The organism is Paenimyroides baculatum, from assembly GCF_008629655.1.
Taxonomy (GTDB): domain Bacteria; phylum Bacteroidota; class Bacteroidia; order Flavobacteriales; family Flavobacteriaceae; genus Flavobacterium; species Flavobacterium baculatum.
The window spans coordinates 1-57,671 of record NZ_VWSG01000013.1; the positions used below are offsets into that span (position 1 = coordinate 1).

Annotated in this window: 51 protein-coding genes, 1 pseudogene and 1 riboswitch (1 of these 53 running past the window's edge); of the genes and pseudogenes, 29 read left to right on the plus strand and 23 right to left on the minus strand. The window is 34.8% G+C overall.

Annotated elements, in window-relative coordinates; genetic code table 11:
* Positions 1-162: 162 nt before the first annotated feature.
* Positions 163-1,548 (minus strand): phosphoglucosamine mutase, encoded by a 1,386-nt coding sequence (glmM, locus tag F0460_RS13860; protein ID WP_150014255.1) that lies wholly within the window; start codon positions 1,546-1,548, stop codon positions 163-165.
* A 75-nt stretch (positions 1,549-1,623) separates the two neighbouring features.
* Between glmM and F0460_RS13865 the strand changes: the two genes are divergently transcribed.
* From F0460_RS13865 to F0460_RS13915, 12 genes are all read left to right on the plus strand, one after another.
* Positions 1,624-2,226: an acyl carrier protein phosphodiesterase gene (locus F0460_RS13865; protein WP_150014257.1), complete on the plus strand. Its 603-nt coding sequence runs from the start codon at positions 1,624-1,626 to the stop codon at positions 2,224-2,226.
* A 35-nt stretch (positions 2,227-2,261) separates the two neighbouring features.
* The gene (locus F0460_RS13870; protein ID WP_150014259.1) at positions 2,262-4,070 is read left to right on the plus strand and encodes a chloride channel protein; all 1,809 of its coding nucleotides are present in this window, start codon (positions 2,262-2,264) and stop codon (positions 4,068-4,070) included.
* 2 nt (positions 4,071-4,072) lie between these two features.
* Positions 4,073-4,312, plus strand: a complete 240-nt coding sequence (locus F0460_RS13875; RefSeq protein WP_150014261.1) for a hypothetical protein — start codon at positions 4,073-4,075, stop codon at positions 4,310-4,312.
* A 73-nt stretch (positions 4,313-4,385) separates the two neighbouring features.
* Positions 4,386-7,217 carry an excinuclease ABC subunit UvrA gene (gene uvrA / locus F0460_RS13880; protein ID WP_150014263.1) on the plus strand — a complete coding sequence of 944 codons (2,832 nt, stop codon included), beginning with the start codon at positions 4,386-4,388 and terminating at the stop codon, positions 7,215-7,217.
* A gap of 67 nt (positions 7,218-7,284) precedes the next feature.
* The gene (locus F0460_RS13885; protein WP_150014265.1) at positions 7,285-8,007 is read left to right on the plus strand and encodes an LOG family protein; all 723 of its coding nucleotides are present in this window, start codon (positions 7,285-7,287) and stop codon (positions 8,005-8,007) included.
* Between the two features lie 87 nt (positions 8,008-8,094).
* Positions 8,095-9,327 carry an imidazolonepropionase gene (hutI, locus tag F0460_RS13890; protein ID WP_150014267.1) on the plus strand — a complete coding sequence of 411 codons (1,233 nt, stop codon included), beginning with the start codon at positions 8,095-8,097 and terminating at the stop codon, positions 9,325-9,327.
* Positions 9,328-9,539: 212 nt separating this feature from the next.
* Positions 9,540-10,580: an arginase family protein gene (locus tag F0460_RS13895; protein WP_150014269.1), complete on the plus strand. Its 1,041-nt coding sequence runs from the start codon at positions 9,540-9,542 to the stop codon at positions 10,578-10,580.
* A gap of 6 nt (positions 10,581-10,586) precedes the next feature.
* A complete protein-coding gene (locus F0460_RS13900) occupies positions 10,587-11,735 on the plus strand; it encodes a glycosyltransferase family 2 protein (protein ID WP_150014271.1) in 1,149 nt (382 codons plus the stop codon).
* Positions 11,736-11,825: 90 nt separating this feature from the next.
* Positions 11,826-13,130, plus strand: coding sequence for a dihydrolipoamide acetyltransferase family protein (locus F0460_RS13905; RefSeq protein WP_150014273.1), 1,305 nt, complete (start codon positions 11,826-11,828; stop codon positions 13,128-13,130).
* A 664-nt stretch (positions 13,131-13,794) separates the two neighbouring features.
* Positions 13,795-14,772: a helix-turn-helix domain-containing protein gene (locus F0460_RS13910; protein ID WP_150014275.1), complete on the plus strand. Its 978-nt coding sequence runs from the start codon at positions 13,795-13,797 to the stop codon at positions 14,770-14,772.
* 49 nt (positions 14,773-14,821) lie between these two features.
* Entirely contained in the window at positions 14,822-14,971 is a 150-nt protein-coding gene (locus F0460_RS16230) for a hypothetical protein (RefSeq protein WP_190304161.1), read from the plus strand.
* A gap of 66 nt (positions 14,972-15,037) precedes the next feature.
* Positions 15,038-15,691: a hypothetical protein gene (locus F0460_RS13915; RefSeq protein ID WP_150014277.1), complete on the plus strand. Its 654-nt coding sequence runs from the start codon at positions 15,038-15,040 to the stop codon at positions 15,689-15,691.
* A gap of 162 nt (positions 15,692-15,853) precedes the next feature.
* Here the strand turns inward: F0460_RS13915 and F0460_RS13920 are convergent, their stop codons facing one another.
* The 7 genes from F0460_RS13920 to F0460_RS13950 form a co-directional block, all read right to left on the minus strand.
* Entirely contained in the window at positions 15,854-16,594 is a 741-nt protein-coding gene (locus F0460_RS13920; RefSeq protein ID WP_150014279.1) for a T9SS type A sorting domain-containing protein, read from the minus strand.
* Positions 16,595-16,597: 3 nt separating this feature from the next.
* A complete protein-coding gene (locus F0460_RS13925; protein WP_150014281.1) occupies positions 16,598-17,125 on the minus strand; it encodes an ankyrin repeat domain-containing protein in 528 nt (175 codons plus the stop codon).
* Between the two features lie 4 nt (positions 17,126-17,129).
* Positions 17,130-17,675 (minus strand): YceI family protein, encoded by a 546-nt coding sequence (locus F0460_RS13930; RefSeq protein ID WP_150014282.1) that lies wholly within the window; start codon positions 17,673-17,675, stop codon positions 17,130-17,132.
* A 3-nt stretch (positions 17,676-17,678) separates the two neighbouring features.
* Positions 17,679-18,032, minus strand: coding sequence for a c-type cytochrome (locus tag F0460_RS13935; RefSeq protein WP_223810826.1), 354 nt, complete (start codon positions 18,030-18,032; stop codon positions 17,679-17,681).
* Between the two features lies 1 nt (position 18,033).
* The gene (locus tag F0460_RS13940) at positions 18,034-18,879 is read right to left on the minus strand and encodes a DUF5777 family beta-barrel protein (protein WP_150014284.1); all 846 of its coding nucleotides are present in this window, start codon (positions 18,877-18,879) and stop codon (positions 18,034-18,036) included.
* A 158-nt stretch (positions 18,880-19,037) separates the two neighbouring features.
* Complete coding sequence (locus F0460_RS13945) at positions 19,038-19,685, minus strand: Crp/Fnr family transcriptional regulator (protein WP_150014286.1); 648 nt, start codon at positions 19,683-19,685, stop codon at positions 19,038-19,040.
* Positions 19,686-19,989: 304 nt separating this feature from the next.
* Positions 19,990-21,132: a DEAD/DEAH box helicase gene (locus F0460_RS13950; RefSeq protein WP_150014288.1), complete on the minus strand. Its 1,143-nt coding sequence runs from the start codon at positions 21,130-21,132 to the stop codon at positions 19,990-19,992.
* Positions 21,133-21,302: 170 nt separating this feature from the next.
* Between F0460_RS13950 and F0460_RS13955 the strand changes: the two genes are divergently transcribed.
* From F0460_RS13955 to F0460_RS13970, 4 genes are all read left to right on the plus strand, one after another.
* A complete protein-coding gene (locus F0460_RS13955) occupies positions 21,303-21,746 on the plus strand; it encodes a hypothetical protein (RefSeq protein WP_150014290.1) in 444 nt (147 codons plus the stop codon).
* A gap of 109 nt (positions 21,747-21,855) precedes the next feature.
* Positions 21,856-22,941: an efflux RND transporter periplasmic adaptor subunit gene (locus F0460_RS13960; RefSeq protein ID WP_150014292.1), complete on the plus strand. Its 1,086-nt coding sequence runs from the start codon at positions 21,856-21,858 to the stop codon at positions 22,939-22,941.
* A 15-nt stretch (positions 22,942-22,956) separates the two neighbouring features.
* Positions 22,957-26,109, plus strand: a complete 3,153-nt coding sequence (locus F0460_RS13965; RefSeq protein WP_150014294.1) for an efflux RND transporter permease subunit — start codon at positions 22,957-22,959, stop codon at positions 26,107-26,109.
* A gap of 1 nt (position 26,110) precedes the next feature.
* Complete coding sequence (locus F0460_RS13970) at positions 26,111-27,547, plus strand: TolC family protein (RefSeq protein ID WP_150014296.1); 1,437 nt, start codon at positions 26,111-26,113, stop codon at positions 27,545-27,547.
* A gap of 903 nt (positions 27,548-28,450) precedes the next feature.
* On the opposite strand, the pseudogene F0460_RS13975 reads toward F0460_RS13970, so the two are convergent.
* The 8 genes and pseudogenes from F0460_RS13975 to F0460_RS14010 all read right to left on the minus strand — a co-directional run bounded on the left by F0460_RS13975 (position 28,451) and on the right by F0460_RS14010 (position 37,270).
* Positions 28,451-29,759 (minus strand): annotated as a pseudogene (locus F0460_RS13975) (cryptochrome/photolyase family protein).
* On the minus strand, positions 29,749-30,444 hold the full coding sequence (locus F0460_RS13980) for a lycopene cyclase domain-containing protein (protein ID WP_150014298.1): 696 nt from the start codon (positions 30,442-30,444) through the stop codon (positions 29,749-29,751). Before F0460_RS13980 ends, F0460_RS13975 begins: the two are co-directional and overlap by 11 nt.
* Positions 30,441-30,899, minus strand: coding sequence for a sterol desaturase family protein (locus tag F0460_RS13985; protein ID WP_150014300.1), 459 nt, complete (start codon positions 30,897-30,899; stop codon positions 30,441-30,443). Before F0460_RS13985 ends, F0460_RS13980 begins: the two co-directional genes overlap by 4 nt.
* A gap of 36 nt (positions 30,900-30,935) precedes the next feature.
* Positions 30,936-31,772, minus strand: coding sequence for a phytoene/squalene synthase family protein (locus F0460_RS13990; RefSeq protein WP_150014302.1), 837 nt, complete (start codon positions 31,770-31,772; stop codon positions 30,936-30,938).
* A 3-nt stretch (positions 31,773-31,775) separates the two neighbouring features.
* Positions 31,776-33,248, minus strand: a complete 1,473-nt coding sequence (locus tag F0460_RS13995; protein ID WP_150014304.1) for a phytoene desaturase family protein — start codon at positions 33,246-33,248, stop codon at positions 31,776-31,778.
* Complete coding sequence (locus F0460_RS14000; protein WP_150014306.1) at positions 33,248-33,913, minus strand: MarR family winged helix-turn-helix transcriptional regulator; 666 nt, start codon at positions 33,911-33,913, stop codon at positions 33,248-33,250. The genes F0460_RS13995 and F0460_RS14000 overlap by 1 nt, the downstream gene beginning before the upstream one ends.
* Positions 33,914-34,412: 499 nt before the next feature.
* Entirely contained in the window at positions 34,413-35,426 is a 1,014-nt protein-coding gene (locus F0460_RS14005; RefSeq protein WP_150014308.1) for a YncE family protein, read from the minus strand.
* 2 nt (positions 35,427-35,428) lie between these two features.
* Positions 35,429-37,270 (minus strand): TonB-dependent receptor plug domain-containing protein, encoded by a 1,842-nt coding sequence (locus tag F0460_RS14010; RefSeq protein ID WP_150014310.1) that lies wholly within the window; start codon positions 37,268-37,270, stop codon positions 35,429-35,431.
* Positions 37,271-37,298: 28 nt separating this feature from the next.
* A riboswitch (cobalamin riboswitch) is annotated at positions 37,299-37,494 on the minus strand.
* A gap of 83 nt (positions 37,495-37,577) precedes the next feature.
* Here F0460_RS14010 and F0460_RS14015 point away from each other — a divergent pair.
* The 4 genes from F0460_RS14015 (at position 37,578) to F0460_RS14030 (ending at position 41,316) form a co-directional block, all read left to right on the plus strand.
* On the plus strand, positions 37,578-38,360 hold the full coding sequence (locus F0460_RS14015; RefSeq protein ID WP_150014312.1) for a hypothetical protein: 783 nt from the start codon (positions 37,578-37,580) through the stop codon (positions 38,358-38,360).
* A gap of 92 nt (positions 38,361-38,452) precedes the next feature.
* Positions 38,453-38,986, plus strand: coding sequence for a hypothetical protein (locus F0460_RS14020; RefSeq protein WP_150014314.1), 534 nt, complete (start codon positions 38,453-38,455; stop codon positions 38,984-38,986).
* Positions 38,987-39,175: 189 nt separating this feature from the next.
* Positions 39,176-40,303 (plus strand): ABC transporter substrate-binding protein, encoded by a 1,128-nt coding sequence (locus F0460_RS14025; protein WP_150014316.1) that lies wholly within the window; start codon positions 39,176-39,178, stop codon positions 40,301-40,303.
* Positions 40,303-41,316: an iron ABC transporter permease gene (locus F0460_RS14030; protein WP_150014318.1), complete on the plus strand. Its 1,014-nt coding sequence runs from the start codon at positions 40,303-40,305 to the stop codon at positions 41,314-41,316. Before F0460_RS14025 ends, F0460_RS14030 begins: the two co-directional genes overlap by 1 nt.
* Positions 41,317-41,335: 19 nt before the next feature.
* Here F0460_RS14030 and F0460_RS14035 read toward each other — a convergent pair whose 3' ends face one another.
* Positions 41,336-42,184, minus strand: coding sequence for a universal stress protein (locus F0460_RS14035; protein WP_190304162.1), 849 nt, complete (start codon positions 42,182-42,184; stop codon positions 41,336-41,338).
* 147 nt (positions 42,185-42,331) lie between these two features.
* On the opposite strand from F0460_RS14035, the gene mnmE reads away from it, so the two are divergent.
* The 7 genes from mnmE to F0460_RS14070 all read left to right on the plus strand — a co-directional run bounded on the left by mnmE (position 42,332) and on the right by F0460_RS14070 (position 49,383).
* Entirely contained in the window at positions 42,332-43,732 is a 1,401-nt protein-coding gene (gene mnmE, locus F0460_RS14040) for a tRNA uridine-5-carboxymethylaminomethyl(34) synthesis GTPase MnmE (protein WP_150014322.1), read from the plus strand.
* A gap of 95 nt (positions 43,733-43,827) precedes the next feature.
* Positions 43,828-45,315, plus strand: a complete 1,488-nt coding sequence (locus tag F0460_RS14045) for a DUF805 domain-containing protein (protein ID WP_150014324.1) — start codon at positions 43,828-43,830, stop codon at positions 45,313-45,315.
* A 95-nt stretch (positions 45,316-45,410) separates the two neighbouring features.
* Complete coding sequence (locus F0460_RS14050; protein ID WP_150014326.1) at positions 45,411-46,109, plus strand: response regulator transcription factor; 699 nt, start codon at positions 45,411-45,413, stop codon at positions 46,107-46,109.
* Positions 46,106-47,482, plus strand: a complete 1,377-nt coding sequence (locus F0460_RS14055; protein ID WP_150014327.1) for a HAMP domain-containing sensor histidine kinase — start codon at positions 46,106-46,108, stop codon at positions 47,480-47,482. The genes F0460_RS14050 and F0460_RS14055 overlap by 4 nt, the downstream gene beginning before the upstream one ends.
* Positions 47,483-47,592: 110 nt before the next feature.
* Positions 47,593-48,099 carry an adenine nucleotide alpha hydrolase family protein gene (locus F0460_RS14060; RefSeq protein WP_150014328.1) on the plus strand — a complete coding sequence of 169 codons (507 nt, stop codon included), beginning with the start codon at positions 47,593-47,595 and terminating at the stop codon, positions 48,097-48,099.
* Entirely contained in the window at positions 48,096-48,584 is a 489-nt protein-coding gene (locus F0460_RS14065; RefSeq protein ID WP_150014329.1) for a hypothetical protein, read from the plus strand. Before F0460_RS14060 ends, F0460_RS14065 begins: the two co-directional genes overlap by 4 nt.
* Complete coding sequence (locus F0460_RS14070) at positions 48,568-49,383, plus strand: YoaK family protein (protein ID WP_150014331.1); 816 nt, start codon at positions 48,568-48,570, stop codon at positions 49,381-49,383. Before F0460_RS14065 ends, F0460_RS14070 begins: the two co-directional genes overlap by 17 nt.
* 206 nt (positions 49,384-49,589) lie before the next feature.
* Here the strand turns inward: F0460_RS14070 and F0460_RS14075 are convergent, their stop codons facing one another.
* The 3 genes from F0460_RS14075 to rlmD all read right to left on the minus strand — a co-directional run bounded on the left by F0460_RS14075 (position 49,590) and on the right by rlmD (position 52,267).
* Complete coding sequence (locus F0460_RS14075; protein ID WP_150014333.1) at positions 49,590-50,306, minus strand: DUF6048 family protein; 717 nt, start codon at positions 50,304-50,306, stop codon at positions 49,590-49,592.
* Positions 50,281-50,778, minus strand: coding sequence for a DUF6452 family protein (locus tag F0460_RS14080; protein WP_150014335.1), 498 nt, complete (start codon positions 50,776-50,778; stop codon positions 50,281-50,283). Before F0460_RS14080 ends, F0460_RS14075 begins: the two co-directional genes overlap by 26 nt.
* A 76-nt stretch (positions 50,779-50,854) precedes the next feature.
* Complete coding sequence (gene rlmD, locus F0460_RS14085; protein WP_150014337.1) at positions 50,855-52,267, minus strand: 23S rRNA (uracil(1939)-C(5))-methyltransferase RlmD; 1,413 nt, start codon at positions 52,265-52,267, stop codon at positions 50,855-50,857.
* Positions 52,268-52,443: 176 nt separating this feature from the next.
* On the opposite strand from rlmD, the gene rocD reads away from it, so the two are divergent.
* Positions 52,444-53,679: an ornithine--oxo-acid transaminase gene (gene rocD / locus F0460_RS14090; RefSeq protein WP_150014339.1), complete on the plus strand. Its 1,236-nt coding sequence runs from the start codon at positions 52,444-52,446 to the stop codon at positions 53,677-53,679.
* A 30-nt stretch (positions 53,680-53,709) separates the two neighbouring features.
* Here rocD and F0460_RS14095 read toward each other — a convergent pair whose 3' ends face one another.
* Both F0460_RS14095 and F0460_RS14100 read right to left on the minus strand, forming a co-directional pair.
* Positions 53,710-54,867: a hypothetical protein gene (locus tag F0460_RS14095; RefSeq protein WP_150014341.1), complete on the minus strand. Its 1,158-nt coding sequence runs from the start codon at positions 54,865-54,867 to the stop codon at positions 53,710-53,712.
* Positions 54,868-54,918: 51 nt separating this feature from the next.
* Positions 54,919-56,610 carry an RluA family pseudouridine synthase gene (locus F0460_RS14100; RefSeq protein WP_150014343.1) on the minus strand — a complete coding sequence of 564 codons (1,692 nt, stop codon included), beginning with the start codon at positions 56,608-56,610 and terminating at the stop codon, positions 54,919-54,921.
* Between the two features lie 100 nt (positions 56,611-56,710).
* Here F0460_RS14100 and F0460_RS14105 point away from each other — a divergent pair, with 100 nt between their 5' ends.
* Entirely contained in the window at positions 56,711-57,070 is a 360-nt protein-coding gene (locus tag F0460_RS14105; RefSeq protein WP_150014345.1) for a DUF983 domain-containing protein, read from the plus strand.
* 2 nt (positions 57,071-57,072) lie between these two features.
* Here the strand turns inward: F0460_RS14105 and F0460_RS14110 are convergent, their stop codons facing one another.
* On the minus strand, positions 57,073-57,671 hold the 3' portion of the coding sequence (locus F0460_RS14110) for an AraC family transcriptional regulator (RefSeq protein ID WP_150014347.1). Its footprint extends 286 nt past the window's final position; the window shows 599 of its 885 coding nt (coding positions 287-885); its start codon lies off the right edge, out of view — the gene reads right to left on this strand; the stop codon is at positions 57,073-57,075.

Below are 57,671 nucleotides of genomic sequence, written 5' to 3' on the forward strand. Positions count from 1 at the left end.
CGCAATAGGGATAGAGCGATTGTTGGAGCTCTTTGTTTTGAAAAAACAAAAGCGACTCGCGAAAGCCCGAACTGTAGCAACAGCGGAAGGGATTGCCCAAATTATGAATAAAAAAACTCCTACGAATGCAGGAGTTTGGATAATTATGATGATTAGAAAATATTACTTAACAATATTTTCAATCTCTTTCAATATTTTTTGCGCTAAATTATCGGCAGCAGTTTGTGTTGGTGCTTCGGTATAAATACGGATAATTGGTTCAGTATTAGATTTTCTTAAGTGAACCCAGGAATCTGCTAAATCAATCTTAACTCCGTCAACCGTACTGATTTTTTCGTTAGCATAGATTTTCTGCATTTCTTCTAAAATAGCATCCACATTGATTTCAGGTGTTAGTTCTATTTTATTTTTACTCATATAATAAGCCGGATACGATGCTCTTAAATCTGCTACATCTAAATCTTGCTTTGTCAAATGAGTTAAAAATAAAGCCACACCAACCAAAGCATCGCGACCGTAATGAATTTCAGGATAAATGATTCCACCGTTACCTTCGCCGCCAATTATGGCATTGTTTTTCTTCATTAATTCAACCACATTTACTTCGCCAACTGCCGATGCTTCGTATATTCCGTTGTGTTTTTCGGTAACATCTCTTAAAGCTCGAGAAGACGACATGTTTGAAACCGTATTACCAGGGGTTTTACTCAACACATAATCGGCAACTGCAACCAATGTGTATTCTTCGCCAAACATTTCACCGTTGTTGCTAATAAACGCCAAACGATCTACATCGGGATCAACGACAATACCAAAATCGGCTTTTTCTTTTACAACCAATTCGCAAATATCGGTTAAATGTTCTTTTAAAGGCTCGGGATTGTGAGGAAAATGTCCGTTTGGTTCACAGTACAATTCAACCACTTCAACGCCCATTTTCTTTAAAAGATCTGGAATAACGATTCCGCCAGAAGAATTTACACCATCGACAACTACCTTGAATTTTTTGCTTTTTACGGCTTCAACATCAACCAATTTCAGATTTAAAACTTCATTAATATGTCGATCCATGTAATCGGTAATTTCGGTAATAGTTCCCAACGAATCAACATCGGCAAAATCAAAACTGTCAGATTCTGCAATTTCCAAAATCAAAGCGCCTTCGGCTCCGCTTAAAAATTCGCCTTTATTGTTCAATAATTTCAGTGCATTCCATTGTTTTGGATTGTGCGATGCTGTTAGAATAATTCCACCATCGGCTTTTTCCAAAGGAACAGCAACTTCAACAGTTGGCGTGGTTGATAAGCCTAAATCTATAATGTTAATTCCCAAACCAACCAATGTTTGCATAACCAACTGGTGGATCATAGGACCCGAAATACGTGCATCGCGACCAATTACAACGGTTAATTTATCTTTTTGCAAACTGTTTTTTAAGAAGGTTCCGTAAGCCGATGCAAATTTTACGGCATCGATCGGAGTTAAATTTTCGCCCACGTTACCGCCAATGGTCCCGCGAATTCCGGAAATTGATTTTATTAAGGTCATTTATTTATTTTTTTTAACAAACAAATATAAAGAATGATTACTTTAGATAGATACTATTGCAGTTATTTTTATGATATGAATTTTCTAGCACACATCTATTTATCGGGTACAAACGAACGCATACAGATCGGCAATTTTATGGGCGATGGTATCCGTGGAAAAGACTACAAAAATTATCATACCGATATTCAATTGGGTGTTTTATTGCATCGTTCTATTGATAGTTTTACTGATTTTCACCCGATATTCCGTCAGTCTAAATACCGATTGGTTCCAAAGTTCAATCATTTTTCAGGAATTATTATCGATATGTTTTACGATCATTTTCTGGCGAAGGAATGGGCAATGTATCATCATGAAGATCTGGAAGTATTTACCCAGCGATTTTATCGAAGTTTAAAGAATTATAAAGAGGAACTAAATCTAAAAACTCAAAATTTGTTGCCGTATCTTACCAAAGAAAACTGGCTAGCTAGGTATGCCAATTTAACCGATTTACAGCAGATTTTGAAACAGATGGATTATCGTTTTGCTATGAAATCGAACATGTACGAAGCTGTTGACGATCTATATGCGAATTACGAAGATTTTCAGAGGGAATTTCATTTGTTCTTTAAAGATTTAATGGTGCATGCCGAAACAGAACGCATTAGAATTGAACAAGAACTTAAAAAATGATTGGGTTTTAATTTTTAGTACGTTACTTTTGCACAATGGACGCAGCCAAAAACAAAAAATACCGATTTAAAAAAGCTTTTCGATACCTTGAAGGAATATTGTATTTATTAAAGACAATTATTTCTGATCGTCAGTTTTTATATATTTCATGTGTTTTGGTTGGTATTTCGTCTGCGTTGGCGGTTATTTTGCTTAAATCGTTTGCGCATAGCGTTTTTAAATTGGCAACTTATTTAGATACTATTTACAAATTGCCTTTTTCAAACAGTATTTTTCCTGTAATCGGTATTCTACTGACCGTTTTTGTAATAAAAAAATTTTTAGAAGGATCTATAGAAAAAGGTACAAGCCAAATTATGATCGCCGTTGCCAAAAAGTCGGGTTATATGCCTAAAAAGCAGATGTACGCGCAGATAATTACCAGTTCGTTAACCGTTGGTTTGGGTGGATCTGCCGGATTGGAATCTCCTATTACCATTACAGGTGCCGCTTTTGGATCAAACTTTGCACAAAATTTCCGCTTTAATTATAAAGATCGTACGCTTTTGCTTGCATGTGGTGTAGCATCGGGAATTGCAGCTGCGTTTAATGCGCCTATTGCCGGCGTACTTTTCGCCATTGAAGTGATTATTGCCGATATGAGCGTTACGGCGTTTATTCCGTTAATGATTTCATCGGCAACCGGCGCCATTGTTTCGGCAGTTGTTTTAAAAGAAAGTATCATACTTAATTTTAAAAGTCAGTTTACTTTTGATTATTCCAACATAGGCTATTATGCGCTGGTAGGTGTTGCCGCAGGTTTTTTCTCGATATATCACGCCCGAATGTTCCGGAAGGTGGAGCATTTTGCAGCAAACTTACCTTTTGGTACTTATCGAAAAGCTTTAATTGGGGCAAGCATGCTGGCGATTCTTATTTTTCTATTTCCTACGCTTTTTGGTGAAGGCTACGAAAGTATAAAGTCTTTAGCAAATAACAATGCAGCCGACATTCTTGAAAATTCCTTGCTTGAAAAATTTAGGAAAAACCCATGGATTGTACTTGCTTTTGTTGGGTTAACGGCATTCATTAAAAGTATAGCAACCGGTTTAACATTGGGATCGGGCGGAAACGGTGGAAACTTTGCTCCATCGCTTTTTGTAGGTTCTTACCTAGGATATATGGTGGCAAAGTTTATTGAGTTGATCGGACTTAAAAAACTACCTATAGAAAATTTTACTGTAGTAGGTATGGCAGCCGTTTTAAGTGGTTTGTTCCATGCTCCATTAACTGCCATTTTCCTGATAGCCGAAATTACCGGCGGTTACGGTTTAATGGTTCCCTTGTTAATTGTTTCATCAATCAGTTTTGCGATTTCGAAACGATACGATAAATATTCTATGGACATTTTTACCATTGCAGATAAAGGCTTGGTGTTTACATCAGACAAAGACAAAAATATTCTGAATAAAATCGAATTGCACAACATATACAGTAACGATGCCGAAGTTTTAACAACAGAGAACTCTATGTACGATGTTAAAAACCTGTTTTTAACTACCAGTCAAACTTTTATTCCCATAATAAATGTAGAACGAAATGTGTTGGGAGTTATTTATTTGAATGATGTTCGATCTATATTGTTTAACACTTACAAATTAAGCTCCACATTTATAGAAACCGAAATGAAGCCTGCTTTTTTGGTATCGCTTTCAGAAAACACAGGCAATGCACTTCAATTGATTGACGAAAACAATCTCTCAGAAATACTGGTAACCCAGCAAGACAAACTGATTGGTTACGTTACCAAAGTGAAAATTTTAGAAGTTTACCGTGAAAATTTAAAGAATTTAAGGATTGAGTAATTATGCCAAAAGTAGTGTGTTTGTGTAAAGAAGTAATTAATTTAAGTGATATTCCAAGTCCTAATCAATTGTTAATGATAGAAGATGTAAAGTATGATAAGTATTTTGATTCTATTGATGCTGAAAAATTATATGAAGAGATGACATTGGTTGTAAGATGTCAAAATTGTAAGAGATTATATGTTTATGAAAACGGATTTGAAAACGATCCTTTAATATATAGTTTAGACAGACCTGAATAGAAAATTACTTTTTACCAAAGCTTTAATATCTTAAGAACAAAGCAATTTGTATATTTGCACTTTGAATTTTTCTATGCAAAACTCCGATGATAATATACAGGTTTTAGGCGCACGCGTTCACAACCTAAAAAATATAGATGTTACCATTCCACGAGAAAAACTGGTGGTTATTACAGGTTTATCGGGATCCGGAAAATCTTCTTTAGCCTTTGACACCATTTATGCCGAAGGGCAGCGACGCTATATTGAAACATTTGCTTCGTATGCGCGACAGTTTCTTGGCGGATTAGAACGTCCCGATGTTGATAAGATCGAAGGACTTTCGCCGGTGATTGCCATTGAGCAAAAAACCGTTAACAAAAATCCCCGTTCAACCGTTGGAACCATTACCGAAATTTACGATTTCATCCGTTTGCTGTATGCCCGCGGATCAGATGCTTTTTCGTACGAAACCGGCGAAAAAATGGTCAGTTATTCCGATGAGCAAATCCAGCAACTTATCATTGAAAATTATTCCGGACAGCGAATTAATATTCTGTCGCCCGTAATTCGTTCTCGTAAAGGACATTATCGTGAGTTGTTTGAACAAATTGCCAAGCAAGGTTTTGTAAAAGTTCGTGTCGATGGCGAAATTCGCGATATTGTTTCCGGTATGAAGTTGGATCGATACAAAATGCACGACATAGAAATTGTAATTGACCGTTTGGCGGTTGATGATTCCGAAGATACACAAAAGCGATTGGCTGAAAGTATTAAAACGGCAATGTATCACGGTGAAGACATTATGGTAGTTTTACCGCATGAAAGTGAAACACCGCGTTTTTTCAGTCGACATTTAATGTGCCCGACTTCGGGAATTTCCTATCCAATTCCGGAACCAAATAGTTTTTCGTTCAACTCGCCAAAAGGTGCGTGTCCGGTTTGCAACGGTTTAGGATCGATCAATGAAATCAACAGCAAAAAAATCATTCCAAATAACGAATTGTCTATAAAAGCAGGTGGAATCGAGCCCATTGGCGAACAAAAAAGCACTTGGATTTTTAAGCAGTTAGAAATTATTGCACAACGTTACGAATTTAAATTGACCGATTCTATTAAGGATATTCCTGCCGAAGCGTTGGATGTTATTTTGAATGGTGGCAAGGAAAGTTTTTCGGTTGCATCGAAAATTTTGGGTATTACCAAAGATTATAAAATAGATTTTGAAGGAATATCAAACTTCATTAAAAATCAGTTTAACGATGCACCAACTGCAGCAATAAAACGTTGGGCAGGCGATTTTATGGACGAAATTATTTGTCCCGAATGTAATGGTTCGCGCCTACGCAAAGAATCGCTTTATTTTAAAGTGAACGATAAAAATATTGCTGATTTGGCAACAATGGATCTTGATCAATTGTCGGAATGGTTTGGCTCACTGCATAAAAACTTAAGCTCAAAACAACAGCTTATTGCAGGTGAAGTTGTTAAAGAAATTTCTACCCGTTTGACCTTTTTGTTAGATGTGGGGTTAAATTACCTTACGCTAAACCGATCGTCTAAAACCCTTTCTGGTGGTGAAGCACAGCGTATTCGTCTGGCAACGCAGATTGGCTCGCAACTTGTGGGTGTTTTGTATATTTTAGATGAACCAAGTATTGGATTGCACCAGCGTGATAACGAAAAACTGATTACTTCGTTAAAACAGTTACGCGATGTAGGCAATTCGGTTTTAGTTGTTGAACACGACAAAGACATGATCGAAGAAGCCGATTATGTAATTGATATTGGTCCAAAGGCTGGTTTAAACGGCGGACAGATCATTAGTGCAGGTACACCGGCAGAATTGCTGAAAGAAAATACTATTACGGCACAATATTTAAACGGAAGTTTAAGTATTCCAATTCCTGCAGAACGTAGAAGCGGAAACGGTAAAACACTGAAAATTTTCGGTGCAAAAGGCAACAACCTTAAAAATGTTACGGTAGAATTTCCGTTGGGAACCTTAATTTGTGTGTCGGGCGTGTCTGGTTCGGGTAAATCAACCTTAATCAATGAAACACTTTATCCGATATTAAACGAGCATTTTTTCAATGCCGTTAAAGTTCCGCAGCCTTACGATAAATTGCAAGGTTTAGAGCATATCGATAAAGTGATAGGTATCGATCAAAGTCCGATTGGTAGAACACCACGTTCGAATCCGGCGACATATACCGAAGTTTTTTCAGAAATTAGAACCTTGTTTACCAAAACACCTGAAGCAAGTATTCGCGGTTACAAGCCGGGACGTTTTAGCTTTAATGTTAAAGGCGGACGTTGCGAAACCTGCGAAGGATCGGGTTTACGAACCATTGAAATGGGCTTTTTGCCTGATGTTTATGTTGAGTGTGAAACCTGTCAGGGCAAGCGTTTTAATCGCGAAACATTGGAAATTCGCTACAAAGGAAAATCAATTGCTGATATTCTAAACATGACGATCGATGAAAGCGTTCCGTTTTTTGAAAACATTCCAAAAATATACCGTAAGGTAAAAACCATACAAGATGTAGGTTTAGGATACATTACACTGGGTCAGCAAAGTACCACGTTATCTGGTGGCGAAGCACAGCGAATTAAACTGGCTACAGAATTATCTAAAAAAGATACGGGAAATACGTTTTATATTTTAGACGAACCTACCACGGGTTTGCATTTTGAAGACATTCGTGTGCTGATGGAAGTCTTGCAGCAATTGGTCAACAAGGGCAATACCGTTTTGGTGATCGAACATAATATGGACGTGATAAAAATGGCAGATTACATTATCGATATTGGTCCCGAAGGTGGTAAAAAAGGCGGCGAAGTAGTTGCTTTTGGCACACCCGAAAAAGTATCGAAAAGTAAAAAAAGCCACACAGCACGCTTTTTAAAGAAAGAATTAAGTTAGTTATTAGTTGAAGGTTTTTAGTTTTAAGAACTAAAACATCCGAGATAAACAATCAAATAAAAAATATATGAAAGACGATTTTTCAGAAGAAGACATCCGCATAAAAGAAAGTTTAACACAGAAATCGTGGAACGAAATCAGATCGAACGATTCGTGGGCAATTTTTAAAATTATGTCTGAATTTGTAAATGGTTACGAAAAAATGAGCCGTATTGGTCCGTGTGTATCTATTTTTGGATCGGCACGTACAAAAAACGACAATCCATATTACAAACTGGCAGAAGAAATTGCTTTTAAAATAAGTAAAGCGGGTTACGGCGTAATTTCGGGCGGAGGTCCCGGAATTATGGAAGCTGCCAATAAGGGAGCGCATTTAGGTGGCGGTCCGTCGGTAGGTTTAAACATCGATTTACCTTTTGAACAGCATTTTAATCCGTATATTGACCACGACAAAAATTTACAGTTCGATTATTTCTTTGTTCGTAAAGTAATGTTCGTAAAATATTCGCAAGGTTTTGTGGTAATGCCAGGCGGTTTTGGAACTTTAGACGAGCTGTTTGAAGCAATCACTTTGATCCAAACCAAAAAAATAGGAAAATTTCCGATAATTTTAGTCGGAACCGAATTCTGGTCTGGTTTATTTGAATGGGTAAAAAGCGTATTGCTTGAAAAATACCTGAATGCATCGCCAGAAGACATGAATCTTATAAAGGTTGTTGATACAGCCGATGAAGTAGTAGCAATTATTGATACCTTCTACAAGAAATACAATTTAAGTCCGAATTTTTAATACATCAATCCGTTTTCAAAAGAAACGGATTTTTTTATGCTTTTTTCCAATAAGTATCTATCTTTGGTTATCAATTTTTCAAAATAAATGAAAACCCTATTTTACAATATAAAAGAACTTTTTCAGGTTCGCGAAAACAATCAATCAATATTAAAAGGAAGTCAAATGAAAGAGCTTCCTTCTATAAAAAATGCCTTTTTAATGGTTGAAAATGATCTGATTGCAGATTATGGTTCTATGGAAAATGCACCTACAGATTTTGATGAATCGGTTGATGTTTCTGGTAAAATGATCATGCCCAGCTATATTGACAGTCACACGCACATTGTTTATGCAGGCAACCGCGAACAAGAATTTGTTGATAGAATTAACGGTTTAAGTTATGATGAGATTTACAAACGTGGGGGCGGAATTTTAAATTCGGTAGAAAAACTGCGTAATGCTTCTGAAGACGAATTGTATAAAGATGCAGCTGCTCGTTTGGAAGAGTTAATTGCTTTGGGAACCGGAGTTATCGAAATTAAATCGGGATATGGTTTAAGTTTAGAAGCCGAACTAAAAATGCTGCGTGTTATAAAAAAATTGCAAGATAATTATCCTGTAAAAATTAAAGCTACGTTTTTAGGTGCGCATGCTGTTCCACCAGAATTTAAAGACAATCAAGCAGGATTTGTAGATGAAATTTGTAATGTAATGATTCCTGAAATCGCAAAATCGGGCTTGGCAGATTATGTTGATGCTTTTTTGGAAACCGGATATTTCACCGTTGATGAAACTCGAAAAGTTATCAAAGCAGCAACAAATCACGGTTTAAAATCAAAAATCCACATTAATCAGTTTACGGCAATCAACGGAATTGAGATGTGTGTGGAAGAAAACGTTCTTACGGTAGATCATTTGGAAATTGTTGAAGATGCAGATATTGAAGCACTGAAAAAAGGAAAAACCATTCCTGTGGCTTTGCCAACCTGTTCGTATTTTATATCAATTCCTTACACACCTGCACGTAAATTGTTAGATGCCGATTTGCCGTTGGTCATCGCATCAGATTACAATCCTGGAACAACACCAAGCGGTAACATGAATTTTGTGGTTGCAACTTCGTGCGTAAAAATGAAATTGACTCCAGAAGAAGCTTTTAACGCCGCAACATTAAATGCAGCTTACTCTCTGGAAGTTGAAAACGAATACGGCAGTATTACCAAAGGAAAAAAAGCATCGTTTTTTATTACAAAACCTCTAAATTCTATTTATGCCATTCCGTATAATTTTGGAAGCAATCCAATAGAATCGGTTTATTTAAACGGTATCAAACAATAAAAACACAGCGGCAATTTACATTGTCGCTGTGAAAAAAAATAGTTATGAAAAAGATTTTTATAAATCGAAATTTAATTATCGATATATATTTACCTATTACAAAGTTAATAATAAATCATTAATTTTGAATAAGATAACGTATGTTAAATTTTAAAAAAGTATCAATAATACTTATAACTCTTGATTTTACTATGATTTTTTACACCTGTTAAATGGAAAATTTTGAATACTTTAACACAAACACTTTATCGCAGCATTTAGTTTTAAGAAAAGACGAAACTAAATTTGGCGAAAAAATCAAATATCCTTCTAATCAAGAAGTTAGCTTGAGCGATTTTTTAAACGAAACCAAAGCATCGTTTATTGTTTTCGGTATTAAAGAGTGTGTAGGCATCAAGGCAAATTTCGGGCGTCTGGGCGATACCCATAGCTGGGACGTGTTTTTATCGTCGTTTTTAAACATTCAGAACAACAAATACCTTAAAGCATCAAACGTTGCGGTAATAGGTTGTTTAGATTACAAAAAATACGATGAAGAAATAGCACGTTTAAATCCGAATATTCCTGATGATCTGCAGCGTTTATACGAAATAGTTTCAGAAATAGATAAAGACGTTACGTATATGAATACGCTCATTCATCGTGCGGGTAAAAAGGCGATTGTAATTGGTGGCGGACACAATAATGCCTATGGAAACATTAAGGGATTGGCGCTGGCAAAAGGCAAAAGCGTGAATGTTGTGAATTTTGATGCCCATACCGATTTTCGAACTATGGAAGGTCGTCACAGTGGTAACGGTTTTTCGTATGCTTTTAACGAAGGATTTTTAGATACTTACTGCGTTTTTGGTGCACATGAAAATTATTTGAACAAATATATGATGCATCAGTTTAAAGATCAGCCCGAAAAACTGAAGTTATTTACTTTTGAAGATTTAAAGGTTCGATTTGAAAAAGATTTCATCACAAGTATAAACAACGTAAATAAGCTGATAAAAAACAAACCGTACGGAATTGAAATTGATGTGGATGCAGTCGAAAATATTGCAAGCAGTGCCATGTCATCAAGCGGATTTTCGGTTACAGAAACGCGTCAGTTTGTACATCTAACAGCAAATAATGCAAACGCAAGCTATCTGCATTTGTGCGAAGGATCGGCAAGTTTAGGTACATCGCCTGCAAATATGTTAGGAAAATTGTTAACATATCTTGTAACCGATTTTATAAAAGCGCAATTGCCTTACGTTAAATAGATTTTCATGCAACTATCCGTCGTTATCTTAAATTATAATGTGAAGCACTTTTTAGAAATCTGTGTAAAAAGTGTTCAAAAAGCTATTGAAAACATCAATGGTGAAATTATTGTTGTTGATAATGCTTCTACCGATGGATCAAAGGAAATGATGCAACACACTTTTCCTGATGTAACTTATTTGTATCAGAAAGAAAATTCTGGTTTTCCCAAAGGAAATAATATCGGTGTTGATCTTGCAAAAGGAGAGTTTATCTGTATTTTGAATCCAGATACCATTGTTGCAGAAGATACGTTTGAAATTTTATTGAAAGAATATCAAACACTGAAAGATCCCGGGATTTTAGGTTGCAGATTGATCGACGGATCGGGCAAATTTCTTCCCGAAAGCAAACGCGGAGTGCCTACACCTTGGGTTGCTTTTACAAAAGTAGCATCGTTATATAAAATTTTTCCGAAAACAAAATGGTTTAATAAATACTACGCGCAACATATTTCTGAAAACGAAACAGGAAAGGTTGATATTTTGGTTGGAGCGTTTATGTTTATGAAACGAAATCTTTACTTGCAAGTAGACGGGTTCGATGAAGGATGTTTTATGTACGCAGACGATATCGATTTAAGTTATATGGTTTCAAAAACAGGTTTGCAGAATTATTACGTTCCAAAAACTACTGTTATTCATTTTAAAGGAGAAAGTACGTTGAAAGACGGAAAATATATGATGCGTTTTAAAGAAGCCATGCAGTTTTTTTATCAAAAGCAATTTAAAACATCGTGGTGGTTCAATAGTATTATGAATATTGGTATTGCATTGTTCGCATTTAAAAAGAAATCAGAAAAAAGCAATACAACCAACTTTACAGATCATTATATTTTGGTTACCAACAACGTAACTATTTATCAAAATGTTGTAAATAAGATGGATAAACCTTTAGATTGGGTTTATTTTCTGGATGATTTCGAAACAATAAATCAGCCTAATAAAAATATCGAAGTTTTAATTGATAGCGAATCAATTAGTTATAAAGATTATATACGATTTATCAATCAAAATCAAAAAACAAATAAATCGTTTAAAATTCGAGCTTTAAAATCAGATTTTTTTATCGGAAGCAACGATAAAAACGATAGGGGAGAAATTTTATCTTTCTAACCATTAAAAATTTTAAATAAACAGGTAAATAGTCTTAAAAATTACTATTTTTGTAATACTTTAATCTAAATACAACTCTTTACTAAAAATATGGCAAAGTTTGAATTAAAATTACCTAAAATGGGTGAAAGTGTTGCAGAGGCAACCATTACAAATTGGGTAAAAAATGTTGGAGATACTGTTGAACAAGACGAAACAATTGTTGAAGTAGCTACCGATAAAGTTGATAGTGAAGTACCTACTGAAGTTAGTGGTAAAATAATTGAAATTTTATTTCAGAAAGATGATGTTGTTCAAGTAGGGCAAACAATTGCCATTATTGAAACAGAAGGTGGCGATGCTGCACAACCAAGTGCTGCACCTGCAAAAGAAGAAGTTTCGGTTGAAAAAGTTGAAAAAACAGTAACACAGGCACAAGAAACTGTAGAAGCTGCGGATTTTAATGCATCGGAAAAGTTTTTCTCGCCTTTAGTTAAGAATATTGCAAAAGAAGAAGGTATTTCTATTGCCGAATTAGAAGCAATCAACGGAACCGGAAAAGATGGTAGAATTACCAAAACAGATATATTAGATTACGTTAAAAACAGAGGTTCACAACCTGCGGCAGCTCCTGTTCAAAAAACAGCGGCTCCAGCACAAACTGCACAGCCAGTTGCTGCTAAAGCGGCACCGGTTTCTGTAAACGGACAAGACGAGATTGTAGAAATGGATCGTATGCGTAAAATGATTGCGCACCACATGGTTCAATCGGTTCAAACATCGGCTCACGTTCAGTCGTTTATCGAAGTTGATGTTACAAACATCGTAAACTGGAGAAATAAAACTAAAAATGCTTTCGAGAAGAGAGAAGGAGAGAAGCTTACTTTTACACCGATCTTTATGGAAGCTGTTGCAAAAGCATTGAAAGATTTCCCAATGATGAATATTTCGGTTGATGGTGATTATATCATTAAACGTAAAAATATTAATTTAGGAATGGCTGCGGCTTTACCAAACGGAAATTTAATTGTTCCTGTAATTAAAAATGCAGACCAATTGAATTTAGTTGGAATGGCAAAAGCGGTTAACGATTTAGCAGATCGCGCAAGAAATGGTAAATTAAAACCAGACGATACACAAGGTGCAACATACACAGTTACAAACGTTGGTACATTTGGATCTGTTTTCGGTACACCAATCATTAGTCAGCCGCAAGTAGGTATTTTAGCTTTGGGAGCTATTAGAAAAGTTCCTGCGGTTATTGAAACTCCTGAAGGTGATTTCATTGGTATCCGTCAAAAAATGTTCTTATCACATTCTTATGACCACCGAGTTGTAGATGGTTCTTTAGGCGGACAGTTTGTTCAAAGAGTGGCAAATTATTTAGAAGCTTTTGATCCTAACAGAGATATTTAAAAATAAAAAATCCCGAAGTGAAAACTTCGGGATTTTTTTGTTAAAGAATTGCTAATCTTGCTCTATCAGCCTAAAGATCAATTGGTTCAATTGGAATTAAAAGTATTCGTTTATTACGGTAATAAAAGAATGTTTGATAAAATGTTAGACTGACAGAATCTTATATGTAACAGAAGGTTTATTCCATCTCCAGACTTCTGATGTATGTTAATTTGTTAAAAAAGTAGACTGTTTTTACGGCTGTAACACTACTCTTAAAATCCAATACTCTCTGGTTGACTGATTTTAACCATTTATTGTAGAAAATGTATTAAAAACATACTGTTAAAGAATATTAAATTTGAACAAAACAGAATTGGAAATGATTACTGTTTCTAAGGTTTTAAAGATCAGACGTTCATAGTTTAATGTTTGTGAAATCAAATTAATGCAGAAAAAAGGTTGTTGGTGGTTATGCTTAAGTTGTTCACACTATAATTTTACAGAAGTAATACTTTATAAATAAAGCAGTATTGTGTAATTATGCGGATTTTATCGCCGGTTTTATTACGTTTTATCAATAGAAGGTTCATTTAGGGCTACTTTTGGTATTCTGTTTGTTATAGTAATTGGAACTTCATTTGTGTGAGAAATCTCTTAAAGTCATAGTTTACAGTTTGCATTCGTGAATTTTAAGATTGGTTTACTGCGGGTTATTTGCAGTGAAAGTACAGGTTTCTTATTTGATATTAAGCAGATGGAAGGAATAAAAATTAGTAATGTAAAAGAGTTAGAGGAGATGAAAGAATTTTTAACCAAACCATTTTTAGATTTAAAGAACAAGCAGTTTTTAAGCCTGCATTCTTTAAAAAATCTGTGTGATGAAGAACGGGAGTTTTTCACCTCTAAAAAAGCGGGTGCCTATACGGTTCATTTTTATATACAGGGAAACGGTGTCTACAGGCTCGGCAATCAGGAAATTATGGTTGAATCCCGTGCTTTGTTGTTTAGCCCGCTCGATCGTATCAAGCAGTTTCATACGTCAGATGAATGTGAGGGATTTGCCCTTATTTTTTCTGAAACGTTTTTCGGTAAAACCAGTATGAAGAGTTTTTTTCTGCATCATACGCAGTTGTTCAATAGCCTTGATAAGATCGTTTTCTTTCCGGTTGAAGATCGTTTTGAAGATGTATTTAACTTGTTTCAGCTGATTATTAACGAAATGAGAAGACCTTACAGTGAAATTCAAGAACAGATTCTTCTTAACTACGTATTCAGTATGCTGCTGATTAGTGAGGAGCTGCATAAGCACGAACAGGTAACGCTTAGAGTTGATAACGACATTAAAATTGTTAGAAATTTTAAATTGCTTTATAATAACGAGTTAAATAAAAGACAGAGCTTGAAATTCTTTTGTGACAAAATGAATTTAAGCTTGAATACCTTGGAAAGGGCGTTTAAAAAGTATGAAAATACAACGCCTAAAAAATGGACAAATAAACGGTTGGTTTCTGAAATTCAGATTGAATTAAACCGTATGGAAAACTCTATTGGTGAAATTGCTTTTAAATTCGGTTTCAGTGAGGTAACCAACTTTACCAAGTTTTTTAAGGGACAGACAGGAATAACGCCCAAACAGTTTAGGGCAAGATTACAGCTTTAGTAAGATTTGACTCAATTTTATAAAACAAACATAATACACACTGAGAACAATGGATAATGATGACGAGTTGGAAGAGCAGATAGAAATCAAAAAGGTTTTTACCGAAGAATTGCTCAAACAGATTGATACATGGAATCAGAAGTTAAGAGAATTAGATATTCCTTTAAAAGTTGACCTTAAATTTATCGATGAACTTTAAAAATAAACAGCTGTATAAATTTATATACAGCTTTTATTGTTCTATTAATAGTTAAATATATTTCGTATGACACATATTAAAAATAGTAGGTCCAGTTTGTTGCTGCTTTCTTTATTAACAATTACTGTAGCTTGCCAAAAACGTATTGAAAACAGTAAAGGAAGGCAGGTTTTAAAGAATGAAAAAGTTGAAAACACTGCCATACAATCTGGTTCTTACCAAACCCCAAAAGATGTTGATGCTATAAAGGAATTGTATGCGGCATGGGATCAAAGAGAAAAGAATGGATCGTTCAAAAAAATCTCCTTTAATTACAATTGCGAGAATGAAAAAAGCGGTGAGTTGACTTATTTTTTCGAAAATGGTAAATTAAGAATCATAGAACACACATACAGTGAATATTATCATTTTTCTGCCACAGACCGCTATTATGTTACTGAAGGTATTGCGTTTTTTGTTTACAGTAAAGAAGTAGTGTGGTCTTTTGAAGCAGAAGGAAAAACTAAAGACAATGTAACAGAATACAGAGGATATGTCATTAATGATAAGCCTGTTGAATGTTTAGAAAAGAAGTATATTTTACGCTCGCGTGTAGATAACAATCCAGATACGGATCAAATCGCAAACAAAATTTCAGATTGCAGGAATATTGAGAAACTTATCAAAAATTACGAAAGACTGGTAACCTATAAAAGCAGCAGCGATGTAGATTGTCTTTAAAGGTTGTGATACTAAAACTATAAAGCCTAAAATTAAAAAACCGTTTTTAATGTCCAAAACGGTTTTTCTTTGAATAAAGTTGTTTGTTGTTGTATTGCGTTTAGTAAAATTGTAAAACTTCTATAAAAAGGATTTATGCAGTATAAAGCTGCTTATTCCAAACTACTTCTTAACAATCTTGTCGTAACTGATGCTTCCGTCGGTCAATTCGTATTCTACAACGTACGTACCTTTAGCAAGTGTTGAAACATCGATGCTGCTTTTACCTTCTGTTAAAGTAGTTTTTATCATTCTTCCCGTAGTATCATAAAAGGAAACTTTCTTAATTGTTCCGTTTTCACCAAAGTGTAGTAAATCTGTAACCGGATTAGGATATACTTTGATTTTCTGCTGATCAAAATCTTCTGTAGAAAGGCTTGCTTTCATTACCAATGTACTATAACCGCGGCTTGTTCCGTGGTTTGCCAAACTTAAACCCGTTCCTCTTGCATAGCTTATTGAAATGTTACCGGCAGCGTTTGCTATGGTATAATCTTCTGTTCCGCCTGCAAGTGTTCTGGTTGCAACTATAGTTCTGATGCCCGATGCCACGGTATTGCTTGATACAGTCCAATGCTGTGTTACATCTGCGACAGGGTTTGATCCCACACCGGCGAAAGTATAATCTAAATTGCTTTGTGAATTGTAGATAAATCCGTCTGATCCGTTGTCCATTCCAGCGCTTCCAAAACCTATACCAAGGTATGAATTGCTGTTGCCTGTAAGGGTAATGGTTGCAGTTGTAGCATTTGTTTCTAGTTTTACAACCATTCCTGTGCTGCCAAGTGTTACGTTACCCGAGGTAAATTGTGCATTTGCTGCCAAAATGGTTAGAAATGCTGTTAAAGTAAAGATTTTTTTCATTTTTTATTTTTTTAAAAGATTGATTATTGCTTGGTTTCTGCTTTCTATAGCGTATTCAAAAACAGTTTTCTCCTGATTGTCTTTTATCGTTGGGTCTGCCTTATGATCCAGAAGCAGACGTACCAGTTCTTCATTACCACTTTTTACTGCTAAAAACAAAGGGGTTTCACCATTTTGGTCTGCCAGATTTGGATTGGCTCCTTTTTCAAGAAGTTTCAAGGTAAGGTCTTTGTTGTAATGTACTGTCATGGTTGCTAAAGCGGTTCCTTGTGCACTTACATGGTTGATATTGTCTGCGTGATCGATCAAGTGCATAGCTACCGGAATGTTACAGCGGTAGCAGGCAAGGATCAAGGCTGTATAACCACGCGAATCGATTTCATTGATTGCCTTCGGATCTTTTTCGGTCAATGCACTCAATTCTGTAAGTGATCCGTTTCGGGCAATATCAAAAATGCTTTTATCGCTGTTTTGTGCGTTGCTTGATATCGAACAGATGATAAGTAGCAGGGTGAATACTGTTTTTTTCATAATCTTACTGCTTTACTAATGTAAAATTGTAGGTTACATCTACTTCTTCTGCAATTTTTTTTGTCATCATTTTTGGAATCGTAACTTTATAATCTGCCGGACGTGCCTTAAAAGAACCTGTTACAGTAATTTTTCCATCTTTTAAGGTAACAGTTGCTACAGATTTTACCGGTCGGTCTGTACCGTGAAAGTTCAGTGTACCCTCTATGGTATATTTTTTAGCGGTAGACGTAAGATCGCTAAGCTTAAAATTCACTATTTTTCCTTTAAAGGTTGTTTTAGGGTATTTGGCTGTTTCGGCGTAACTTTCGTTAAAATGTTCTTCCATTAGCTTCACGGTAAACTTAAAGTTGCTTACAGAGGAGACCGATGCAATTGAGCCCGTAGCGGCATCTAGAACCGTAACGTTGTTGCTGTCTTTGGCATTTACATCTTCAAAAAGCGGTACCGATGCTTCAAAAGCGAGTTTTCCGTTTTTGGTGCTATATTTCTGTGCACTCACAACCTGCGTGCATAATGCTATTGTTAATAATAATAACACTTTTTTCATGGTCTAATTTTCTAAAAGTCCGTCTTCTTTCCATTTTACAACGATGCTGATGTCGGCTGCAGACATGGTTCCTCCCTGAGGCATACGTAATGGATCACCTGCCGGTCGCTGGATTCGGTCTATTATTTGGTTGATCGCTCCGTTTACCTGTGCATAGGTGTTTAGTGGTCGTGACGATGCCGAACCGCCTGTGGAATGGCACGAAGTACATTTTGCCTCCATAATACCTTTTACGTGCTTGGTATAGGTGATTTTTTCTGTTGGAACTTCTGTGTTTGAAACTTCGTCGTAAGTGGAACTTTCACACGATACCATTGCAATACCAAGTATAATTGCTGTAAATAAATTCTTTTTCATACTAAAAAACTCTGTAAAGGTTAAACCCAAAATAAATTTTGCCTTTTCCCCAATCTCCTGTTGCATTGGTAAGGTAACCGATGTCTGAATTGACTTGTGAGTTGGAAAAAAGAAGCTGGAATACGTGTCCGCCTGTTTCGATATCTACACCAAGCGATGCTGGATTTTTATAAACGTCAGACTCTGAGAAATTAACGAAGTACTCCGCATTGATGGAAACTCGTTTTGAGATTTTGTATCTGCCGCCAAAACCTGCCAGCATCTGGTCTTTTTCGTCTGTATTGGGCATGTACAGGTTTTTGTGTACATAAGATGGCGATAACTGTAGCGAAAAACTTTCACTGAATCTTCTTGAAATTAGCAATTGCGAAAGATAGGAGATACGGTTGGAAAACTCCAATTTCGGAAAATCCTCTTTGTCTAATTCCGAATTCAATGCCACAGTATGGTAGCCAACTACTTCCACAGGTAATTTTTCAGATTGTTTTATAATTCGGTATTTAATTGCACCTTCATAGGTTTTCATGAACGTTTCCCTTGAAAGGCTTAAAGACAAATTGTCGCTTAAACCGTAGATAAAACCGATTTTTGTAGCTGCATCATCCAATCCGAAAAAGTTGTCGAATCCTTCGCTTACATCGCCAAAGCGGTGCGCAACCACAAAATAAAGGTCTCCTTTTGCAGCGAGTTTGGTAGATTGAGCCGTAACAATCTGTAGTCCTTTAAATGCGGGTGGTACAAAATCGGAATTAGTACTTAAGGTGTCAATTTGTTTTAACAGGTCGTCTTCCTGGGCAAATAGAGCGGATGACGACAACAGTAAAAGCATTGTAACGCGTTTAATCATTTATTGTTTTGTTAAGAAGTTTTAACAAAATTATAAACCACGTTAAATCTAGTTGGTGACTTTAGTCACTTCAACCGGGTTTTGACGCTATTTTAAATGATTATAAGTAACGGTACAATTTTATGAGATAAGAAACACTCTTAAAGCAATCGTATTTTTTATGGGCTTACCTTTTTCTTGTTTAGTAGTTCAATTCCGTATTTGTGTTGCACAACATGACCTTCGTTAACAAGTTTTTTAAGTACTCTGCTTACCACTTCGCGTACAGTTCCCAATCCGGTAGCTATTTCTTTGTGCGAGATCATTACCGGGTTAGTTCCGGTAAGTTCTACTTGTTTTTGAATGTAGTTAAATACCCTAATATCTAGTTTATGGTACACGGCATCATTTACCATGTCCATCAGCGCGGTAAATCGAGTATCGTATTCTTCGTAAAATACGGTATTTATTAACGGATATTTTTTTACAAACCTTAAAAAATCAGATACCGGGATTAAAGCGAATTTTGAATGCTCTTCGGCATAGGCATAAATACGGCTTATGGAATTCTGAAAGATCGATGCAACCGTCATAATACAGCTTTCACCGGGTTTTATGTAGTAATACAGCAGTTCACGACCGTCGTTCAACGTATAAACCTTAACCGACCCGCTAAGCAGAATGGGAATGTTGTTAATACGTTGCCCCGGAGCAATAATCTCTGTACGGGCTTTAACTTCCGCTATAACAGCACAATTATCAAGTTCCGCTAAAAATTCGGATCCCAGAAAAGCAAATTTTTCGGATAGATGTTTTTTGTTACTCATTTCTAAATATGCATTAAATAGGTGAAAATTGTGTGGTATTTTAAGTTAAGTAGGTGACAAATTTAGAATTATTCAATAAGTATGCAATGTTTTTTTACTATTTTTAATTGTTAAATGTTCTTGAGATACAAAAGATTGTAAATTCTTTTATTTGAATGAGTAAAAAAGTGCGTCTTGAAGTAAGACCATATCAAACCAAAATCTAATTTATTGTTAGGTAATTAACTGGCTTTCGGTTTTAAAGAAGAAGATATAATTATAAATGAAAACCGCTTCACAGCTAATTAGTGAAACGGTTTTTCTATTAGAATTTATTTAAATCGATGCCATCTGTTGGAATTGGCTCTATAAAGTATTTCATTTTTTTCTGAATAACCTTAAAATGATGTATATCTTCTACAGTTAAAATTGTAATAGCTTTTCCCTTTTCATTTGCTCTTCCTGTTCGACCTATTCTGTGAACATAATCAAACGGAGAGCGTGGTAGTTCGTAATTTATAACAACAGGTAACAAATCTATATGAATCCCTCGCGACAAAAGATCTGTGGAAATAAGAACCTGAATTGTACCGTCTTTAAAGTCTTGTAAGGTTTGATTTCTTGCACCCTGTGTTTTTTTACTGTGCAATGCCGATGCCTTTATTCCGTTTTTAACCAGTTTAACCACAAGATTGTCTGCCGTTCGTGTAGATGAAACAAATATCAGGACTTGTGTGGTAATTTCGGTTTTTAACAGATATCTTAAGAAAGGACCTTTACGTTCTGGTGTAACATAATAGGCAAGCTGATCTATTGCTGCTACTGTTTCTGTTTCGTTTTTTACTTCAACCGTTTCAAATGTTGCATGTAGTGTAGATTTTATTTTTTCAACCTTGTCATTCAACGTTGCAGAAAACAGTATGTATTGGCTTGCTGACGGAATTTCTTTTAAAACAGATTGTAATTCTTCTTCAAAACCTAATTGAAACATTTTATCTGCCTCGTCTATAATCAGTGTTTCTAATTGAGACAGCGATAAAGCGTTTTGTTCCATAAGGTCAAGTAACCTGCCGGGTGTAGCAATAAGCAGCTCGGTACCCATCATGTTTTTCATCTGCGGATTTATCGAAGCGCCTCCGTAAACAGCCATTCCTTTTACAGGTCTTTTTAGAAAAGAAGTACACGATTTTACAAATGCTTCGATCTGTATAGCTAATTCTCTGGTGGGAACAAGTATTAAAACGGGAATGTTTCTTGAATTTTTATACGATAAATGCTGACGCTTTTCTAATATCGGTAATATAAAACTTGCCGTTTTTCCTGATCCGGTTGGGGCAATACCCAAAACACTTTTTCCTTTTAAAATTAAAGGAATTGCATTTTCCTGAATAGGGAATGGTTTGGTTATTCCCTGAGAGGGTAAAGCTTCACAAAGTTGCTTGGATATTCCTAATTGTTCAAAAGACATGTATAATAATATTTATGCAAATGTAGGATATTTAATACATCTTCTTCAAAAATCAAATAAGCGATTTATCAACTTACAAATGCCTGATGTATTATTGTTAATAAATTTAACTTTTATTTATCAGTACAGCTATTATGCGTTTTAGTTTTTTAAATACTTTTACCCGCAGAATGAAAACAAGATTTCTAAAATACTGCCTGTCGATTGCTGCATTACTTTTTGTGGCATTTACATGTTTTCCAAACAACGCGCAACCTTTGCAGTTTGGTAAAGAAAACACACAGGCAGATTCAGCATATCTTCATCCTGACAAAAAAGTTGCTTCTCACCTTGTTCTAAAAAAGGTGAAGGAAAGTAGTTTTCATAAACAAAATCTTCAACGAACATTTGTAAGCCATTCTAAAGGAAGCTGTCCCGAAACACAGTTCGAGGCTCAAAATACGTTGACTCTTAAAAAGGCAAAAGCTCTTTTTAAATTTGAAGTACTTCGCTTTGCCCAGATTTTATCGGGCAAAGGCTTTAATGAACAGCGTTCTGTTCGTTTTAAATATTCCCGTTTTAATTCTTTTTTGCACAGTGCCCTGTATATCAGACTACAGGTCATGCGACTGTGATTTTTTAATGATTTTTTGAATTTTGTAGGCTCACCGTTCGTCAATTACTGACAGAATGCAGGCTTGCACGTATTTATTTGAATTTTCAAGATCATTAAAATTAACAAACATGATAAAAAAAGGTCTTATGTTGGTAAGCTTCTGTATAGCTTTACTGCATATTGGTTGCCAGTCTCATAAAGAAGAAAAACACGAAAAAACAACACTTTCCATAACAACTCCGCTCGTAAAGGATACCATAATATTAAAAGATTATGTGGCACAGATAAAATCTGTAAACCATATCGAAATCCGCGCACAGGAAAAAGGATACCTGCAGAAAATTTATGTAGATGAAGGTCAGTTCGTAAAAAAAGGACAATTGCTGTTTAAGATCATGCCAAATCTGTACGAAGCTGATGTGAACCGTGCAAAAGCGGAAGCTGATTATGCACAGATTGAATATAAAAACACCAAACAGCTTTACGATAATAATGTGGTTGCCGCTAACGAATTGGCAATGGCAAAGGCTAGATATAGTAAAGCTTCGGCAGAAGTTGCAGCTATGAAAACGCATTTACAGTTTACCGAAATCAGAGCTCCTTTCGATGGAATTATCGATCGATTCCATGTACGTGTAGGTAGTTTGATTACCGAAGGTGATCTTTTGACGGAATTGGCTGATAACAGTAAAATGTGGGTGTATTTCAACGTTCCCGAAGCCGAATATCTTGACCAGATGAGCGAAAAACCAAAAGACGGTCTTTTGCGCGTAGGATTGAAAATGGCAAACGGAAAAATGTTCGAAAACGAAGGAGTTGTTGAAACAATTGAAGCCGATTTTGATAATGAAACAGGAAATATTGCCTATCGTGCCACATTTTCTAACCCTAAAAGTCTGCTGCGTTTCGGTCAAACAGGAAATGTAGTGATCACTACACCTTACAAAAATGCACTGCTTATTCCGCAGAAAGCAACATTTGAGGTTTTAGATAAAAAGTATGTATTTGTGGTTACAAAAGATCACACTGTTAAGGCGCGCGAAATTAAAATTGCAGCCGAAATTCCGCATGTGTATGTGGTGCAGTCGGGTATTCAAAAAGATGATCAGATCTTGTTGGAAGGTCTTCGTCTGGTAAAAGAAAACGATAAAATCACAACTAAATTCATCACTCCGCAAAAAGCATTGTCAAGCCTTGAATTGTATGCAGAGTAACTAAAAAACTTTCAAATGTTTAAAAAAATCATACACAGACCGGTATTCGCAATTGTAATATCGGTCGTAATCCTCTTTGTGGGTGCACTTGCCATAAAACAGTTGCCAACCTCACAATTTCCGCAGATTGCACCAACAACCGTAAGTGTTTTTATCGCTTATCCCGGTGCAAGTGCAGACGTTTTGGTAAAATCGTCGCTAATTACACTTGAAAATGCCATTAACGGTGTGCAGGGCATGCGGTACATTTCTACCGATGCTACCAGTGCCGGCGAAGCTACGCTTAATGTAGTTTTTGATCCGGGAACAGATCCCAACGAAGCAGTTGTACTCGTCAAGACCAGAGTTGATCAGGTAATGCCACTGCTTCCGGAACTGGTTCAGAAAGAAGGGGTGATTGTTACGCCGATACAACCCAGTATGCTGATGTACGTGAACTTGTACAGCAAAAATAAAAGTATGGACGAAAAGTTTCTGTACAATTACGCTACCGTAAACATCATTCCCGAAATTAACAGGGTAAAGGGTATTGCTAAAGCACAGATTTTAGGAAGTCGCCGTTATGCCATGCGTATCTGGTTGAATCCTGAACGTATGCGTGCCTATAATGTTTCGGTTGATGAAGTTATGAAGGCAATTGGCGAACAAAGTATTATTGGTCGTCCGGGAAGAATCGGACAGAGTTCGGGTATTGCCGCACAGTCATTGGAATATGTGCTTACCTATAAGGGGCAGTACAATAAGCCTGAAGAATATGAAGGAATTATCATTCGTGCAAATTCGCAAGGGGAAAATATCAAACTAAAAGACATTGCAAAGGTTGAATTGGGTAGTGAGTTTTTTGATATCTATTCAAATCTGGACGGTGATCCATCGGCATCAATCATGCTGAAACAAAATTACGGCAGTAATGCAAATGAGGTGATTGAACAGGTAAAGTTGAAGTTGGAAGATATGAAACAGAATTTTCCACCGGGTGTAGATTATAAAATAAGTTACGACGTTTCGCAATTTTTGGACGCTTCTATTGAACAGGTATTACACACTTTGCGCGATGCTTTTATATTGGTAGCTGTAGTAGTATTCATTTTCTTGGGCGACTGGCGATCTACTGTGATTCCTATCATCGCAGTGCCAGTATCCTTAATCGGAGCCTTTTTTGTAATGCAGATTTTCGGACTTTCAATTAACTTGGTGACTTTGTTCGCTTTGGTTTTGGCAATTGGTATCGTAGTCGATGATGCCATTGTGGTGGTCGAGGCGGTTCATGCTAAAATGGAAGAAAAACACGTATCGCCCTACAAAGCTGTAAAAGAGGTTATGGGCGAAATTAGCGGTGCCATTATAGCAATTACAATGGTTATGGTGTCGGTTTTTCTGCCTATCTCGTTTATGACCGGACCCGTGGGAACTTTTTATCGCCAATTTTCTATAACTATGGCGAGTGCTATTGTTATTTCTGCGGTTATTGCCTTAACGCTTACGCCGGTTTTGTGTGCCATATTGCTTAAAAATAACCACGGGAAACCTAAAAAAGTGAATCTGCTTACACGTTTTATCGATGCATTTAACCGTGGATTCGAAAAGCTTACGGGTAAATATGTTGTGATTTTAAAGAAAATCGTCAATAGAAAATCGGTTACTTGGACAGTTTTACTCGTTTTTTGTGCGGGAATTTATGTTCAGAACTACTTTCTGCCGGGAGGATTTATTCCGAGTGAAGATCAGGGGACGATTTATGCGGTAATTCAGACGCCGCCAGGATCAACTTTAGAACAGACTAATCAGGTAGCGCGTAATCTTCAAAAAATATGTAAGGAAGTCGATGGAGTGGAATCGGTTGCTTCTTTGGCAGGATACGAAATCATGACCGAAGGTCGTGGTTCTAACGCCGGAACATGTTTGATCAATTTAAAAAGTTGGGGAGATCGTGAGCATACCGTCACCGAAATTATGGAAGAACTGGAAGGTAAAACCAGAAACTTGGGGGCGGTGATTGAATTTTTTGAACCACCTGCAATTCCGGGATTTGGTTCTTCTGGTGGATTTTCTATGCGTTTGCTTGATCAAAATGCTTCTACCAATTATCATGAGTTTGATAAGATCAACAAAGAATTCATGGCGAATTTGGGTAAACGTAAAGAACTTACTGGGGTATTTACCTTCTTTGCTGCCAATTATCCACAGTACGAGTTAGAGTTTGATAACAGCGCAGCCATGCAGAAAGGGGTGTCAATAGGTAAGGCTATGGAGAATTTGAATATTTTGGTGGGAAGTACTTACGAACAGGGGTTTATCCGTTTTGGTCAGTTTTTTAAGGTGTACGTGCAATCGTCTCCCGAATTTAGAAGTCTGCCTTCAGATATTTTAAATCTGTATGTGAAAAATGATACCGGTGAAATGGTGCCGTATTCTTCTTTTATGAAGTTGAAAAAAACACAGGGACCGAACGAAATTACCCGTTACAACATGTACAATTCAGCTTCAATCCGCGGACTTCCGGCTGCGGGTTATACAACGGCAGATGCGATTGCGGCTATTAACGAAACGGCTGTAAAAACACTTCCGCACGGTTACAAGATTGCATGGGAAGGTCTTTCGTTTGATGAAGCCCAACGTGGTAATGAAGCTTTGTACGTTTTCGGAGTGGTGTTGATCTTTGTTTACTTGGTACTCGCAGCACAATATGAAAGTTTTATATTGCCGCTTGCCGTAATTTTATCGTTACCTGTTGGTGTTTTCGGATCGTTCTTTATGTTAAAAGCAATGGGACTTGCAAATGATATTTATGCACAGGTTGGACTCATCATGCTTATTGGTCTGCTGGGAAAAAATGCCGTGCTTATCGTAGAATATGCCGTCCAGAAAAGGCAGAGCGGAGCAACTATTTTAGATGCCGCTGTGGAAGCTGCTACTGTTCGTTTCCGTCCGATCCTTATGACATCTTTTGCATTCATAGCGGGATTGATTCCTTTGATTTTTGCACATGGAGCAGGGGCAATCGGTAATCATACCATCGGGGCATCAGCACTGGGCGGTATGTTCTTTGGAACGGTGTTCGGTGTGCTGGTTATTCCGGGACTTTATGTGATTTTTGCAAAACTTGCAGACGGTAGAAAGATGATTAAAAATGAAGATGAGACACCTTTAACAAAAGATATTTATTAAAATGAATAAGAGAAAAATATATAGATATGCAGTTGCTACTTGTGTGATTTTAAGCATGGCGGCCTGTAAATCATTAAATGTACCCGAAAAAACAGAAAACCGTTCGGTACCTGATATTTTTACAGAGGTTGCAAACGATAGTTTAAACTCGGGCAGAATTAATTGGAACGAGTATTTTAAGGATGCTAATTTGCAGAACCTGATCGAAACGGCTTTTAAGAATAATCAGGAACTGAATATTACCTTACAGGAAATTGAAATTTCTAAAAACGAAATCCGTGCACGAAAAGGAGAATATCTGCCTTCTGTTGGTATAAAGGCTGGAGTTGGAGTGGAAAAAGCAGCCCGTTATACGAATATTGGTGCGATGGAAGCTACCACAGAAATAAAGCCAGGTAAGGAAATGCCCGAACCTTTGGCTGATTTTGGTGTTGGACTTTATGCAGATTGGGAAGCTGACATCTGGGGAAAACTTCACAATGCAAAAAAGGCTGCTGTGAACAGATATTTGGCAACCATAGAAGGTCAGAATTTCATGAAAACTAATCTAGTGGCAGAAATAGCAGAATCGTATTACGAACTGTTGGCATTAGATAATGAACTGGAGATCGTACAGCAGAATATCAAAATTCAGAATAATGCCTTCGAAATCGTAAAACTGTTGAAACAATCTGCACGTTCCAACGAACTGGCTGTAAAAAGATTTCAGGCACAGGTGTTAAAAACAACTGCTCTGCAATACGAAATTCAACAGAAGATTGTGGAAACAGAAAACCAGATTAATTTCTTGGTAGGTAGATTTCCGCAACATGTAGATCGAAGTACAACTGAATTTGTAAACATGGTTCCTGAAGCGGTTTACACCGGTTTACCTGCAGATCTGCTGGCAAATCGTCCGGACATCAAACAGGCTGAAATGGAACTGACAGCTTCTAAACTGGATATAAAATCGGCAAAAGCAAGATTCTATCCGTCGCTTGGTATTTCTGCGGGCGTGGGGTATCGTGCTTTTAATCCTTCATTTTTATTTAATCCGCAGTCGTTGCTTTATTCTCTTGCAGGAGATTTGGCTGCTCCGCTTGTCAATCGTAATGCTATCAAAGCAGCATATTATAATGCTAATGCGAAGCAGATTCAGGCAGTTTACAAGTACGAGCAGACAATCTTAAAGGCTTATATCGAAGTAGCAAATCAGCTGTCTAAAATTGACAACCTGCAGAATACCTACGATTTAAAAACTCAGGAAGTTGATGCATTGACACAGTCGGTTACCATTTCAAACGATCTGTTTAAATCCGCTCGGGCAGATTACATGGAAGTTTTACTTACGCAGCGTGAGGCTTTAGAAGCTAAATTTGAATTGGTTGAAACAAAAATGCAGCAGTTAAAAACAACAGTTGCGGTTTACCGAGCGCTTGGTGGCGGCTGGAATAATTAAAATACTAAAAAGAAATCTCTTTGAATAATATAAAGCGACTTTATAAGTCGCTTTTTTAATCGTGTATATCAAATTGTAAAATATCAATTCAAAAAAGAAGAAATCATAAATATATGATAGTATTAAAATTTTGTTAGAATCTGTATAGTTTTTTAAAATGGCATTATGTTGGAAGTATTAATGTAAGAATAAACCGAAAGTCATGCACTTGGTATTAGGTTTTTACTTTCTACAGCGGTTTACTTATAAAGTGAGTGTTTCAGCACTCACTTTTTATAATGTAAGCATGAATTATCAACATAAAAAACGCCCATCACGTTGGATGGGTATTTGTACCAAATAAAGGTTTCAATTCTATTTCAAAGCATAATATCTAATTCAAAACGTGTGCCAGTTCTTAACAGAATATTAATAAATATGTGTTCTAATTGGTATTAGAGCACTTTTTATATACTAATTTCTGGTTTTGTAGATACCATAACTAAAATACACAAATTGGCGGGAGAAAATATTCTACAAACTGTGTGAAAAATAGATTTTTTATGTATATATAAAAACTAAATTAATTTTATAAATAGTATAAAAATATACTAAATTTTAAAATTGTTTTTGTACATTTGATCAGTATTAAATTAGTGTTAATCTCCCTTATAAAGCAGTATGGTTATGAAACAAAAATTATCTTATGTCGTTTGGGTTGTACTTAGTTTTTTATTCCCTGTACTGTTGTGGTTGGGAGAAAACTTTATTTAAAAGTGTTTATTTTAGTACGGATTTTTTATTTAGTAGAAAAGTACACCCTTCGGTGTGTTTTTTATTAGATGATGATTGTATCAAAAAAAGGAGGATAGGATTATTTCAGATAAAATAATATTTACTGTAGAATTTTAATTCAATACTAAATTAACCTTCTTTCTTCAAGGCAGTTTTGTATGCTGTAAGGGCGCGTTCTCTTGCGATAGAATGTTCAACGATTGGTTGTGGATAAGCAACTGTTCCGTACTCGGGAATCCATTTTTTTATATATTCATAATCTTTGTCAAACTTTTCTGTCTGAAGGTGCGGATTAAATACTCTGAAATACGGTGCAGCATCACAACCCGAACCTGCTGCCCATTGCCAGTTTCCGTTGTTTGCTGACAAATCGTAGTCATTCAATTTTTGGGCAAAATAAGCTTCACCCCAACGCCAGTCTATAAGCAGGTGTTTACAAAGAAAACTCGCCGTAATCATGCGTACTCTGTTGTGCATATAACCGGTTTTGTTCAACTGTCGCATTCCTGCATCTACAATGGGATATCCCGTAGTGCCCGTACACCAGCGTTCGAATTCCTGTTCGTTGTTGCGCCAGATTATTGTATCATAAACGGGTTTAAATGACTCGTTGGTAACGTTTGGAAAATGATAAAGGACCTGCATAAAAAATTCGCGCCAGATAAGTTCGTTCAACCAGGTTTGGTTGTGTTTGGCTGCAAAGGCAGCACATTTTCTAACGCTGATGGTTCCAAATCTCAAGGCTGTTCCAAGTTTTGTGGTTCGTTGTAGGGGCAGGGAAGTCCCTATATTTATCATATTCTTTAATGATTGAAAGATCTAAAACGGGATCTTGAAAAAGAAAATCAGTCTTATGGAAACCTATGGTATCTAACGATAAAATCTCTTTAAAATCTTGCGTTAAATAGTTGTGATTATTAACTGCGATGCTTTTTATCTCATTGGTTTGAAATTGCAGTTTCCATTTTTTAGAATAAGGTGTGTAAACGGTATAAGGCAATCCGTCTAGTTTTGTAATGTCTGATTTATCAAAAATCACCTGATCTTTATATGCCTTAAACGGAATACTGTAGGTTTTGAAGAAATCGAAGATTTGCCTATCGCGATTGATAGCTTGTGGTTCATAATCGTGATTGCAATAAACCGATTGAATATCGTATTCTGCGTGTAGTTTTTTGAAGATGTCCGACGGTTTTCCTAAAAAAGTGGTAAGTTTTGACTTGTTGTTTACCTTCAGTTTATTGTTTATGTTCTGCAATGCCTGATGAATATAGTCAACTCTGCGATCTTCTTTGTCATCGAGCTTGTTCAATATATCTTCATCAAATATAAAAATGGGCAGAACGGGAAATCGGGAGTTTAATGCGTGATTCAAACCGGTATTATCGTCCAATCTAAGATCTCTTCTAAACCAAAAAATACTGATTTTAGTCTTCATTAGTGATTCCTTTAAAACGTTTGAAGAAATAAAGCACCAATAAAAACTGCGTGTATCCGTAAACCGCATCTTCTATGGGTATGGTAAGTATTCTAATACCTAAAAAATCATTAGGATTATAATTTACAATAGGCGATTCCAAACCGGTACCGGTTAAAATTCCATTCACTGGAAAAAAGCCTAACATTAATATAGTGTATACTGCAGATGCTTTGCCTATCCAAGGTACGCGTGCAATAAAATGCAGATATATAAGGGTTAAAATAATTGCTACAGCGGTTACCAAAGTATAAACTTTATCATAATGTAACAATGCGATCAAAGAACAACCTATAATGCTTACAAAAACAATAATGTTATTGAAACTGCTGAGTTTGTTCCATTTAAAAAACAGATCAAAACAAAAATAGGTAAACACACAAGAAAATGGAATACATATAAAAAACAGCCATTCTTCCAACGGAAGTCCTGCTAAGATAATTCCAAGTGTATAATCGTTGTTAAACCACCAAACACCTTTCGATGTAAACCATACATCCCATAAAATGAACGGTATTGCTACAACAATTGCAGCTTTTATAAAAGGAACAAAATAACGGTTGAATTTAATTCGGTGGTCAAACGAAGCAATAAAACAGACAATTATCGTGAAAAACAGAATGGCAGAGTAGGTATACGAAATCATTTTTTGGAGGTTTTGGCGTACATTTTAAAATACTTGAATGGAACATATAAAAATCCGAAACATTCACCGTGTTCTTTGCCAATATGTTTGTGATGCTGTTTGTGTGCACGGCGTAATGCCATGAAATATGAGTTGTTTGTTCGGGTAAGAAATTTAAAACGTTGGTGTATAAATATATCGTGTACAAAAAAATAGGTCATGCCGTAAAGCATAATTCCTAATCCTATAAAAAAAATGTAGTTGAAATTGGCAAGCGAACCAAAATACATCAAAGCGATTGTAGGCAGGGCAAATATCACGAAAAAATAATCATTTCGTTCAAAAGCACCTTCTGTACTGTGGTCGTGATGATCTTTGTGCAACGTCCATAAAAAACCGTGCATAATGTATTTGTGAATTAGCCAGGTAGCTCCTTCCATCAATACAAAAGTGATAAACGCAATTAAAAAATTCATAGCAGTTCTCTTTTAAACGATTTTTATTCGGAATATTTACAAAACCGCAGCCTTGTAACGCAGGTAACTTTTAAATGCCACATACGCTTTTTGTGCATTAGGAACGCGGGTTCTGTTCGATAATATTTCTACCGGCGATTTCTTCTTAATTTTCGAAAACAGCAGCAAATAATATTTATATGCCAGATAAACCCCGAATTTTGATGAATTTGGCAGTTTTTTTATTCCGATTAAGGCTTCAGCAAATTCTTCTTCGATTTCTTTTTCGATTTGATATTTGATGTCACGATCGAAAAGTTCCATATCTACATTCGGAAAATAACTGCGACCCAGGGTTTGATAATCTTCTTTTAAATCTCTTAGAAAATTTATCTTTTGAAAAGCCGATCCCAGTTTCATTGCATAAGGTTTCAGTTCATCAAACTGCTTTCTGTTTCCTTCGGTAAAAACCTGCAGACACATCAATCCAACCACTTCGGCAGAACCGTAGATGTATTCGTTATAAAGATTAGAATTATAATCAATCTGATGAAGATCCATAGACATGCTATGCAGAAATTGTGCAATAAGGGCTCGGTCGATGTCATATTGAATCACAGTTTCCTGAAACGACTGTAAAATTGGGTTCAGTGAGATGCCTTCCTGCAAAGCAGTTTCGGTTTCAATGGTCAGTCTGTTCAGTAGTTTTTCCTTGTCGTATCCATGAAAACTGTCAACAATCTCGTCGGCAAGGCGCACATAGCCGTAAATGGCGTAAATGCTTTTGCGAATGGCGGGTTTAAGTGCCAAAATACCCAATGAAAAACTGGTGCTGTACTTCTCGGTGGTTTTCTTGCTTACTTCGTAAGCCAATTCATCAAACAATTTTTTCATAGCTTATATTTTTAGTTTGTTGACTTCTTTAGCGACTATTTTTCCCGATATAATTGCGGGCGGAACTCCCGGTCCGGGAACGGTAAGCTGTCCGGTATAAAACAGGTTGTTTACTTTTTTGTTGCGAATTTTGGGTTTAAGTACTGCCGTTTGATTCAGTGTATTTGCCAAGCCATAGGCATTTCCGCCATAAGCATTGTAATCTTCAATAAATTCTGATACGCAGTAACTTTTTTTGTAATCGATTTTATCGTACAGATTACTTACTCCGGTATGTTTTTCAATTCTGTATAACATTTCCTTTAAATAGTGTTCTCTTATCGATTCTTCATCATTAATTCCGGTAGCAATCGGCATCAGCAGAAATAGATTTTCACAATTTTCGGGAGCTGTTGCAGCATCGGTTTTAGAAGGACAACATGCATAGAACAGTGGTTTTTCGGGCCATTTCTTTCCGCTGTAAATACAGTCGATATGCACATCTAAATCGTTTTCAAAAAACAACGTATGATGGGTTAGGTTTGGAATACGCCCTTTAATTCCTAAATAAAAAATAAGACTCGATGGAGCAAAGGTTCGATTTTTCCAGTAATTTTCGTCGTAATTTTTATATTCTGCATCTAAAAGACTTTCGGTATGATGATAATCTGATGAAGCGATAATACTATCAAATTCCAAAATTTTACCATTGGTTTCGATTGAAACCACACGGTTATTTTCTACATGAATCTTTTCTATGGAATGATTAAAGTGAAAATGTACACTCTGATTTTCTGCAACTTTTTTCATTGCCGATACCAGACTGTAAAAGCCGCCCATTGGATAATGAGTTCCCAAAACGTAGCCGCCATAATTCATAAGACTATACAAAGCGGGAATATTTTTGGGCGATGCTCCAAGGAAAATAACTGGAAATTCCATGAGCGCCTGTAATTTTGGACTTTTGAAGTATTTGGAAACATACCTTCTGAAATTGGTAAGCAGATCAAGCTTTAACACACTGATCGCAATTTTTGGCGATGCAAATTCCAACCAGTTATAACAAGGTTTGTTAACGAATTCCTGCATTCCCACCTTATATTTGTATTTTGCCGATTCCATAAAACGCTCAAGTTGAGCAGCAGCTCCGGTTTCAATATGTTCAACTGTTTGTTTTAATTCTTCATAATTTTCGGGAACAGCAATTTTAGCATCCGAAAAAATCATTTCAAACTGTGGATTCAACGAAACAAGCTTATAAAAATCTGATGATTTATAACCAAAATCAGCAAAGAAATTTTCGATAATATCAGGCATCCAATACCAACTTGGGCCCATGTCAAAAACATAACCGTTATCGGTGGTAAACTGTCTGGCTCTGCCTCCCGGTTGGTCGTGCTTTTCAAATACATGAACTTCATTACCAGCTTTTGCAGCATACGCAGCAGCAGACAATCCAGAGAAACCGGAACCTATGACAGCTATTTTCTTTTTCATTACAAGATTTGTTTTTTGTACAGATTGGCTTCGTCTAAAAGCTTTTCCAAATCGGTATTTTTTTGATAAATAGGAACATGAAACTCGTTGAGTTTGGTAAGCAGTTTTATTAATTCCAATTTTTCAGGTTCTGATAAATTACCGCACACAAGCATGGTCGCCGTACGAATTTTTTCCATCTGCTGATCCAAAACCTGCAAACCTTCTTGGGTAATACTTATAATTTTACTGCGTTTATCTGTTTCGGAATCTTTTTGAACTGCCCAACCTTTCTGCATTAATCTGTTGATAATTAGAATACCTGCCGGTTTTTCGTGCACATTTTTTTTGATGAGATCCATCTTCGTCATTTCACCAAACGCTTTAAGGTTAATCAGATAGATAAAATCTTCTTGAGTAGAAAAATCCGATCCTGAAATTGCAGCTCTTGAATAATTTTTAGCAAAACGGTTCATGTGTACAAGAAGCGTGCTTATAACACTTTCGGCACTTCTCCCCAAATCTTTACCTTCCCATTCAGGAGTTTTAAAACGAAGTGGCTGTGTATAATTGTCGGCAACCCATTTTTTAAAACCAGAAATGCTGTCAGGATATCTGTTATCTGTATTAGATAATTCGAATTCTTCCACCAAATCTACCGTTTTTTTAACAAGATTATATTTCATAATGAAATTTTATAGTATACAAATATACTTTATTTTTGATTAGTTTGTATTGAAACATGTTATTTTTAAAACGAATAGTAAGTAAAAGTAAATCTGTTTTCAATAATAATATGATCATAATCAATTATAGAAAGAAATTATATGAGTAAGGTAAATTCGCTAAAGTAGAAATGTGATGTTTTATATAATCGCATTAAGTAGATATGTTGGTTAAATTTTGTATGCATCTACAAGCCAATTGACTGTTGTCGCAATTTAGCTGCATTAAAACTTTAGTAAATGAGAAAAGGTTGCTATTTCTAATGTTTGATTATTCCAAAATTGATTAAGAAGGAAAGGTGCTTATCAATATTAAATCAATTAAAATCATTAGGATAATCATCTGATACTTTACATTATAAAGCTTGTAGAAAATTGATTAGTATTTATTATACTACGTTGTAATACTTAAATAATAAAAGCTCCTAAAGGAGCTTTTATACTATTTTTTTTTTAATATTTAAAACTTATAAAAACCGTTGGTTCCTATACCGCCTGTGAATTCTTTAACAATACTTCCGTCTTCTTTGTAAATAACAATTTTAGAATTATCAGTAAAACCATTCGCATCCGAAGTAAAAATAGTTCCGTTGATTACATTAAAACCATATAAAACAGAATATTGATCACCTGAAGCAACATCAAATAATTTTGTACTTGCCGATGCGAACGAATTATTCATTTTGTAAATACCTGTACCAGCTGTATAGTAAATGTTTGATCCGTCATTTACAATATTTCGGCTGTTTGCTTGAGTAAGTTCTTTTGTAGATGAAATAGTTGTGTTGCTTACAATTGAAATACTGCTTGAAGCATCTGTACTTCCTAAAACATAAACAAATTGTCCGTTTGTGGTAATACCGTTTATTGCGCTTTCAAAAGCAATATCAGTAGTATTGGTGTCGCTTGTAGGATTAATTACTTCAACAGCTGTTCCGCCACTGTAAAAACCATTCGCTGCATAAATATATTCGCCGGCAGCAACAATTTGTTCAGCTGTATTGTTCAATTCAATTTCCTTTACAAAAGCAAAAGTTTCTGCATTGTAAACATTTACAGATTTGTCATTTAAGCTCGTAACATACAATTTATTGTTTTTAATAACTGCGTAACGTGGCGAATTTAAGTTTTGGCTAATGGTGTGTACCGATTTAAATGTTTTTTTGTTAACCACTTCAATAGTGTTTGAATTGTTCATAACTACAAAAACATACTTATCTGTAACAACCATGTGTTGTGAAACATCGCCTAAGGCACGACCGTTTGATGTTCTGAAAATATCGTTTGTAATAGTAGTTATACCGCCGTTGATGTGTGATGTTGATGCATTTGCTTTTGTAAAGTTACCTTCGTTCGATGCAAAAAAACCGTCTAAATATTTTTCGTCTGGGTTTACAGGAATCGAGTTGTCATCAGAATTACTACAGCTGTACAAAAGTGCAACAGCAAACATTGGAGCTAAAATTTTTTTCATTTTTAAAACTTTTTAATTAATTGTATATGATAATTTCTGCCCGGCATTACGCGTTCGGGCATGTTTGTATAAACCGTATTTGCGGAGTTTTTTATTTTTAAATTGATGATAAATGGATTGTTTTTAATTTTGATTTTCTGCTGAATATCTACATCAATTATTCCGTAACCAGCTAAAGCACTTGTTTTGTCATTTGATGCTGTTGTAAATATTTGATCCACATACAAGAATGATGGTGCAATACTGAAATTTTTATAACCGTAAAAAAGTTGCACATTAAACTTATGTAAAGGTGTATAAGTAAGCTGTTTTTCTGTTTTTTTATCTATTGATTTGGTGTAGCCGTAATTAGAATTTAGCTGAACAGTATGATTATTCCATTGCTTTTTCAGATTGAAAAAAAGGTCGGCTCCATAAATAGTAACTTCATCAAAATTATTAGCTTCCCAAAAACCGGCGTTTGTAGGAATCCATCGAATCATGTTTGTGATTGATGTGTAATAAGTTGATATATTAAAAGTTACTGATTTGTATTTAAAGTTATTGTTTATATCGAACTGATAACTTGTTTCGGGTTTTAAATTTAAATTTCCGCCCGGTTGCCAATACAAATCGTTGAATGTTGGTATGCGGTAATTTTTAGATGAGTTTATTTTTAACTGATAAAATTCGGTGTTGTAATAAAGTCCTGCCGAAAACAAAAACGGATTTTCGTAATCTTTTGCCATTTCGTTTTTCGCACCAATTTCAATTCCTAAACGATTTGTAAAATCATAATTTCCTAAAACACTTACAGCAAAAATTTCCTGTGTTGAAAAAGGTAAACCCGAACCTTGGCCTTCGCCTGTTGTTTTTTGATATTCTAAAAATCCCGACAATTTAAAATTCTGCAACACATTATAAAAACTTTCGTTCTTAAAATATAAAGTATTCGCTTTTCCGCCCGATTTACTGTCAGTAGGCAATTGATCAAAATAACTGTATGATTCTTTAATATTCGCTACGTAAAACGTATTCAAAAACCGATTGGTTTTATAATGCCATTTTAACAGATTTCGATTGTAATTATTCTGATATTTTGTTTTTGTCTGATATGGTGTCAGCAAAGCAAAATGGCGGTCATCATTGTAAGTTGATGAATAAAATTCAACCGTATTGTTTGTATTTATTTTGTAGGCAAGTTCGGCACCAAAATCGGTATTGAAAAACTGTCCGTTTATATTTTTACGATTTTTACCAATCCATTCATAATCATTATCACTTTTATTGTAACCAAAATGAGCATTTACGGCAAATTTGTCAAATCCGGTCGAAATTTTATAATGAATTCCCTGCGTATTAAAACTGCCATAATTCAGTTGAATTTCATTCTCGGTTTTTCGGTTAAACTCCAGTTGATTGTTTAAATGAATGGTTCCGCCAATAGCGCTGCTTCCGTATAGAACGCTTCCGCCACCTGGTTTTACAACAATATTATCGTAACTTTTAAAAGCTGTAGAATTAAAATCGGTCTGACCTAATAGGGATGAATTTATCTTAATTCCGTTCCATAAAACACTGGTCTGTTGTGCGGTTGTTCCACGAAAAGACGGTGAACTAACCATTCCGTAACCGTTTTCCTTAAAATATAGTGTAGTGTTTTTCTGAAGAAAATCTGTAAATGTTCCAACGCTGTTCTCTACCAAAGAATCGTTTAAAACAATGGAATTCTGTGATTTAGACTGATTAGAAATTTTGCTTTTTTCAATAATAAGTTCGTCTAATTCAATAGAAGAATTACTCTGCGAATACGCAATGTAGCTAAAAGTTGAAAAAAATAAAGAATAAACGACCGCTTTGTTCATTTGTTTAACCTTTTCTCCGAAGGCGAAATCAATTAGTAATCATTAGGCAGGTCTCCTGGCTTGCTTCTTGTTTTTGCCTTCCCAAAAAAATTCAGTGGCGTAGTTAAAAACAAAAGTTCGTTACAAACAAAGCTTACAGTTGCGGGAACAGCATAGGAATTGAAAAAATCGCACCTATTTCCCTATTAATGCAAAAAATTGCAACCTAATATCTGGCAAAAGTACTCTATTTTATCAATATTGCAAATTAAAGTTTGTAATACCAATTCTACAAAAAAATAATATTTTTTAAATTATCTTTAAAATTATGAATAGTACCACAATGAAAATACTTTTAAATCTGATTTTTGTTTTATTTACGATAAATTCCTTTTCGCAGAAAATCGATTTTGAAACAGAGAAAAAAATCATCAGAGAAACATTAAGTCAGTATTTAGATACAAGTCCAAATTCGGTTGCGAGTTACATCAAAGGGAAAAAAGGATATGAAATGTTGCAGTTTGCCTATAAAATGGGAATTGTAATGGAAGAAGATTCCCTTAAAAAGCAGGAACTTGTTCATATTTTAGTTGATAGTTTGGATGATATTTCCAACAGTATTTCAGCAGAATTAAAAACCAGAAAAATTCGAGTACAAATAAGCGACACACTTTATGCTTATAAGTACAAACCATTAAACAACGATCTTCGAAAAAATGCAGATTGGGATGACAATTATAATAATTTGCTTGATGATTTTAAGTATAACAATATGGCGCGGTTGGATACGATTATTGGCGAAGAATATATCGATTTAATTAAAAGGCAGATACATTACAAAGACACTGACAAATTGTTTTCTGCTAAAGAATTAGATCAATCGTACTACCAGTTTACCACAGAAAATGATTCGTGCAATGATGAATATTGTTTTAAGGCAGATAAAGTTTATCGCGCCGTATTCAACGATTCTTTTACAAAAGGTTGCTATTTGTTTTCGTTTTACTGCAGAGACAATCAAATTTGCCGGAGTTTTATTTTTATACGAAAAGAACAAAACCAATGGATTTATGTAGATGATTATCCGTCTTGGATTATTGATGAATGGTAAATTGATAGTACTCAACTTTGCGAAGCGAGGTTCATTCACTACTTTTGCAAGCTACAATACATTTATTATATTTTAACTTTTAATTTAATTATATGAAACCAGAAGATACATATGATTTTACACTTAAAATGTTTACTCAAAAAGCTCAATTTGAGCAGTGGTTGAGAATATTCTTTTATCTAGACAATCGTTTAAATTCGGAATTCGATTCTGTGTATGAAAGTTCATATTATATTAAACTTTACGAACTTTTAACTGCTGGATTGGATTATGCAAATGATGCTTTAAATGTTTTACACAATATCAATAATAAAAAGTTAGAAAAATGGTATGAGACTTTGGTTGCAGGATTAGTAGCTTTGAAAGATGAAATTTCAGAAACCGAATTAGAATTTATTCGTTATAAACGTCATAATGCTTGTCACATTTTTCAAGATTCTTATGAAATCAAGATTAACAAAAAAGATTTAATTGAACGGACAAATAGATTCAATTTAAAGCAACAATTTCATCAATTATTAGATAAACATGAAACCGAAGATAATTTTTATAAATATCTCTTTTCGAAATTACATCCTATTAGTGAAAAAATTTATAAAGATTTACAAACCATAAATGCATTATAAACTCAATACGTAAAGTCTCTCGACTTTGAAATTTATAATAAAAAATAAAATAGTCAAAATAAATTGGATCAGTAGCAACACAAAATCAATCAAAAGCAGTACACAATCGTACTAAAATCGGCAATAATTAAACAGAAACTTAAAAAATACTTTTTGTTAAACTATCTTTGCGCAACTAAAAGTGCAAAAATGAATCTATCAAAATATGTATTGCTAACGGTTTTTATAGTTTTTGTAAGCTGTAAAAAAACGACTGAAACTACAACTGCAAAAGTTGAAAACAGCATTGAATTCGCCAACGGATTAGAAATACACAACTACAACGGTTTTGTTGTAATGAAGGTTACCAAACCTTGGCCAAATGCCACTAAAACGTTTACGTACGTTTGTGCAAAATCTAACAAAAACCTGCCAGACAGTTTGGCAAAATACACTTTTATACAAACGCCGGTTAAAAATCTGGTAGCAACATCAACCACACATATTTCTTCGATTGTTGCTTTAAATGAAACCGACAAACTGGTTGGTTTTCCTAATTTAGATTACATTTCATCTGCCGATGTTCGTCAAAAAATCGATGCCGGAAAAGTAAAAGAATTGTCAGATAAACACAGTTTGAATTTCGAAAAAACGGTCGATTTGCAACCACAATTAATCGTCGGGTTGAGTATGGACAGTGAAACGGCAAAATTCAATCAGTTCGAAAAAGCCGGAATTCCCGTTTTATACAATGCCGATTGGGTAGAAACATCGCCTTTGGGAAAAGCAGAATGGGTAAAGTTTTTCGGAGTTTTGTTTGATCAACAGCAAAAAGCCAACGAATATTTTAACAACATTGTTTCAGAATACAACAACGCTAAAAAATTAGTCAACAACGTAACGAATCGACCAACCGTTTTAAGCGGAGCCATTTTTCAGGATGTTTGGTACGTTCCGCAAGGCGAAAGCTGGATGGCTGAATTTATAAAAGATGCCGGCGGAAATTATTTGTGGAGCGATACAAAAGGTACGGGAAGTTTGTCGTTATCGTTTGAAGCTGTTTTTGAAAAAGCTATGAACGGCGATGTTTGGATTGGTCCGGGCGAATTTACAACGTTCGATCAAATGGTGGCAGCCAACAAACATTATGGAAAATTTGCTGCGTTTCAAAACAAAAAAATCTATTCGTATTCAATCAAAAAAGGACCAACCGGCGGTATCATTTTTTATGAAGATGCACCAAATCGTCCGGATTTGGTATTGAAAGATTTAATTTCGATCCTTCATCCAAACGTTTTACCAAATTACAAACCAGCATTTATTGAAGCCTTAAAATAATGTTTGCAAAATATTCCAAATACCATTTACTTTTTCTTGTATTGCTTATAGTTGCAGCGGTTTTAAACCTTGTAATTGGGTCGGTACGAATTCCTGTAATCGCTATTTTGGAAATTTTAAGCGGTAACTTTTCAGGAAAAGCAAGCTGGGAATACATTGTTTTAGAATATCGATTACCTAAATTAGTCATTGCCTGTGTTGTTGGTGCAGCGCTTTCAATTGCGGGAATGATGATGCAGACACTTTTTCAGAACCCAATGGCTGAACCTTATATTTTAGGCGTAAGTTCGGGGGCAAGTCTGGGTGTAGCAATCTGTATATTGGGGAAAAGTTTGTTTTCACTCACACTGCAAAATTACCTAACAGGCAACCTTACCATTATTTTGTTTGCTTTAGCCGGAAGCGTTTTGGTAATGTTCATTATTTTAGGGATATCGCAACGCATAAAACAAATTGCTACGCTGTTAATTGTGGGGTTGATGTTCAGCAGTTTTACAAGTGCTTTTGTGAATGTTCTGGCTTATTTTTCGACAGCCGAAGAATTAAAGAAATTCACTTTTTGGAATTTAGGCAGTTTAGGAAACATTTCGTGGCAGCAGATTTATTTTATAGTTCCAATTTTATGTACAGCCTTGGCAGGATCTTTCTTGCTGAACAAATCTTTAAACACGCTTTTAATGGGCGAAGGCTATGCCAGAAGCATGGGATTAAACATTAAAAAAATCAAGTTTTTAATAATCTTGGTAACCTGTATGTTGGTTGCGGTTTGTACTGCTTTTGTAGGACCAATTGCATTTATAGGCTTGGCAGTTCCGCACATTACACGAATCATTTATAAAACCACCAATCATTTTCATTTGTTTACAGGGAACATAATCATGGGTGCTTTAATATTAATTACCTGCGATATTATTTGTCAGTTACCAGGCGAACAGTTCGTTTTACCGATAAACGCAGTGACTTCAATTTTAGGTGCGCCTTTGGTAATTTATTTGATTTTGAGAAATAGATAAACATAAAAAAAGCAAGTATTTACTTGCTTTTTTGTTCTTTTAAAACCAATACGGGAACATCGGCATGATACGATAATTGCTTACTTAAACTGGTTATGAAAATCTTTTCGAAAAAGTTTAAATGACGTTTCACAATGCACATTACATCAATTAACTGATCATCTATAAAAAAGAAAACACTTTCGTCTAATTTTTCGTTTAAAACGGTATGAAAAGTCACATTTTCATTGTTAAACTCCTCTTTCCAACTGTTTAAAACGTTCATAGCGTCAGGATTTTCTTTCCGTAAAACATGCAACACTTTTACATCGGCATTTAAAGATTTTGCAATCTTAATTATCTGATGCAATCCTGCTTTATCACTGTCGCGAAGCATTGTTGCAAATCCAAAATTATTCAAGCGTTTAAATTCAGCTTTGCGTGGAACACTTAAAATCGGAATATCAACATTTTCCATTACATGAACGGTGTTCGATCCGAGTAATTTCTTTTCAAACCCGGAATTTCCGTTTGTTCCCATCACAATAAAATCAATATTTTCATCGCGAATTATTTTATGAAGAATCGAAAGCATAATTCCTTCCTCAAAAATAAAAGTCAGTTTAATATCGCTACAATCAACATCTGTCGCAATACTTCTTAATTTCGGAACCTGTTTTTTATAATTATCAAAATTATTCAGTTCAATAGAATTATATACATTCTGAATCAGTTCTGGCTGTCCGGCAGAAGTCGTAGAAATTACAGGCATTTCATACGTATTCAAAACATAAATTTCGGCATCAATACTTTTGGCAAGCTTCAAAGCGTAAACAAATGCATTGTTTGCAGTTTCTGAAAAATCGGTTGGGAAAAGAATCTTTTTCATAATCTTGAGCTGTTGGTTTGTCGCTATTAAATTACAAAAAATTAAATGATTGTAAAAAAATATTGCGTTTTTTTTCAGTATACACAAGCTTTTAAAATTAGCAGGATTTATAAAGTTGGCGTAAATTTGCATTTCAATATTTGGTTTATGATTTTAAACGATACAATAGTAGCATTGGCTTCGGCATCGGGCGCTGGTGCAGTAGCATTAATCCGTGTTTCGGGACCGCAGGCAATTGATTTGGTTGCTGATGTTTTTCAGTCTGTAAAAAATAAAGATTTGTGCAAACAGAAAACGCATACGCTTCATTTGGGTTTTATTAAAGACGATGAAAAAATCATTGATCAGGTGCTGGTATCGCTTTTTAAAGGGAATAATTCTTACACAGGTGAGCCTACGGTTGAAATTTCGTGTCACGGATCTACTTTTATCCAACAGCAAATCATACAACTTTTATTGAGAAAAGGCTGCAGAATGGCAACTGCCGGCGAATTTACCATGCGATCATTTTTAAATGGAAAAATGGATTTATCACAAGCCGAGGCAGTAGCCGATTTAATAGCATCAGATAATGAAGCGTCGCACCAAATAGCCATGCAGCAAATGAGGGGCGGATTCAGTAACGAAATTGCCAAATTGCGTGAAGAACTGCTGAATTTTGCCTCTCTGATTGAATTAGAGTTGGATTTTTCTGAAGAAGATGTGGAGTTTGCCGATCGAACAGCATTTCGAGATCTGGTAAACAGAATTCAGTTTGTTTTAAAACGATTGATAGATTCTTTTGCGGTTGGAAACGTGATTAAAAATGGGATTCCCGTAGCCATTGTAGGTGAACCGAATGTTGGAAAATCGACTCTTTTAAATGCTTTGTTAAACGAAGAACGTGCCATAGTTTCAGATATTGCCGGAACTACGCGCGATACCATTGAAGATGAATTGGTAATTGAAGGAATCGGTTTTCGATTTATTGATACCGCCGGAATTCGCGAAACAAAAGATGTGGTAGAAAGTATAGGAATTCAAAAGACGTTCGAAAAGATAGAGCAATCGCAAGTTGTTGTTTATTTGTTCGATAGCTTGAAATTTAAAAATCAAGCTGCAGATTATATTGTTGAGATTGAAAAAGTTAAAAATAAATATCCGCAAAAACCTTTAATTGTTGTAATTAATAAAGTGGATTTATTAAAGAATGATGAAATTGAAGTTATTAAAAATCAACTGACCAGTTTAAATGTTAAGCTAGAAACGATTTCTGCCAAAAATAAAGAAGGAATTGATGCCTTAAAAAAACAGCTGATAAGCTTTGTAAATACCGGTGCGCTTCGTAATAACGAAACTATTGTAACCAACACGCGCCATTATGATTCGTTGATAAAAGCTTTAGAAGAAATTCAGAAAGTGCAATGGGGATTAGATACCAATGTATCTGCCGATTTAATGGCAATTGACATCCGTCAGGCTTTATATTATTTCGGTGAAATTACAGGTCAGGTGACAAACGATGAATTATTAGGAAACATTTTTGCTAATTTTTGTATCGGTAAGTAATTTATAAGTTTTATATGTTTCGTTTAAATAACCTTTGTTAATCACATTAAAGTTTACTATTTTCATACAATAATGAAAATAACCATAAAAACATAATGATCAACTACTACGTTGTTTTAGAAATTCCGAATTTTTCAGATCAGGCGGTTATAAAAAAGGCATACAGAAAGTTGTCTAAAAAGTATCATCCCGATGTGAATAAAGATCCGTTTGCGAGTTCGTGTTTTTTAAAGATTAGCGAAGCTTATAATTTTTTGATTGATGATAACAAACGCATGTTGTTGCATCAGTTTTTATACCTTCATGAAGTTTCACAAGTAGCAAAAGATAATTATCAAACTAAACATCAAGAAACACACACACAAAATCAACAGCAAAATTCAGTTCAAGTAGAACCTGTTATCCATTTATTTTCTGCCGATAAAAAACATTTCGTTTTAAACGATCATATTTTGTTGCAGTGGAGTGTTAGTCAGTGTAAATCTGTGACCATAAATGTTTTTGGAAATGTTGCTTTTTCGGGAACACATTATTTAAAAATTGATCATTTTGCAGAAGAAATTATTGTTTTAATGACAGTTGTAGGCTTCGACGATAAAGAATATAAGTATCAGATAAAATTGCAGTACCGCAATAAAAATCCTGCTAAAAGAGCTTTTCAGCAAATAAAATCTCAATATCCCAATGCCGATGAAATCCATTTTAAAAAGGAAACTTTCTTTGGTTTACATACCCGTATAAGTAAAACCGAGTTTAAAAACCGAATGTTTCTTTTAGGATCATTATTTTTAATATTGACTGTTTTGTTCTTTTTAACAAATGCTAAAACACTCGTTTTCTTTTTATTACTTATACTGTCTTGGATTATTTTTAGTCAGTGTTACAAACGCATACACGATACCGAAAAATATAAATATAAAGTCGGTTTGTTGCTAATTCCAATTTATAATTTATTTATTATCAGTAAATTATTTGTTTTAGATAGTGAACGACAGGTTAATGAATTTGGAATGATTTCTGAAAAATCCACCGATAATTTTAAAGATTGGATTGCGAATGGATTTAAAGTTCTAAATAAACAGGTAACATTGCTACAAAAACTGTCAATAGGTAGTTTTTTATTTTTGGTTATTTTAGTATTGTTCAAAAGCACCAGCACATATCAAGAAATTCAGGTAAATCTGACGTCGTATTATATTGATACATCAAGACCAAACACAAACGGAAGTATACACAGAGATTATTTTGTGGTTTTTAACGATAAAATACCCGTAAATGTTTCCGAAAATTATTTTGACGAAATTGTTTATCGCAAAAAATTCGATACATATAAAATTGCTTTAAATAACAATAATGTAGAATACATCCGATTGATCGATTCTAAAAACAACAATACCGAACGGTTGAATTTTGGCGTGCTTCAAAGTAATAATCCGTTACTTATAATTACATTTTTACTGTTTTTAAGTCAGTTGTATGTGTGGCGAAACCTTACAAAACCTGCAGAACTAAAATTCGCTAACGGATACATGGTTTTTGTCATGATTATTTATCTGTACGCCATTTTTGTAACACTATTTTAAATTTCCGCTATATTTATAGCACTTACAAAATTCTAATTAGATTTTAATCACCGTTCACTCGGTAAATTTTATTTTTGCAAATTACAGCTAAAACAATGAGTACAATATTAATAATTGAAGACGAACAGCACGTAGCCGACCTGATTAAACAGAGTTTGGAAGAAGAAGGTTATAATGTGCTGCATGCTGCTGATGGTTTGAAGGGAATTGAATTGATAAAATCAGAAAATATTCAGTTGGTAATATTAGATATTTTACTGCCAAAAATGAACGGGTTGGAAGTTTGCAGACAGATCCGCAACGATGGTTATACCGATCTTCCAGTGTTGATTTTAACGGCTTTAGGCAGTGCAGAAAATATTGTTTTAGGATTTGATACCGGTGCCGATGATTATTTGGCAAAACCTTTTAAGCTGATTGAACTGAAAGCTCGAATTAAAAATCTTTTAAGACGAAGCGAGTTTTTCGATGCCAATGGAACGGTGATTAACGATGTATACAAATTTGCCGATTTAGAATTGAATGATTACACCAAAAAAGTCACTCGAAATAATAATGAAATCTCGTTAACATCTACAGAATATCGCTTGTTGTTGGAATTTATGAAAAACCCTACAAAGGTTTTAAACCGTGGCGATTTGTTAGATAACGTTTGGGGAATTAACTTTGACAACGGCACAAATGTAGTTGACGTTTATGTAAATTATCTGCGTAAAAAACTGGATAAATTTGGCGATAAAAAATTAATTCACACTGTTACCGGTATGGGTTATGTTCTAAAAAATGACGCATGAAAACCTATAGCAAAACCGTACTAACCATTGTTTTAATTTTTGTTGTTTACACCTTAATTTTTACAGGATATATTTATTATTCGTTTTCGAATTTTGCTTTTGAAGATTTCTATAAACGGCTGGAATTAAGAGCCGGAACCATAGCAACTATGCAATTGGGCGAACCTGAAGAATCGTTAAAGGTTAAAGAAACGTACGAGAATTTTTTAGAAAATCTGCCTAAACAGAAATACTATATTCTTCCTATTGAAAATAATCAGATTGTAGGCGAAATTCCGCAAGAAGTTCCTTCTAAAGTGGTTCGAAATACCTTAAAAAGCAAAGCTTTTAATTACAATAATGCTGATTTGTTTTATAGCGGATTAATTTACGAAGACGCTAAAAAGAACAAATATGTTGTGGTTGTTTCTGCAGAAAATTATTTCTATACCCATCATATTATTTACCTTCGAAACTTACTGATAACATCACTTGTGTTTTCGCTGCTTCTTATTTTTGTGATTTCTCATTTTGTATTGCGAACGTTGATTCGACCAGTAAAATCGATCATAAAAGATGTAAATAAAATCGGGTCAGAAAATTTACACCTTCGCTTGGAAGTTTCAGATGCTAAACACAAAGATCCAATCAGCGAACTGAAATATACATTTAATGATATGTTGAATCGTATTGAAACATCTTTTGAAACCCAGAAGAATTTCATCAGTAACGCATCGCACGAATTAAATACGCCGTTGACATCGATAATAGGCGAGGCAGACCTTATTCTTTCTAAAGAACGATCGATTCCCGAATACGAAAAAGCACTGACAAATATTTTGTTAGAAGCCGAAAAATTGGAAGAAAAAACCAAAGCACTGCTTTTTTTAGCGCGAACCGGTTATACCGAAAATACCAAACGTTTTGATAAAGTGCGTGTTGACGAATTGTTGATGGAAGTTCAGCAAAACCTTTCAAGAGTAAACAAGAATCTTAAAATTAAGATGGATTTCAGCTTACTGCCCGAAAGTCCAGAAAAATTAAAAATCAAAGGAAATGAACAATTGCTTCATTTGGCAATTTCAAACATTATATCAAATGCCAGCAAATATTCAGACAATAATGAGGTTTATCTGGCATTGGGCGCTACCGAACAATCTGTTGTAATCATCATTAAAGATAAGGGTATTGGTATTCCAGAATCGGAAATGCCGTATATTTTTGATCCTTATTTTAGGGCATCAAACACCTTTAATTATGAAGGTTACGGTATTGGATTGCCTTTAAGCCGTAACATTATTAAAATGCATAATGGCGAATTATTGATAAAATCTGTCGAAAAAAGCGGTACAACTGTACAAATTATTTTGCCTACAGGAAACTACAAACTGTAATTTTAATCACATTCTAATAACTGCCTTATTTTCTAATAACTTTATAATTTCATTCTAAAACCCTTCTAATACCAACGGTCGTAATTTTGTTTCAAACATTAGGTGAAATTATGAGCGCAGTAAAAAAAGTATTGATTCCTACCGATTTCAATGTTAAATCGTTAAATGTATTGTTAGAATTTTTAAGAAGAAACCCTAACGACCAATTCGAAGTTATTTTGGCGCATGGTTATGATATGTCTTATTCTTTTAGAGATTTATTGTTTTATTCTGAATACAAAATTCTTAAAAAAATACAATCAGATGAGTTTTGTGAATCGTGTAAATTAATCGAAAACACGTATCAGTCTAAACTTACAAAATTAAAATTCAGCATTTTAACCGGTAGCACCAAACGCTATGTTAGAAATTATGTTGAAGCAAATAATATTGATTTTATTGTTTGCTGTAACGATTACAAAATGAAGTTTAAATCAAGAGATAGTTTCAACTTAATACCTTACTTAAAAGCTACAAAAGTTGAAATAATTAATATTGAAAACACACAGAATGTCGTAACAGAGTTGGAACATTCGGAACAACTTGCCGATATTTTTTTATCAAGCATAGAACAATGAGAAAAACAGCACCGTTTGCATATAGTTTAATTTTAATAGTACTGCTTTGTTGTGGAACTGCATTAATTAAGGGCGATAGTCCCGAAGATTTAATTGTGGGGAAATGGGAAGAAGTAGACTGGAATTTTGAACGAATTAATGTAGATTCTACAGAGGTAAACGGCAATTTGTTAGCTTACCAGAAAAACGAACTCTACAACAATATGATTATTCATCAGGGTGAAGAGTGGGAGTTTTTTCCGAAAAAAAAGCTGACTTTAACTCCGAAAGATAATTCTGAAGAGAAAAAGATCAAATGGTATTTAAAAGGTCGTGGTAATATTTTAGAACTTCGATATGGCGATGATGTAGTAGAAAGTTATCAGGTTCACAAACTAACCAAAGATACCATGGTTATTTATTACAATTTTGATTTGCAGATGAGGGGAAGCGTTAAAATCACCTTTAAAAAAGTAGAAGAACAAGATTATGCTCAGAAAATATAGTACACATAGAACGCATGACGATAATTTAAAATTAGGCGCACTTACTGCTTTTTCGGCAGGAATGGTCAATGTTATATCTGTAATTGTGTTTTTTGCTTTTACATCGAACATAACAGGTCATTATGCTGTTTTTGCACAAGAACTTGCAAAAGGAAACTGGTTTCAGGCGGCAATTGTTATTCTGTGGATTATATTATTCTTTTTCGGAAGTTTTACATCGAACTTTGTAATTATCCACGGAAACAAATACATTGGCAGGTATTTATCGCATGCTATTCCTATTATTTTGGAAATTATCTGTTTGCTTGTTGTTGGAATTTATCTTCAAGGATTTTATACCGAAAGTTTGCAGGAAACCGAGTTTTTAGTAGGATTATTATTGTTCGCAATGGGACTTCAAAACGGATTAACCGCAAGTATATCTAATTCGGCAGTAAAAACAACCCACTTAACAGGTTTAACAACCGATTTGGCTATTGCACTTTCTATGATGACCAAAAAACATTACAGAAAAGACGAAAAGGTAATAGAAAAAATACAGCTTTTAAGTTCTATTATGTTTTTTTATGTGTTGGGCGGCGTAATTACAGGCGTGCTTTACAACACTATTCAAAACTATACGTTTTATATTGTTTGTTTTTTCTTAACGATTATTATTCTTTACGATTACTATAAACTGACGGTTTTAAAGTACAATCACAAAAAGCTTTTCAGTTTAAGACAAGAAGCAAGAGAAAGTAAAAACAATATTCAGGAAGAACAAAACAATAACATAACAGAGAAAAATACCTGTTATTAAAGAGAATCTTTAATTTTTCATATAATTAATTTACTTGTAAGAAGAAACGCCAAGGCTTGAGAAACCTTGGCGTTTTGTGTTTTTTTATTGTTTGAAGCTCATCACTTCGAGTAGATTTTTCTTAATGAAATGGAGGAAAATCGTATCGAGAAGTTTTGTATTGAAAGTTCTCGACAAGCTCGAACCGACAAAGATCATTATAAATTTTACTTTCTTATTAAAGCTCGATCTGTTTTAACCGTATTGAACTTCTTTTTAAAAGGAATCATGTAACTAACAGTGTATCCAAAACCAACACCAATATTTCCGCTGTATTTTTGTCCGAAACCTGGGTAGTAAAGGTTTTCAAATCCTTCTGGCTGCGTTTGATAAAACAAACCTTTTAAACGGGCATTCATTCCTACATATAAATTGTTTGCAACTTCAACCTTTATTCCTACAACCAATTCCAACCAATGTGCCATTAATCCTGTCGATTTTAATTCAGGATACTGCATTTCTTCATCAAAATAAGCATTTCCGGTATTTACGCGGTAGCTGTGCAGTGTTTGATTGTGGTAACTTAAACCGTAACGTCCACCAACATAGATCAAATTATCCATATCTAACCAGTTTTGATGAAAGTTTCTTTCGGCACCCAACTTTAAAAACATTCCGGTGGTTGTGTACGAAAGCTGATCGTCTTCTTTAAATCGGTCTTCAAAACCAGCTTCGGCAGCCAGATACCATTTTTTATTGTAACGATAATCGGCATTAAATTCCAAACCCTTATAATCTTTATCCCAAAAATTGCGCGAAGCCTTAACCACATCAATACCAATACGTAAACCGTAAACATCGGGATATATTTTTGGTAAGGAATCTTGTGCAAACAAGTTAGTACTGGCTATAAATGCACTAATAATAAAACTGAAGGTGCGCATTGTCGGTATTTGTAAGTTCGTTTGTAAGTCTGTTCATGCTTCGTATCCACGTATCTTCAGAAACACTTGTTGTTTTTACGGCATTAAATTCGTGAAAAATAGTTTTGTAACCGCAAGCTTTAGAAACATAAAGTGCTTCGGGTGTATAAGTAAATCGCAACTGATCTGTTTTGTGAATAGTATCGCTATTACTTCCGGTTGGAATGAAAAGTTTTAGATTCCAAGTTGTTTCGCTAGTATTTATCTGTAATGGAAGTTCGATTGTTGATGTACTTCTAAAAATCAGCGTTTGATTAGATCCTTCAGCAGTAGCAGCTATTTTTGCAGCAGATTTACGAATTTCAGGATCTAAACGATCAAATAAACCAATGACAACGTTTGGAGTTTCCGATTCGCTACCCGAACAGATATCGTCTTTTTCACATGCCGATAGACCTAATGCAAGCAAGCCTACAAACCAAATTTTTCTCATACATTTTTTAATAGACTGTAAAAATACAAAATCATTTTGTAAAAAAAGAGCAGCTGTTAAGCCACTCTTGTATATTTTATTTTTTTTCTAACAAAACCACATTTTCAACGTGATGCGTTTGCGGAAACATATCAACCGGTCGTACGCGAACAACCTTATACATTTCGTCCATTAAAGCTAAATCGCGAGCTTGGGTTGCCGAATTACAACTAACGTAAACCACACGTTCCGGAGCAATTTTTAAAATTTGTGCTACCACATCTTTGTGCATTCCATCGCGAGGCGGATCAGTAATAATTACATCAGGCTGACCATGTTGTTCGATAAATTCATCGTTAAAAACATTTTTCATATCGCCCACATAAAACTCACAATTGGTAATATTGTTGCGTTCGGCATTCACTTTTGCATCGGCAATTGCTTCAGGCACAGCTTCAACACCAATTACTTTTTTGGCATTTTTTGATACAAACTGTGCAATGGTTCCGGTACCCGTATATAAATCATAAACCAGTTCGTTGCCTGTTAAACCTGCAAAATCTCTAGTAATACTATATAATTCGTATGCTTGATCTGAATTGGTTTGATAGAACGATTTTGCATTAATGCTGAATTTCAATCCTTCCATTTCTTCCAAAATATAATCGCGACCATGGTAGCAAATTACGTTTTGATCGTAAATAGTATCGTTCAATTTACTGTTGATCACATATTGAAGCGATGTAATTTCAGGGAAACGATCTTTTAAGAAATCAAGCAGCAATTCACGTTTCTTTTTATCTTCTTTAAAAAACTGAATCAGAACCATTATTTCTCCTGTCGATGACGTTCTGATCATCAACGTACGCAACAAACCGGTATTTTCGCGCGGATTGAAAAATTCCAGACCGTTTTCATTTGCGAAATCACGAATTTCATTACGAAGCGCGTTTGAAGGATCTTGCTGAAGATAACATTTTTTAATATCTAAAATTTTATCCCACATTTTTGGAATATGAAAACCAAGGGCATTTTCTTTACCTAATTCTTCGCCCGATTTAATTTCATCATCTGTTAACCAACGTGCGTTAGAAAAAGAAAATTCCATTTTATTGCGGTAGAAAAATTGTTCTTTCGACCCTAAAATAGGTTCAAATTGTGGTAATTCAATCTTTCCAATTCTTTTTAAATTGTTTTCAACTTCTTGGTGCTTGTATCCCAACTGAAATTCGTAACCCATGTTCTGCCACTTACAACCGCCGCAAGCACCAAAATGCTGACAAACTGGTTCAACGCGTTGTGCAGATAATTTGTGAAAAGCAACTGCTTTACCTTCAAAATAAGCCTTACGCTTTTTAAAAGTTTGAACATCTACCACATCACCCGGTACAACATTCGGAATAAAAATAATTTTACCATCGGGAGCTTTTGCTACCGAAACGCCTTTTGCGCCTGCATCAAGGACTTCTACGTTTTCGAATACGATTTTATCGGTTTTTTTTCTTGCCATGGTACAAAAATAATATAATGTTTGCAGAAATTTCTGCACCAACCGTTATTTAGATTGTTTATAAAATTAACCCTTAATGTTTTTAGAAAGATTCTATTTTTAGTACCTTGCACCTTTGGATGATTTCTCTCCGTTAAGAAGGAATGGCATATTTTAAAATTTATAAACTAATAATAATGAGTAGTTTATTAACAAGTAACGATGCAATTGCATTAGAAGAAAAATACGGAGCGCATAATTACCACCCGCTTCCGGTAGTACTTACAAAAGGTGAGGGCGTTTATGTTTGGGATGTTGAAGGTAAAAAATATTATGATTTTTTGTCGGCATATTCGGCAGTAAACCAAGGACATTGTCATCCAAAATTGGTTGAAGCTTTAACAAATCAGGCACAACAACTTACACTTACTTCACGTGCATTTTATAACGATAAATTAGGCGTTTACGAAGAAAAAATCACCAAGTTGTTTGGTTTTGATAAAGTTTTGCCAATGAATTCTGGTGCAGAAGCTGTGGAAACAGCTATTAAACTGACAAGAAAATGGGCTTACGAAGTAAAAAAGATTAAGGAAGAAGAAGCGGTAATCGTAGTTTGTGAAAATAATTTCCACGGACGTACAACTACCATTATTTCTTTTTCAAACGATCAGGAAGCTCGTAAAAACTACGGTCCTTATACCGAAGGTTTTGTGCGTATTCCTTATAATAATATCGATGCTTTAAAAGATGTTTTAACAAACAAAAACGTTGCAGGATTTTTAGTAGAGCCTATTCAAGGCGAAGCTGGCGTTTATGTTCCGGATAGCGGATATTTGTCGGCAGCATTTGAATTGTGTAAGAAGAATAATGTGTTGTTTATTGCTGATGAAGTTCAAACAGGAATAGCACGTACAGGTAGAATGTTGGCGGTTGATTATGAAAATATCAAGCCCGATGTTTTAATTTTAGGAAAAGCATTATCTGGAGGAATGTATCCGGTTTCGGCTGTTTTGGCAGATGACGAAATTATGAATGTAATTAAACCTGGACAACACGGATCTACTTTTGGAGGAAATCCTTTGGCAGCCGCAGTTGCAATGGCAGCTTTAGATATTGTTCTTGACGAAAAATTGGCAGAAAATGCCGAAAGGTTAGGAGCGATCTTCAGACAACGTTTAAATGATTTCATTCAAACATCGAACATTTGTTCAATGGTGCGCGGAAAAGGATTATTGAATGCTATTTTAATTAATGATACAGAAGAAAGTGATACTGCTTGGAATATCTGTTTGCGCTTACGCGATAACGGATTGCTTGCAAAACCAACACACGGAAACATTATTCGTTTTGCACCACCATTAGTAATGAACGAAGAACAATTGTTAGATTGTGTTAGAATTATCACAGAAACGTTAAAAGAGTTTGAAAGATAAAAAAGAGGCTGACATTTGTCAGCCTCTTTTTTATCTTAAAACTTTATGTAATTCTACTGGTTTGCTTGTATCGAAATGATAGCGGTAGGTTCTTAATTTTCTACTTAAATCGGCACCCAAACTTTTGGCTACATTAATCATTTTCGGGTTAAAATCGCCAATCCACTGCATTTCATAATCCGTGTAAGATAATTGTTTATCCATGATTTTCTGACCTTCAATCATCATAAAATTATCAACACCTTTTCCTTGCCATTCCGGAACCACTCCAAAAGCAATCCCAATGATTCGTTTGCTTTTATTAAATGTTTTGTACCAAAGAAATTTAAGTTTGTGAAAAATATCGAACTTCCCGTTCAAGTGTTTAAAATACTGGTTTAAATCAGGTAAATTCAACCAAAAAGCAACAGGTTCATTTTTATAGTACACAAACCACACAATTTTTGGATCAATAACCGGTTTCATGGTTTTAAAAATCAGTTTGCCTTGCGATAAAGAAAGATCTTTTCCACCGCCATGACTTGCCCATGCTTTATTATAAACAGTCACAAAATCGGCAACATACTTATCTAAATTTTTCATATCCAGATATTCTGCCTTAAAATCTTTGTCTTTGGCAATATGTTCGTGACGATCGTGCAGTTTTGGTCTTAATTGCTGATTTATTGCAACCGAAAAACATTCCTGATTAAAATAAGTTTTAAAACCATAATTTTCGAACAAATCTATATAATACGGAAAATTGTAGTTCATGTTATACAAAGGTTCGTAGAAACCTTCAATCAGCAAGCCCCACCATTGGTCACGTTCACCAAAATTTATCGGCCCGTCCATGGTTTCCATATCATGTTGTTTCAACCATTCCTTTGCCTGATCAAACAAATAATTAGCTGCGGTTTGATCGTTGATACATTCAAAAAAACCAATGCCGCCAACAGCCGCTTTGCCTTCGTATTTAGGATTTACAAAAGCAGCAATTCTTCCAATTACTTCATCATTACCGTTAAACAAAATCCAGCGAATGGCTTTACCGCCACGTTTAAAAAGCTTGTTTTGTTCAAGATCGAACACTTTTTCAATGTCCTGATTTAAAGGCTGGATCCAATTTTTATCGTCCTGGTACAGTTTAACCGGAAAATTTAAAAATTGCTTGCGCGTTTTATTGTTTTTGACTTCTACTGTGTACATAACCATGTTTAATCAACACAAATGTACAAAAAGTTTGTGAGGTTGATTTGTTTAAAAATCGGGATCAACCTTAAAAATGACCCATTCTTTTGTGATTGGATGAAAAAATTCCAGCGTATGTGCGTGCAAATGCAGTCGGTTTGACTTTGTTCCATACAAATCATCACCTTTAATTGGTGCATTTAATCCTGATTTATGAGCTGAATGTACGCGTAATTGATGAGTTCTGCCGGTTATTGGAAAATATTGAATTCGAGTTGAATTTTCGGTTTTTGATAAAACTTTGAATTCTGTAACTCCCATTTTTCCATATTCGTAACAGACAATTTGTCGCGGACGATCGTCTAAATCAACACGTAATGGTAATTCAATTTTTCCAGAATCCGGTTCAATCAATCCATCTAACAACGCAATATAACTTTTCTTGACCTTACGTTTTATAAACTGTTTTTGAAGATTTTCGTGAGTATCTTTATTTTTTGCAAGAACCATTAAGCCTGAAGTGGACATATCTAACCGATGAACAATTAACGGTCCGGTTGCCTGCGGATACCTGTTTTTAATGCGTTCGTAAACCGAATCGCTGATATTGATGCCGGGAACCGATAAAAATTCGGCAGGTTTATTTATTACCACCAAATAAGGATCATCATAAATAATTTCCAGTTCTTTATCTTTTGCAGGATTTTGTAAAAACGGATTTTCATCGACCTGCAATCCTTTCAACATGTGACTTAAAATGGGCTCGCATTTTCCCCAGCACGACGGATAAAACTGTTGGTGTTTGCGTACTTCGGATTTTGGCGATTGTCCCCACCAGAATTCTGCCAAGGCAATTGGTTTAAAATTATTTTTGAAGGCGTACTGAAATAATTTGGGTGCACAACATTCGCCGGCACCAGCAGGAGGTTGGGAGTGAAGTGCTGTTTTAAAAATATTGAGCAGTGATTTTTCTTCACTTTCGGCATTTAGAAAAGTATAGTTTGTAAAAAGCCAGTTTTGTAACGCATTCGACTTTTGTTTGCGAAGATTCTTTAGAATTTCAATTTGATCTGTTAAGATGGAAATTTCTTTATTGATCGAATTTAATTCAGCTTCAAAATTACCGGTTAATTCTTTCAGTAAATGTTTGTCGTATAAACTCTGTTTGATTAAATCAGCTTCAAATTGTTGGTATTCTTCAATTGAAAGTGCTTCTTTTTTTAAGATTCGTTCTTGCTTTCTAATTTGTTTATTGATTTTTATCTTCTTTTTGAAAGAATCGATTTCTTGTTTTGCAGTTAATTCTAAATCAGTTTGTTTTTTTTGAAAATTCTTTAAATCTGTATTATTTTCTAACGATTCAATTTCTCTGTTTATAGAATTTAGTTCTTCTTCTTTACGTAAAAAATAACCGTTATCTGTAAGCATATCAAACACAGGCGGAACAAAAAAAGCAATTGAATTACTGTTTGCAAGTTTACCCGAATAGGCAGCTAAAAAACCTAATGTACCTTTATTTTCAACAATTAAAACGCCAAACATTTTACCAATGGGCAATAAGTCAGAGTTGTTTTCTAACCCAAAATTATGTTGCAATTCATCATTAGTTTCCAAAAAACGTTGCACTTGTTTAGCAGCGATTTCACATAACGGATGCACATCATAATAAAACGGAAAATTTAATTTTTCAGGTAATCTTATATGAGATACATCTTCGTTAAAAGAAATAAAACAAGGTGTTTCTGTTGAATTTGTACTCATGTAAATTTTAATTAAATGTCTGAATTGTGCAACTAATTGCGTTTTTTTGAAACGGTTTAGAACTGTAAATAGCCGTATATTTGTACAAAATTAATAAGAAATGTCTTACGTAAGTAAAGTTTTAGATGGTACTTGTCCGAAATGTGGCGAAACCAAAGTTTTTAAGGCAAAAGGAAATCCGTTTTTGTTTAAAATGCCGGTTATGAATGCGCGTTGTTCAAAATGCAGTTATTCGTTTCACCGTGAACCTGGTTTTTACTTTGGCGGAATGTATATGAGTTACGCATTAACGGTAGCAGAAATGGTAGCTGTTTTTGTGTTAGGCTTACTGTTCAACGTTGGTTTTTTAAGTATTTTCTTTGGTGTTGTTTTAATTGTACTGCTGTTATCTACGTTTAATTACCGCATGTCGCGATTAATGTGGCTGAATTTATTCTATAAAAACGAAGAGGAAGTTTAAAATTATCTTTCGTTTTTATACATTTTTCGAAAATCCGAGGCCGTAATTGCAACCTGTTTTTTAAACAATCGTGAAAAATAGGTATAATCTGTAAAACCTAAATCAAACGCAATTTCGTTAAGGGTTTTGTTGGTATAAAGTAATTGACGTTTTGCTTCCAGAACAATACGATCGGTAATAATTTCGGTAGTAGTTTTTTGGGTGATCGACTTAACTATTCTATTTAAATGTTTTTGGGTAATATTCAATAAATCAGCATATTCGGTTGCTGATTTTATTTTTGTAAAATGTTCGTCGACCAACTTTTCAAACTTTGAAAATACCGACTGGTAATGTCTTAAATCTGAAAAATTAACAGCACTTTGGGTTTCTAAAAATCGGTTTAAATAAATATAGATCTGTGTTAAATACGATAAGATCAATTGTTTTTTCTTCCATTCTTCTTTTGCAGATTCCATTAAAAGTGTTTTAAAAAGATCTTTTATCAACTGGCATTTATCTTTACTCAAATAGATACATTTATCAGAATAATTCGATTCAAAAAAAGGAAAATCTTTAATGGAATTATTCACATACGTCATTTCATAAAAATCTTCGGTAT

Excerpts from the sequence above, each read along its gene's own strand:
- F0460_RS14015 (WP_150014312.1), top strand. The coding sequence starts at position 37,578 with ATGAATAGTACCACAATGAAAATACTTTTAAATCTGATTTTTGTTTTA.
- glmM (WP_150014255.1), bottom strand. The coding sequence starts at position 1,548 with ATGACCTTAATAAAATCAATTTCCGGAATTCGCGGGACCATTGGCGGT.
- F0460_RS13990 (WP_150014302.1), bottom strand. The coding sequence starts at position 31,772 with ATGAAAAAATTGTTTGATGAATTGGCTTACGAAGTAAGCAAGAAAACC.
- F0460_RS13930 (WP_150014282.1), bottom strand. The coding sequence starts at position 17,675 with ATGAAAAAAGTGTTATTATTATTAACAATAGCATTATGCACGCAGGTT.
- F0460_RS13935 (WP_223810826.1), bottom strand. The coding sequence starts at position 18,032 with ATGAAAAAGAATTTATTTACAGCAATTATACTTGGTATTGCAATGGTA.
- F0460_RS14035 (WP_190304162.1), bottom strand. The coding sequence starts at position 42,184 with ATGAAAAAGATTCTTTTCCCAACCGATTTTTCAGAAACTGCAAACAAT.
- F0460_RS13900 (WP_150014271.1), top strand. The coding sequence starts at position 10,587 with ATGCAACTATCCGTCGTTATCTTAAATTATAATGTGAAGCACTTTTTA.
- F0460_RS14095 (WP_150014341.1), bottom strand. The coding sequence starts at position 54,867 with ATGTACACAGTAGAAGTCAAAAACAATAAAACGCGCAAGCAATTTTTA.
- F0460_RS14005 (WP_150014308.1), bottom strand. The coding sequence starts at position 35,426 with ATGAAAAAAATTTTAGCTCCAATGTTTGCTGTTGCACTTTTGTACAGC.
- rocD (WP_150014339.1), top strand. The coding sequence starts at position 52,444 with ATGAGTAGTTTATTAACAAGTAACGATGCAATTGCATTAGAAGAAAAA.
- hutI (WP_150014267.1), top strand. The coding sequence starts at position 8,095 with ATGAAAACCCTATTTTACAATATAAAAGAACTTTTTCAGGTTCGCGAA.
- F0460_RS13925 (WP_150014281.1), bottom strand. The coding sequence starts at position 17,125 with ATGAAAAAAACAGTATTCACCCTGCTACTTATCATCTGTTCGATATCA.
- F0460_RS14070 (WP_150014331.1), top strand. The coding sequence starts at position 48,568 with ATGCTCAGAAAATATAGTACACATAGAACGCATGACGATAATTTAAAA.
- F0460_RS13995 (WP_150014304.1), bottom strand. The coding sequence starts at position 33,248 with ATGAAAAAGAAAATAGCTGTCATAGGTTCCGGTTTCTCTGGATTGTCT.
- F0460_RS14060 (WP_150014328.1), top strand. The coding sequence starts at position 47,593 with ATGAGCGCAGTAAAAAAAGTATTGATTCCTACCGATTTCAATGTTAAA.
- F0460_RS13895 (WP_150014269.1), top strand. The coding sequence starts at position 9,540 with ATGGAAAATTTTGAATACTTTAACACAAACACTTTATCGCAGCATTTA.
- F0460_RS13905 (WP_150014273.1), top strand. The coding sequence starts at position 11,826 with ATGGCAAAGTTTGAATTAAAATTACCTAAAATGGGTGAAAGTGTTGCA.
- F0460_RS13965 (WP_150014294.1), top strand. The coding sequence starts at position 22,957 with ATGTTTAAAAAAATCATACACAGACCGGTATTCGCAATTGTAATATCG.
- F0460_RS14075 (WP_150014333.1), bottom strand. The coding sequence starts at position 50,306 with ATGCGCACCTTCAGTTTTATTATTAGTGCATTTATAGCCAGTACTAAC.
- F0460_RS14020 (WP_150014314.1), top strand. The coding sequence starts at position 38,453 with ATGAAACCAGAAGATACATATGATTTTACACTTAAAATGTTTACTCAA.
- F0460_RS13960 (WP_150014292.1), top strand. The coding sequence starts at position 21,856 with ATGATAAAAAAAGGTCTTATGTTGGTAAGCTTCTGTATAGCTTTACTG.
- F0460_RS13920 (WP_150014279.1), bottom strand. The coding sequence starts at position 16,594 with ATGAAAAAAATCTTTACTTTAACAGCATTTCTAACCATTTTGGCAGCA.
- uvrA (WP_150014263.1), top strand. The coding sequence starts at position 4,386 with ATGCAAAACTCCGATGATAATATACAGGTTTTAGGCGCACGCGTTCAC.
- F0460_RS14000 (WP_150014306.1), bottom strand. The coding sequence starts at position 33,913 with ATGAAATATAATCTTGTTAAAAAAACGGTAGATTTGGTGGAAGAATTC.
- F0460_RS14050 (WP_150014326.1), top strand. The coding sequence starts at position 45,411 with ATGAGTACAATATTAATAATTGAAGACGAACAGCACGTAGCCGACCTG.
- F0460_RS14105 (WP_150014345.1), top strand. The coding sequence starts at position 56,711 with ATGTCTTACGTAAGTAAAGTTTTAGATGGTACTTGTCCGAAATGTGGC.
- F0460_RS14065 (WP_150014329.1), top strand. The coding sequence starts at position 48,096 with ATGAGAAAAACAGCACCGTTTGCATATAGTTTAATTTTAATAGTACTG.
- F0460_RS14030 (WP_150014318.1), top strand. The coding sequence starts at position 40,303 with ATGTTTGCAAAATATTCCAAATACCATTTACTTTTTCTTGTATTGCTT.
- F0460_RS14100 (WP_150014343.1), bottom strand. The coding sequence starts at position 56,610 with ATGAGTACAAATTCAACAGAAACACCTTGTTTTATTTCTTTTAACGAA.
- F0460_RS13870 (WP_150014259.1), top strand. The coding sequence starts at position 2,262 with ATGGACGCAGCCAAAAACAAAAAATACCGATTTAAAAAAGCTTTTCGA.
- F0460_RS14055 (WP_150014327.1), top strand. The coding sequence starts at position 46,106 with ATGAAAACCTATAGCAAAACCGTACTAACCATTGTTTTAATTTTTGTT.
- F0460_RS16230 (WP_190304161.1), top strand. The coding sequence starts at position 14,822 with ATGGATAATGATGACGAGTTGGAAGAGCAGATAGAAATCAAAAAGGTT.
- mnmE (WP_150014322.1), top strand. The coding sequence starts at position 42,332 with ATGATTTTAAACGATACAATAGTAGCATTGGCTTCGGCATCGGGCGCT.
- F0460_RS13915 (WP_150014277.1), top strand. The coding sequence starts at position 15,038 with ATGACACATATTAAAAATAGTAGGTCCAGTTTGTTGCTGCTTTCTTTA.
- F0460_RS13885 (WP_150014265.1), top strand. The coding sequence starts at position 7,285 with ATGAAAGACGATTTTTCAGAAGAAGACATCCGCATAAAAGAAAGTTTA.
- F0460_RS13970 (WP_150014296.1), top strand. The coding sequence starts at position 26,111 with ATGAATAAGAGAAAAATATATAGATATGCAGTTGCTACTTGTGTGATT.
- F0460_RS13980 (WP_150014298.1), bottom strand. The coding sequence starts at position 30,444 with ATGATTTCGTATACCTACTCTGCCATTCTGTTTTTCACGATAATTGTC.
- F0460_RS13940 (WP_150014284.1), bottom strand. The coding sequence starts at position 18,879 with ATGATTAAACGCGTTACAATGCTTTTACTGTTGTCGTCATCCGCTCTA.
- F0460_RS14080 (WP_150014335.1), bottom strand. The coding sequence starts at position 50,778 with ATGAGAAAAATTTGGTTTGTAGGCTTGCTTGCATTAGGTCTATCGGCA.
- F0460_RS13950 (WP_150014288.1), bottom strand. The coding sequence starts at position 21,132 with ATGTCTTTTGAACAATTAGGAATATCCAAGCAACTTTGTGAAGCTTTA.
- F0460_RS14025 (WP_150014316.1), top strand. The coding sequence starts at position 39,176 with ATGAATCTATCAAAATATGTATTGCTAACGGTTTTTATAGTTTTTGTA.
- F0460_RS13985 (WP_150014300.1), bottom strand. The coding sequence starts at position 30,899 with ATGAATTTTTTAATTGCGTTTATCACTTTTGTATTGATGGAAGGAGCT.
- F0460_RS14045 (WP_150014324.1), top strand. The coding sequence starts at position 43,828 with ATGATCAACTACTACGTTGTTTTAGAAATTCCGAATTTTTCAGATCAG.
- rlmD (WP_150014337.1), bottom strand. The coding sequence starts at position 52,267 with ATGGCAAGAAAAAAAACCGATAAAATCGTATTCGAAAACGTAGAAGTC.
- F0460_RS13945 (WP_150014286.1), bottom strand. The coding sequence starts at position 19,685 with ATGAGTAACAAAAAACATCTATCCGAAAAATTTGCTTTTCTGGGATCC.
- F0460_RS13865 (WP_150014257.1), top strand. The coding sequence starts at position 1,624 with ATGAATTTTCTAGCACACATCTATTTATCGGGTACAAACGAACGCATA.
- F0460_RS13875 (WP_150014261.1), top strand. The coding sequence starts at position 4,073 with ATGCCAAAAGTAGTGTGTTTGTGTAAAGAAGTAATTAATTTAAGTGAT.
- F0460_RS14010 (WP_150014310.1), bottom strand. The coding sequence starts at position 37,270 with ATGAACAAAGCGGTCGTTTATTCTTTATTTTTTTCAACTTTTAGCTAC.
- F0460_RS13955 (WP_150014290.1), top strand. The coding sequence starts at position 21,303 with ATGAAAACAAGATTTCTAAAATACTGCCTGTCGATTGCTGCATTACTT.